This window comes from Shewanella decolorationis S12, assembly GCF_000485795.1.
Taxonomy (GTDB): domain Bacteria; phylum Pseudomonadota; class Gammaproteobacteria; order Enterobacterales; family Shewanellaceae; genus Shewanella; species Shewanella decolorationis.
The window spans coordinates 1-57,671 of sequence record NZ_AXZL01000073.1 but is presented as its reverse complement, the minus strand read 5'-3'; the positions used below and the strand labels follow the sequence as shown (position 1 = coordinate 57,671).

Here is a 57,671-nt window from a genome sequence, read left to right as displayed (position 1 = left end):
AGTTGTTTGACTTGTTATGAGAAAGGTGCTCATTTGCCATGGATTAGTTCTCTTTTGCTAGCAAGGATTTGGCTGGCGATCTTCAAATCATGTTCCTTTGCAGGGCTCACACCCATTCGTTCAACTGTCACCCATGTAAGATACTCCGCTATCTCTTGCGGATCATCAGCGTAAAGAGCACGCTTAAATACCTGCGGGAGATATCCATAATACTCATCGGCAGGCCCTCCAAGACCAGACACTCCTATAGGATCCCAATCGTGGTAGAGAATCTCATCAATTCTCTTATATAGGGCTAATTGGTCTGGCGGTAGCTTGATGCCCATACTTACTCATAACATTTTATTCGTGCGCATGCGCGTTTACCTCGTTAGACCAGTGAAAACGCGCACAGTTAACTATCTGTATGCAAAGAACTTATCAGCTTTCTGCTAAATACACCATCAGGAAAACGCGCATGCGAGTTTTCCAAACCTATTAACTAAAATTCAGTTACTATATTCACCTGATTTTATAGAGTTTTATTTATTGCGGATGGAATTTGTGCGCACTGATTTTGTCTAAAAATCATACCAAAACACCTAAATTTTAATACGACTGTATACTCATACATTCTTAGCCGATTTCTGGTAAGGCCAAACATAGGCAAATAGATAAGAATATGTATCGCAGCAGGTGTGGGAATTTTCGGTTGAGCTAACGAGCCGAAACACGGAATGGGGCATGAGCTCTTAGCCTAATGAACAGTTCAATAGTCGTTAAGATGGCATTGTTGCAACAGTGACCGTTGGCGGCATGGCCGCCATTTTATCTCTGCCCCATATGGGTATAGGAAATGTCGCTTTATGGTTATAGCGACACACGCTCTGCTTAATAGTCGAATCCCGGCTGCGCTTTAATGCCCGCTTCGAAGGCATGTTTAATCGGCTGCACTTCGCTAACCGTATCCGCCAGTTCGATAATCGCGCGGTGGCAAGCGCGGCCAGTGATAATCACATGCTGCATGGGTGGACGATTTTTAAGTGCAGTCAGTACTCGCTCCACATCAAGATAGTGATAGCTCACCATATAGGTCAGCTCATCGAGCATCACGCAATCAATGCTCTCGTCTTGCAGTAAGGCTTCGGCGGCTTCCCACGCCACCAGAGCGGCAGCTGTGTCCTTTTCTCTGTCTTGGGTTTCCCAGGTAAAGCCGGTGCCCATTACATGAAAGGCCACGCCCGCACCTTCAAGCAGATTACGTTCACCGCATTCCCATGTGCCCTTGATAAATTGCACTACCGCCGCTTTTTTGCCATGGCCCACCGCGCGGGCAACCGTGCCAAAACCTGAGGTCGACTTACCTTTGCCATTGCCCGTTAGGACTAACAAAATGCCCTTTTCATCCTGAGCGGCGGCAATTTTTGCATCAACACCCGCTTTGAGTTTTTGTTGGCGCGCCTTGTGGCGTTCGGCCTTGATTTGCACTTGCTCATTGTCGAGCTGTTTTTCGTTCTCTGTTGTCATGATCTTCTGTTCTTCCTACTGCTAATTCTTATGCATTTATAATGGACGCAAGTTTTTGTATATCGAGATGCTCGGCTAATACATCGGCCAAACGATCTATCTGTTGTTCGCGAATTTCATTGATATCAATCGCTTGAGCATTTTCCAACCCCGCCCAATTAAGGACTAGCTGACAGGCCTCAGGGCTGTCGAATAGCCCATGTAAATAGCTACCGAGCACTTGCCCGTCGTCACTTAAACAGCCATCGGCAAAGGGGTTAGCCTGCTGGCTATTCTCAGTTTTCAGCCATAGTGGGGCAGAGTTTACCGCGGTACTTAGGTTAAGGTATTGGGAGTCACCGCAGTGGATCTCATAGCCCTTCACTTCCACTTGTTGCCCTTGCAGCGCTAAATGGCCTGTGACCCTACGTAACTGTTTTTCAGCTTTAAATTCGGTGCTAATGGGTAAATATCCCAGCCCTTGGCTCACGCCGAGCGTGTCCTCAATCCCCATGGGATCGGCAATGCTTTCACCCAGCATTTGATAGCCGCCGCAAATCCCCAGCAGCTTACCGCCGTAGCGTAGATGCTTGGCAATTTGTTTGTCCCAACCTTGCTCGCGTAAAAAAGCCAAGTCCGCTCGAACATTCTTACTGCCGGGCAAAATCAGCAGATCGGCGGCAATATCCTGCGTCTGAGCTGAGGCCTGAGTCAGGAGCGATACATAATCAAAATCGATATCGGGATGCAGTCTAAGCGGATCAAAATCCGTATGATTACTGGTGCGGGGATACACTAATACCCGCACCTTAAAACGGCTTTTTGCCTGCTTAGTGGGCGATTCGATAAGCGAATCCTCGGCGTCTAAATGCAAATCATGCAAATAGGGCAACACGCCCAAAACGGGCTTTTGCGTATGTGCCTCGAGCCAATCGAGACCAGACTGTAGCAGGCTGATATCGCCACGAAAGCGATTGATCACAAAGCCTTTTACCCTAGCCTGCTCAGAGGGCGACAGCAGCGCTAAAGTGCCCACCAAATGGGCAAACACCCCGCCTTTATCGATATCGGCAATGATGATCACTGGGCAGTCGACCGCCTCGGCAAAGCCCATATTGGCGATATCACCTTCGCGCAGATTGATTTCCGCCGGGCTTCCCGCCCCTTCAACCACAATCGTTTGGTATTGCAGCCCTAAACGCGCAAAGGATTCCAGCACGGCATTTAGCGCCATGGCTTTATAATCCTTAGATTTTTCTCCGAAAAAGGCCGAGGCCTCTAAGGTGGTTAAGGCTTTGCCGTGCACTATGATCTGCGCGCCCGTGTCCGAGCTCGGCTTCAGCAGAATTGGGTTAAAATCCGTGTGCGGCGCGAGAAAACAGGCTGCGGCTTGCAGCGCCTGAGCGCGGCCAATCTCGCCACCATCAATGGTGACGGCGCTGTTGAGCGCCATATTCTGTGGCTTAAAAGGCGCGACCTTAACGCCTTCACGGGCGAGCAATCGGCAAATCCCTGCCACTAACGTACTTTTACCCGCATCCGAGGTGGTCCCCTGCACCATAAGCACTTTTGCGCCCGAATGCTGAGCTTCGCTTTGGCTTACAACACCTTGAAACTGGTTTTGCACCAAGGCTGAAGTAGGATTAGAGGCGTTATTTGAATTCATGGGCAAGAACATCACTCAACAGAGGAATATAGACTAAAGGGGAATCGGTTCGCCCCCTCACAAAGAATGCGTCGATAATACTTTGTCTTAACTCGATTTAAGCACCAGTGGCAGACCCGCCACCACTAAGGTCACATGATCCGCCACCTCGGCAACCGCCTGATTTAACCACCCCGCTTCATCAACAAACTGACGACTCAATTCACCCAAGGGCACAATGCCAGAGCCGACCTCATTGCTGATTAAAATCACCACGCCCTCAAGGGTGTTTAAAGTCTGGATAAAATCGGCGCGTTGCTGCCGCCAGTGCTCTAAAGGCTCATGGCGAGAACTGGCAAAATCCAATGCAAAGTCCGATTCCGTTGAAGCGGGCTCGGCATCAGGACTTTGTGCAAGTAATTGATTGGTGAGCCAGAGCGTTAAACAATCCACCAGAATCACTCGGCCGGATTTAGCTAAGTGTTTGAGCTTGGCGGTTAATGCCAAGGGTTCTTCGACGAGTTGCCAGTCGATATCATCCTTGGCACGTCCATCCTGGTGTAAACGAATGCGACTGCTCATTTCGGCATCAAGCGCCTGTGCGGTCGCCAGATAGCAGGCATCGAATCCGAGGGCGGTATACTGGCGCACTAAGGCTTCGCCGTAACGGCTCTTGCCGCTACGCGCGCCGCCTAGCACTAAATGAATCACAGTATGCTACCCACAACGAGCAGCACGAAATAACAGACGATTTCGCAGATCTGCTGCGCCGCGCCTAAGGTATCGCCTGTGTAGCCGCCGATTTGGCGTCTAAAGATCACTACAATCAAACGGCGCAGACCTATCATCACCAACAGCAGCGACAACGCGGCAATGCCCTTAAGCACTAGCAGCACTAACACGCCGCTGGCGATCAAAATAAACAGCTCATTAATGCCTTGATGCTGTGCTAACGGCTTGGATTTACTGGACTCATCGTCGCGCACATATTTCTCGGTAAAGATAAGGCTAGCGGCAACTACGCGGCTCACAGTATGGGCGACTATCATCGCCGAGCCTGCAACCACGGGGTCATACAGCGCAAGTTCCACTAATAATTGCCACTTGAGCATCAGCACGAGCATCAAAGCCAAGGCGCCGTAGCTCCCCAGACGAGAGTCTTTCATGATCCGCAGCTTGTCTTCCGCCGTCCAACCACCACCGAAACCATCGAAGGTATCGGCTAAGCCGTCTTCGTGAAAACCACCCGTTAGCAGCACACCAGTGACCATAGACAACAGTACGGACACGCCGGCGGGCAACCAGTTTTGGGTGAGCCAAAACACGATGGCACAGAGCAGCCCCACCAGCAGGCCCACTAACCCAAAGTAACGGCTGGCTTTATTGAGTTTGTCGGCATCGACCTCAACCCATTTTGGCATAGGAATGCGGGTAAAATAGCCCATGGCCACTAAAAACAAATCTATCTCTTTGTGCCAGCTTTCGCGTTCTGACATAAAGCATCCTTAGTGAATTAACACTTGCTGCAAGGTTTAAGATTAAAAAGGTCTGCTAAAAGTTATTATTTTAAATAAGCCACTTAGCAGCGCACATCATACAACAGCCTCAATCCCCGCATCACTAAAACTCGCCATTTGATTGTAAAAATTTACTGCGGCTTGAATTAACGGTAATGCCAAGGCGGCGCCCGTACCTTCGCCTAATCTCAACCCTAAAGATAACAAGGGCTTAGCTTTTAAATGTTCCAACATGCGCTGATGACCTTGCTCCTCGGATCGGTGGGCAAAAATCAAATAATCCCGCACATTCGCGTTGATCGTCACGGCAACCAAAGCCGCCGCGGTCGCAATAAAACCATCCACCACGACCAGCATCTTGCGCTCGGCGGCGGCGAGCATGGCCCCCGTCATTTGCACAATTTCAAAGCCACCCAAACAGGCCAGCACTTGCTTAGGCCCTGTCATCGCACTCTGATGTAATAGCAGTGCGAGTTCGATAAGCATCTGTTTACGCTCTAGGGTTTCGCTATTGATGCCCGTACCACGGCCAACACAGTCGGCTACATCGAGTTGCATAATGGCCGCCATAATCGCCGCCGCTGACGAAGTATTACCTATGCCCATCTCGCCAAAGGCAACCAAATTACAGCCCGCTTGATAGTGACGTTCGATTAACGCCTGCGCCATGGCAAAGCCCTTATCCACACAGGCTAACGTCATGGCAGGCTCCAAATGAATCGCGCCAGTTCCAGCGCCAAGGCGTTGGTCGATAATGCCTTCGACACCCTCAACAGGGGTTAAAATGCCGCAATCAATCACTTCGAGATTGAAGCCTAACTGACGGCAAAACACATTGATGGCCGCGCCGCCATGGGCAAAGTTTTGCACCATTTGCCGCGTAACTTCACTCGGGGCAATCGACACGCCTTCGGCGGCAATCCCATGGTCTCCAGCAAATACCAGCATAGTCGGTTTTATAATCTGCAACTGTTTGGCCCCTTGAATGCGGGCAATTTGCAGTGCCAAGGACTCTAACTGCCCCAGAGCGCCGGGCGGCTTAGTTTTAAGATCGATCTTTTGCTGGATGAGTTGATCCTGCGCTTTACTCACAGGCTCGATTTGAAATAACGGGACAGATTGAGACATTCACACTCCAGTGGCAATTTCGGATCCAATGATAGATCCGCTGCTCATAACACATTCTAAGATAACCACTACGACGCATTCGGCAGCGATTTGCTATACGCACTAAGTACTCATTTTGATGATCTGCATAAAACAATTAGCTCGATAACTTGCGCCGACGCAAAATCAGCAAAAAGAAGAAGCTACCAATCGCGGCAGTGATAATCCCTACGGGTAATTCTTGATTACCAAGTAAACATCGGGCGAGTACATCAATCCACACCATAAACAAACCGCCCACCAGCGCCGTCAGAAAGATAGGCTGCCGACCGGGGAACAACAAACGCACAGTGTGTGGGATCATCAAGCCGACAAAGCCAATACCGCCACAAGTAGCGACTAAGATTGCAGTGATAAGCGAGCAGAGTAGCAGCATATTGAGGCGCAGCTTAGGCACATTGACCCCTAAGGTGTGGGCCGTTTCATCCCCCGCCTGCAACGCCATGATTTGGCGTTTCCAACCGAGAATAATCATAAAGCTCACCAGCACCACCAAGGATGGCAACACCAGCAATGACCAACTGGCCTTAGCAAAACTGCCTAAGCTCCAAAACAATACCGAAGCGGTAGCCTGCGGGCTGGCAAAGTACAGCAATAAACTGGTTAAGGCGCTAAACATAAAAGAGGTGGCTACCCCAGAGAGCAACATGCGCTCCACTTGGCTCTTAAGGCCTAACCCAGCTAATGCCAGCACAATTAATACCGACAGACTGGCGCCAATAAAGGCACCGAAGGGTAAGCTAAACCATAACAAGCCAGCAAAAGTCCCCGAACCGCTAAAAATCCCCGAATTGGCTATCACGCCCGCATTATCAAAAAGACCAGAACCCGTAAACAGGGTCAGCATCACCACGGCGCCAAAAGAGGCACCAGAGCTAATGCCGAACAAATAAGGATCGGCAAGGGGGTTGCGGGTCACAGTTTGTAGCACACTGCCCGCCAAGGACAGCCCTGCGCCCGCCACAAAGGCGAGTAAAATCCGTGGCAGCCTTAATTCCATGACGATTCGCTCAGTCATACTGCTAGTGCGGGCTGCCTCATCACTGGCAAAAAAGTAATTGAATTTACTAATAAACACGTGCAGAACATCTAAAAAGCCAATATTGGCCGCGCCAAAACTAGCCGCTGCAATTGGCGTCAATAAAGCAAAGCCCACCAAGCCTAAAATCAGCCATTGCTGGCGCGTAAGCGGCGTTAATATTTGGGTTAATAAATTCATGGTTACCAGTTTAAGTGTGTCTATCATGGCGCATTCTCTACGCTCTCATTTTGCGCGTTTGCGCTGTGGCAGGAATGAGTCACGGATGACCCCCTTGCTTCTGATGCGTATGGGAATGAACTTCATCCGCCGCAACTCCCTGTGGCTTTTGATAACCATAAAAGTAATTAATCAATGGGTTACCATGCTGTGGATGGGGCGTCACTTGGGCGCATACCCCAAAGACTTCGGCGATACGTTCCTCGGTTAATACTTGGCTCGGTGTGCCCATGGCGCTCACCTGCCCCTTGTCCAGCAGCAATAAGTGGTCGCACAGGGCGCTGGCTAAATTAAGATCGTGAATCGAGGCGATCACGCTGATCCCAAGGCTGCGCACTAGCTCTAAGATTTGAATTTGATAGCGGATATCGAGGTGGTTTGTCGGCTCATCTAAAATCAACAGTTGCGGCTGCTGCACTATAGCGCGGGCGATCAGGGCGCGTTGCTTCTCGCCACCCGATAAACGATCGTATTGTTGATGCACTTTATGACTAAGGCCTACCTTTTCCAGCGCCTTAGCAATTTTTTCACCGTCGCCGCTGGAATTGGTATCGAACATCCCCTTGTGTGGCGTGAGTCCCATGGCAACCAATTGCTCTGTGGTCATGTCGAAATATTGCGGTGTATCCTGCTGTACCACAGCCACTTTACAGGCAAACGCCTTGGGCGACAGCTCGCTGATATCCTGCGAAAACAAGCTGATATGACCTTTAGCAGGGCGAATAAAGCGGTATAAACAGCGCAGCAGACTGGATTTACCCGCGCCGTTGGGGCCTATCAGCCCGAGCATCTCCCCCTGCGGCAGGGCAAAGCTAATCTCCGAGAGAATGGTTTTTCCCTCAATCGCCCAGCTCAATTGGCTGACCTTAAGTGCCGTATTAGCATAAGCAGTAGCGGGTGCTATTGGCGCAAGACTCGATGTGGTATGCATCACTAACGATTGCTCCCACATGGATATTGATTGGTGTGATTTAAGCCTGCTGCCACTTGGGCCAACAGGACAAAACTGATAAATGTCATCTTCTGCTCCCTCGAGTTACCCGCTCGAGAACTAAGGCTGCACGCAGCGAAAACAGAAATAGGCAGGTATCCTGACTTGTAGAAAAGAAGGTTCTAGGTACTTCTTTTAACTACTCACAGTTGCGGGTACAGTTCGGGCTACTGACGGGCAGCTCCCCGATTCCCTATTATGTTTGGGTTATCCGGCGCGCTTAAACACTGTTGCCCTTAAGCAATAGCACTCAATTGCACAAAATTCCTAACACCTATTTCTGCGACCTTTGAGTTAAACGTACAGAGCACGCTATCTAACTCAAACGTCAGGGAAAAGCATTATCCTATATCTTGCTCATTAGGCAATGCTGTTTAAATCAGAAAATTTTCATCATGTCGGTGACTGATGCTTGCAAGCTACTCACAGTGGCCCGATGGCCAATCTAAACGCCAGTATCTTTTGCCTTGTTCATCCTCGAGGATATTGATGGTCACCACCGCCGCCACGGGTAAGGCGAGCTGACTGTAAAAACCTAAGGTTTTCACCGCCCCTAGCGCCCTTGACATCAAGTGGCGAATAACCCCGCCGTGGGTCACCACCCAAATATTGGCCGCAGGAGCACTAGCATTAAACTCCCCATGGGCCTGTTCATCATCCATAGCCAGAAGGCCAAACTCTTTATCTAAAATACTTTCTATCGCACCATCGATACGGGCCTCGAAACTTGCCATAGTCTCACCATTGGGCGGCGTCACCTCCCAGGGATTCTGCCAATAGGCCGCCATCCGCTCGCCATCGTGTTGATATAAGTCATCCAGCAGGCAGCCATCCCAATCGCCAAAGGCTATTTCCTGTAACTCCTCTAGCAGGTTGACCTTGAGCGGCAAAGGCGCGGGCGCATCTAAACTTATGCCTACTGACGCACTCGAATGCAGCTCAGCCGCAAAGGCCTTGGCAAACTCGGCGCAGCGCTTTGAGGTCGAGCTATAAATGCCGTGGCACACAGCTGTCTGCGCCGCCACCGCCGCCGACATCTGCCGCCAGCCCTTGTCACTCAAAGGCACGTCGACTCGGCCCCGCAAAATCGCCCCACCTTCACATTCCCCGTGGCGCAACAGTAATAAGCGAACTTGTTTCATATATGCCTTTAAAAACTTAGGGCCTAGAATCTAGGTGCTAGGAACCAAAGCCTAGATTCTAGATTCTCGCTCCTAATGACTTTCACCTTGCCCTGACAATCCGATGTCGCGTATTATGGACGTCTATACGTATAAATGTCCAAAGCATAACGAACGACATTCAATAATAAAATGCAATTTGCCGCAAAATTGCATATTTTTGGACTCAACTTAGCTGTAGTAAAGGTAATCATTTTATGGCGATATCACCCAATCGAGCCAGTCAAACACTGGCAGACATTCGCAACCATTTGTCAAAGCGCATTCTGATTTTAGACGGCGCCATGGGCACGATGATCCAAGGCTACAAGCTGGAAGAAGCCGATTATCGTGGCGAGCGCTTCAAGGATTGGCATACCGATGTAAAGGGTAATAACGACCTGTTGGTCCTAACTCAGCCACATATTATCAAACAAATTCACACCGACTACCTATTAGCCGGTGCGGATATTATTGAAACCAATACCTTTAACGCCACCACTATCGCCATGGCCGACTACGATATGCAGTCGCTGTCCGCCGAAATTAACCGCGAAGGCGCGCGCCTCGCCCGTGAGGCCTGTGATGAAATCGAGCAAGCCACGGGTAAGCCACGTTATGTCGCCGGTGTGTTAGGGCCCACTAACCGCACTTGCTCTATCAGCCCAGATGTTAACGATCCAGGATATCGCAATATCCATTTCGATGAGTTAGTGACCGCTTACTGCGAATCGACCCGCGCCTTAATTGAGGGCGGCGCCGATATCATTATGGTCGAGACCATTTTCGATACCTTAAACGCTAAGGCCGCCTTATTTGCCATCGAAACCGTGTTCGATGAACTCTTTGGGCCAAACTCTCCAGCGCGTTTGCCGGTTATGATCTCAGGCACCATTACCGATGCCTCGGGCCGAACCCTGACCGGACAAACCACCGAAGCCTTTTATAACTCCCTTCGCCATATCAAGCCCTTATCTATCGGCCTTAACTGCGCCCTTGGGCCAAAAGAGCTGCGCCCCTACGTCGAAGAACTGTCACGCATCGCCGAGTGTTATGTCTCGGCGCACCCTAACGCGGGTCTACCAAACGAGTTTGGCGGTTACGATGAAACCCCAGAGGATATGGCGAGCGTTATCCAAGAATGGGCCCGTGAAGGCATGCTCAACATTATCGGCGGCTGCTGTGGTAGCACGCCCGAGCATATTAAAGTCATTCGCGAAGCCGTGGAGCCCTTTGCACCGCGCGTGTTACCCGAGATCCCCGTCGCCTGCCGTCTATCGGGTTTGGAACCGCTCACTATCGACGCCCAAACCCTGTTTGTGAACGTGGGAGAACGTACCAACGTCACTGGCTCGGCCAAGTTTTTAAAACTGATCAAAGAAGGTAAGTTCGAGCAGGCGCTCGATGTCGCCCGTGAACAGGTAGAAAGCGGCGCGCAGATCATCGACATCAACATGGACGAAGGCATGCTCGATGGCGTGGAGGTGATGCATAAGTTCTTAAATCTTATCGCCTCTGAGCCGGATATCAGCCGCGTGCCGATTATGATCGACTCCTCTAAGTGGGAGGTGATTGAAGCGGGCCTCAAATGTATTCAAGGCAAGGGGATTGTGAACTCTATCTCCTTGAAGGAAGGCGAAGAGAAGTTTATCGAGCAGGCAACCCTAGTGAAACGCTACGGCGCCGCGGCCATTATTATGGCGTTCGACGAGCAAGGCCAAGCCGACACTAAGGCGCGCAAAGTCGAGATCTGTACCCGCGCCTACCGCGTACTGGTCGATAAGGTGGGTTTTCCACCCGAAGACATTATCTTCGACCCGAATATCTTTGCCATTGCCACGGGTATCGATGAGCACGATAACTATGCCGTCGATTTTATTGAAGCCATTAAAGAGATTAAGGCCACCCTGCCCCACGCGATGATTTCCGGCGGGGTGTCGAACGTGTCGTTCTCCTTCCGCGGTAACAATCCTGTGCGTGAGGCGATTCACGCGGTATTCCTGTACCACGCGATTAAAGTCGGCATGGACATGGGTATCGTCAACGCGGGCCAATTAGCGATTTACGATGATATCGACCCCGAGCTTAAGGATAAGGTCGAGAACGTGGTGCTCAACCTGCCCTGCCCAGTTGAAGACTCAAACAACACCGAGCAATTGCTTGAGATTGCTGAAAAATTCCGTGGCGATGGCTCAAGTGCCGCCAAGAAAGAAGACTTAGAATGGCGCTCATGGCCGGTTAATCAACGTCTCGCCCATGCGCTGGTCAAAGGCATAACCGAATTTATCGACGAAGATACTGAAGCGGCTCGCCAACTTGCCTCACGCCCTTTGGATGTGATCGAAGGCCCGCTGATGGACGGTATGAATATTGTCGGCGACCTGTTTGGCTCGGGCAAAATGTTCCTGCCACAGGTGGTGAAATCGGCGCGGGTGATGAAAAAGGCCGTAGCCTACCTCAACCCCTTTATCGAGCAAGAAAAGGTCGAAGGCCAATCTAACGGCAGAATTTTGATGGTCACGGTGAAGGGCGATGTGCACGATATCGGCAAGAATATTGTCGGCGTGGTGCTCGCCTGTAACGGCTTTGAGGTGTTCGATTTAGGCGTGATGGTGTCGGTAGAGCGCATTCTCGAGGCAGTGAAAGAGCACAATATCGATATTATCGGCATGTCTGGGCTGATTACCCCAAGCCTCGATGAGATGGTGCACAATGTGAAAACCTTCCACCGTGAAGGCCTTACCATTCCAGCGATTATCGGCGGCGCCACCTGCTCGAAAATCCATACCGCGGTGAAGATTGCGCCCCATTATCCCCATGGCGCGATTTACATTGCCGACGCCTCACGCGCCGTGCCTATGGTCAGCAAGCTAGTGAGTAACGAAACTCGCCAAGCGACTATCGATGAGACCTACGCCGAATACGAAGAGATGCGCATTAAGCGTTTATCGCAAACCAAGCGTAAGGAAATCGTCTCGCTGGAGGCTGCCCGCGAAAACCGCTGCCAGCACGACTGGGCAAACTACACCCCGTTCAAACCTAATGTGCTGGGTCGCCAAGTATTTGATGATTATCCATTAACCGATTTAGTTGACCGTATCGACTGGACGCCCTTCTTCCGCGCGTGGGAGCTGCACGGTCATTACCCCGAGATCTTAACCGACAAAGTAGTGGGCGTTGAGGCGCAAAAGCTGTTCGCCGATGGTCAGGCGATGCTTACAAAAATCATCGATGAAAAATGGCTCACCGCCAAGGGCGTGATTGGGTTATTCCCCGCCAATACCGTCGGCTTCGATGATATTGAGCTCTATACCGACGAGACTCGCACCGAAGTCGAAATGACCACCCATCACCTGCGGATGCAGCTTGAGCGGGTAGGTAACGATAACTTCTGTCTGGCCGACTTTGTGGCGCCAAAAGACAGTGGCGTTGCCGACTATATGGGTGGCTTTGCGGTGACCGCTGGCCATGGTATCGACGAGCATATCGCCCGCTTTGAGGCCAACCACGATGACTACAACGCCATTATGCTCAAGTGTTTAGCCGACCGTTTAGCCGAAGCCTTTGCCGAGCGGATGCACGAGCGCGTACGTAAGGAATTCTGGGGTTATGCCGCCGATGAGCAGCTCGATAACGAAGCCTTAATTCGTGAGAAATACAAAGGGATCCGCCCCGCACCGGGTTACCCCGCCTGCCCGGATCACACCGAAAAAGGCCTGTTGTGGGAACTGTTAAAGCCGAATGAAACCATTGGCTTAAACATTACCGAAAGCTACGCCATGTTCCCCACCGCCGCGGTATCCGGCTGGTACTTTGCCCACCCGAAATCCCGCTACTTTGGCGTGAGTAATATTGGTCGCGATCAAGTGGAGGATTACGCTAAGCGTAAGGGGATGACAGTCGCCGAGACGGAGAAGTGGCTGGCGCCAGTGTTGGATTATGATCCCGAGTGATTGGGATCTGCAATCACCCGCAGGGCTTAAACTTTCAAACTTCGTTTGAATAAAGTGTTAAAGTCGTGGGGCTTCACCCCACACCCGATGTTGCTGGTTCGTTTTGCATTGCGAACTAGCAACAATATCGCTGTAAAGTGATGATGCAACTCATTGCCTGCCGCAGGCTTTAGCACTGTTACCCCAGTGACACGCCGTGCATACATCCCTGTAGGCTCTACTAAAACATCCATGTTTTAGAAGGTCACTGGTGCAACAGTGCCCTATCTGGTGTACTCATCAACCGTAGTGTTGAGAACACATGCCAGTTCAAAAAGCAACCAACAATATAAATTGTTTAATAGTTATTAAGCCGCTATCTATTGTTCATGATACAAACTGTTTTCAACGGTACAGTGCAGTGATGCAAAATCCTCACTTAGAGCTCCTTTACGAACCTAATTTTCTGTTTAAACAACGACTAGCAAGGCATTCTATGATTATCATTTCCAAATTTACGATAAATTTATAATATAAGGACAAATTTACTTGTTGAATAGCTATTGATAGGCCACAATACTGTCCGAATGTACAGGTAAAATATTACAATGACAGAGCTCGAAATAAAAATTTTATTAGTGAGATATTTCCTCGAAAAGTATGACACATTCGTGGTTAGCTCAGAGTTTCCCTTTCAGTTTGGTGAGAGGCGAGCAGATTTAGCTTTATTAAATTCAGACTATTTAACCGCTTTTGAAATAAAGGGGGCAAGAGATAAAGTATCTCGACTCAGTTATCAAATTGAGAGTTATAAAAAGTTTTTTGATTTTTGTTTCGTAGTATGTGAACCAAGTAATTTAGCTAGTGTTAGGGAAGTTACTCCTAGAGAAATAGGAATTTTGATTGCTGACATTGATGGCATTAAGCATATCCGTCATTCAAAGCATTTCAAAAGGCATGACAAGATGATGTTAACAAGTGTTCTCAGCGTTCAAAAATTAAACTCTTTAACAAAAGGAAAGTACTTAAGATCTAAGCATGAACTTTGTGAGTATATATCCAAAAATAATTCACTAGACTTAATAAGAACAATATCCAGAAATGATTTTAAAGAAAAATATGGAGTGGCATCAAGACTAATGAAACAAGAAACCACTCTTCATCTAACTTCAGATGATATATATACTATTACAAAAAAAGCACCCTCTTTATTAAAGAAAAGAATCAACTGACTCTCTTAATAAGATTCTACTTTTAATGTAATAGTTCATACGTACAGAGATCCAATATGCAGGACTAATACCTGAAGGACTATTTGCTGCTGCAGCTTTAATTTCTTCATCAGCCCAAACACCAAGCGGTTGATACGATTCAGAATCTGCAATAGTATGCTGCGCAGCTTTTACATAGCCCCCATTGTTTCTACGATATCTTTTGTACGTAAATGACTTGCCATCAAGTGATGCTATGTCGATTCTTGGAACAAATGTACCACCTTTCATTTCAATTTGTTCGGTATTGATAGATACATAATCACCATATCTGATAGGAAACTCTACACTAACACCTTGATATATATCCTCTTCATAAATAGGAAAGCTACCAGAAACATCATCTCCCCCGGCTTGAGCTGCGCTTGATGGAAAGCTAGAGCAGAGCATAACTACACCTTCAATTTCAGCCTCAAAAGATTTAGTACCTTCGCACGCTTCAAGAAAAGCATCAACAACATCATCAATTGGTTTTTCCCTAACAAATTCGGCATCCAAAATAACATAAAGCTTACAACCATCTCTTAAATTTGAAATGATAGGATCCAAATAGTGCTCAACTTCACTACAGCTTAAATCATAAGGTAATCTAACCGCGAGAAATTCAGATTTTGTTGAAGCAATTGTAACAAACTCCTCAACATCAGCAAACTCACCATTATCATCCTCATACAAGTGAACCATCGGAATAATATTTAAATCACTAAAGAGATCAAATAAAAAATATTGCCACTCTTTAAAACCACTTTGCTCTGATAAAAGCTGCTCAATTTGTGGATTGCTATACATTTCATCAGTACTTAGGTCAAGAATAAATGGTCTATCTTTTTGGATCTCAGCAATCTGTTTCATTCTGCGATATATATCACCATCTGGCGCCATTTTTGTTTTTCTTGATTTAGTCAACTCGTAAATAGGCAAAATCTTTGAAAAATCATCTTCACTTATATGCTCAAAACAGCGAAGCTCGCCATCCCTAGTTTTAATTATAGGGAAATATATAAATTCATTCATAGATTATGTCCATCATAACCCAAGACTTTAGCTCTAATTCGCACAGCATTAGAGGATACTTGGAAGTGCATTGCGACATCCTCTACTTTTGATGAAACATTTTCTATAAATGCCTCAAATGCTTCTCTAGGCATCAAGAGTGAAGCAGCAAAATTATTAGCCTCAGCTTCCATCCAATTAGAGTCACCATTTCTGAAGAATGTCGTGTCTTCAAAAGAGTCACTATTTGCAGCATGTCGAATTCGATGGGCAATTTCATGAGCAATTGTAAAACGCTGTCTATGAGGATGGTGCAATGAATTAACAGTCATAATCCAATTACCAGTTTTTTTCTCTTTTTTAAGCGAGCCTGATTCTTCATCTTGCATCGGTTCGTACCTCACAGCAATTCCAAGGTATCTAGCAAGTTCAGATACATTAACAGGATTTGTTTCTAAACCTTTATTTTTGGCAAGTGCTATCAAATGTTCAGGAGTTGATAATTCTTCAAATTCTGTAGCCATTTGAACTTTTCTATCCGATTTTCTTACGAACGCCATCTCTCATCCCTTTTTTTACAAGTCGATAATCTTTGCCTTCGGCTTCAGTTGCATCTAATTTAGCTACACGTTCCGCTATCACCTTCAATTGCTGTCGTAAAGTTTGATTTTCAGCCTCCAAAAAAGCTAACCGTTCAAGAGCACCATCAACCATTTGAGCCGATTTTTCAAATGTTTCTGCCGTAGCACTGTAGTCACTTTGCACTACACGAAGTTGCAAAGCTGCTTGAGCCTCGACTTTTTGATTTAGTGAGTGATTAAATAAGTCGCCGCTCATGTATTTCTTGGTTATTTCTTCCGCTTTTTCTTCTGAAGTACTTTTTATATAAATAACTGATATTGCTGCTATTAAACCATTTATAGCAACTAGAATTGTAATTATAGTTTGATAAAAACCAGTTTGAAATGACCATACATCTTTTAGACTGATTAATGTTCCACTCTTAACTAGATCTCCAATAATATAAGAGATATAAGGGTCATTGATATTATCAGCATTTACCAATGTCACTGAGTTTTCATAACCAAAGTAAGATAAGAATGAAGGAAGTGGTAAGAAAACAAGTAGAGTTATTATTAATATACAAAACACTAACCCTATAACAGTACTCACCAAGAATATCATCCTACTAACACTGTAATTCGTATTTGTTGATTCTGGCATTTTTCAGTAATAGCAAATGAGATTTCTAACGACTATACTAGATAACTATCTATAAAAAAAGAAGTTATTCCTTGATATATGGTTTCTAGAGAAATTTAAACATACTCTAACTTACTGAATAGTTGAGGATATGTTCTGGCAATAAAGCATTACCCAATAGGGTTTTCAACTTATACAATTTCAACGTATCTTTATACGCACGAAATAATTGGACAGATATGATTTAATATCTCCATCATTGACCCAAAACTCCACTGCCAAAGAAGTTCACCTCCCCTGCGAAGTTGCTGAAGGGCGTTGAAGGAATCGCGTGAGCGAGGCATGGATGCCGAGTTAGCTTTCGGGGTACAGGATGTACCATCGGAAGCGTTAGCGATTTTCGAATAAGCACGAAGCCAGTATTCAATGCATGTAACTTCGCTAGGGGCGTCTTGGAGCATCCAAGGAGGATAGGACGAGCAGTCCTCCTTGGTCGGGTGTGGGGTGAAGCCCCACGACCTTGATTCACCTCGGCCAACAGGCCGCAAAAACAAAAGCTCTGCCATGGCTACCGCACTTGGCCAACACCCGTTAGCCAAGGGATTGCACTGCTGTAATGCTTTTATAGAATCTAGAATCTAGAATCTAGCACCTAGCACCTAGCACCTAGAGACTTATCGCATATTGTTCAGGAGGTGTTTCTTGCGAGATAAAGACACATCTTCCTGATGCAAGTGAACTTAGCCGTGGTCACGATTAAGTTTCATCCTTGTTAAAAACCTAAGATAACGTTCTGTTTAACATCTGTCTACCACTTTCACATTACAAATTAGATAGTTAAGTGATGACTAATTTGGATAATAGCTTTTATGTCAAGCCCACAACGGCAAACTCAATGGGCATGCCTGAAGTGGCACTGCTGCACCTATGACCTTCTAAAAGTGGATATTTGCACGGCGTATCACAGGGGGGACTAATATAAGAGAATGCAAAAGCCTGCGGCAGGCAATGAGTTACAAAGTTACTTTGCAGCGACACAATTGCCAGTTCGCGACACAAAGCGAACCAGCAACATCATAGGGTTGTGGGTTGAAACTTACGCACTACTCGCAATGGAAAAACTGCTCTGTACGCTCAGCAGTATAGGCCTCCCACAGTGGTCTTTGGTCCTGATAAAAATTGCCGCAATCTTGTCTCAATTCCCCTTGAAGACAGGTCTTCAATCCCGTCACCATCTCGAGTAACTTTGCCTTAGCACTTGCAGCTCGCGACTTTACCTCATTGCAAGACATATTCGCTGTTTGATGGGGATAGTTACTCGCAGATAGATGTGCTTCCAGCACTGCTTTGCGCTCGGCATTTGACAAATCAGCCATGCGTGTTTCCCCTTTTCGCACGGCGGTCATTAGGCTATAGACATGGCTCGGATTAAGTGGATTAGTGGTATCCGCGGGGCCAATAAGCTCCACTTTATTGCAAGCTCCGTTGTCTAAATACACACTGCATCGCCAAATATTGCCTTTATAGTTAATTTTATCAGGATTGAATTTGCGATTTTTATCCCAAAGACATTTGCACGGCACCTCTAGTTGTTGGGCATTGGACGCCTCTTTCGCAGTGGCGTTACCCGTCATAAATAAAGCCGATGGCATCATTAATAATGCCAAAAGCAACCATGATAATTTCAGATGCAGGCTCATATATCACCTTTGTATATGCTCGAAGATATCCTCCCACGATGGTTAGAATAAATATAACACTCTGATTTTGCGGTTTATTGACCACGGTCAACTAACTAAATGTAAATTAAATGTTTAATTCAATTCGAATAGGCAATCATCAAACTAACATTCGATCGTCAATAGGAACGCCAGCAGTGGCACTGTTGCACCAGTGACCTTATAAAACATGGAGGTTTTAGTAGATGCTGCCGTGAGTCTATTTGCTCAATCAAATACCATGGCGTGTCACTGGGGTGGCTAATACAAGAGAATGCAAAGCCTACGCAGGCAATAGGGCGCACTGTTGCTTTGCAGTAATCTATTGCTAATTAGCAACCACGCGAACTAGCACTATTATCGGCTGTGGGGTGAAGCCCCACGACTTTGATTTATCTCGGCCGAGAGGCCGCAACAAATGTGTCCCCGTATCACAAAATTCCCTTTTGCCGTTCGGCAACCCCTAACCTTGTAGATGCTTCCCAAAAAAATCTAAGGTTCTTGCCCATGCGAGCTCGGCGGTTGGCTCATCATAACGGGCGGTGGAATCATTATGAAAACCATGATTCACATTGGGATAAAGGTAGGCAATATACTCGGCCTTGTTAGCCTTTAATTGGGTTTCGTACTCGGCCCAGGTGTCGTTAATCCGTTGATCTAACGCGGCAAATTGCAACATTAGCGGGCCTTTGACTCGGCTGCGTAGCTCTGTAGCCGCTGGCGTGCCATAAAAAGGTACACCAGCAGCTAACTCATCGGGAATGCTGGCGGCGAGCATATTGACTATATAGCCGCCAAAGCAGAAACCGACGGCGCCGAGTTTGCCATTACTCTGGGGATGCGCCTTTAAAAAGCGGGCGGCGGCGATAAAATCCAGCTCGATTTTGGATCTGTCGAGGCTGGCCTGCATGGCGCGGCCTGCATCATCATTGCCGGGATAACCGCCGAGGCTGTAAAGCGCATCGGGGGCAAAGGCGATATACCCCTTGGCCGCTAAGCGGCGGGCGACATCTTCGATATAAGGATTCAGGCCACGGTTTTCGTGTACCACTAACACCACGGGGGCTTTTTTAGTGGGGTCCAAGGTCTTAGGATCGCCCGCCTCTTTGCCGGGGATCAGCATAGAAGCTGGCATCACTAAATAACCGCGACCTTCGCCATAGCCCTCGGGGGAGGGAAACTTCACATAACTGGCTTGAATGCTGGGATCGTTAAAGGAGACTTGTTCTGCTAAGGCGTAGTTGGGCATGAGTGCGCCAGTGAGCGTTGTCATGGTAAACCCCAGTGCCACAAGACCTGCGAGGCGAGCCATAAACTCGCGGCGGTCGATGATGCCGTGGGCATATTCATCATACCAATCAAAAGCTTCCTGCGGGATAGGCTGAGAAGTATGGGCGTTATTGTCGGACTTAGGTTGTGGGCTCATCGTTCTTTCTCCATTGAACAAGCTACCACAGGTTTATCTTCCCTAGCTTGTGAGTTATCTAGCTGTGCTCACAAGAGTAAAGGATGAAGCCTGATTAGAGCAATCGGCTTTCTCAGCTTAGGCTGAAGTTCATCAGCCAAACTTATGACTGATCTTGCTCCCATATTGGCGTGTGCTTTTTATTTCCTAGGGGCGTTTTTGTGTATAATGTCGCCAAACCACAGATTAATACTTTTACATTTCAATAACATAAGTTACTAATGGAGTTCAGATGGCTATAGGGATATGTAGGATAATTTGCATTACTGCCACGCTCACGCTGTTAACCGCTTGCGATAATAGCGTTTCTTCCTCGTCGGCGGGCATCCCCTCTGAGCGCGAGTATCAGATTATTTCCACCATAAGCCTTAACGATGGTTTCGAAACCCGTAAAGTGTTACAGGCAAGAATGCTGCTGGATTACCAATTGCAGGATGCAGAGGGTAAGGCGGCCAGCTTAACCACGCCATTAACCCATAACGCCCGCTTTTTTATCCAACCTAATCTGCTACAAATTAGCGATTATGGTATGCCAATTCCGGTGAGTAATATCGACCCTAGAGCCAAATCCAATGAAATTGTTCAGTTGGTTAAAGATGGCTTTAAGGTGGAATTTAACAATGGTGAAGTCCGCCAATTAACCCCCATTGCCAAGATTGATCAAAAGGAAATCAAGGAGTTATTTGAGCGCTGGCAGAATCTTAATAACTTGTTTAAACAAGCCCCAACCTTGCCTATCTCGCTTGAGCCTCGCGTGGGATTTAGCACTAGCGCGCCCATGGATGCGCGCTTAACTTGGACGGTTGAGCAGGTCAGCGAAGATAAGTTGGTCGCCGTATTACAAGGTGAAAAAGGCAAGTATAAGGCCTTCGGCAAGTTCGAAGTGAACCGCAAAACCGGTTGGTTAGAGAGCATGGCGTTTTTTCAACGGGAAGAGCGTCAAGGGAGTACCTTCACCCACCGTACCGTGATGGCGCCTAAGGATAGACCCTATATCATGAGCACGCTTTGGCATGCCGATGATAGATTTGATGCTGAGCGCGATAGGGATGATAGGCAAAAGGAGTTGTACCGCATTAGCGAGGTACCGCAGCAATATCGCCCTAATGACGAGGCATTTATTAAATCCTTATTACCTGAGCAACAAGGTATTTTAGATAATGTTGGCCCTTGGGGCACTGATACCCCTGAAGATTTGCAATTGCACTTTGTGCACAATTTGAGTCCACAATATGTGGCCGCCGATGTGCGTTATGAAGACTTAAGCGCCTATGATGCTAACGGCAAAGCGATTGACATTCACTTCTGGCAGCATGGCAAAGGTTGGGCGAGGAATTACAATCCCTCAATTGAGTCTTCAACCGATATTATTGCTACAGGTTGGGATAACACCGCGAATAAACTCAAGCAGATAGACCATATTAATGCCAAGCTGACGCTTATCCCACAAACGAATAATATCGTCGAAAAGTCGTGGGATGAACTGGTAGCAAAACCCTACACCTTTGGCGATGCCAGCCTAACAATCCAAGTGCTCGATGCCGAGGAAAAGCTGTTTAAAGTCATCTCAAGGCAGAGTGAGGTTCAAACTATTAATATGCCTTTTCAACAGTTTAAAGGCATGATAGCTGAGGGCCGTCGTGAAGGTAATTATCCCTCTTGGCTAACGGCGACGGAAAAGGAGCTGCTAGAACAATTGATTGGGGCCGATGACAGCCATCACCTCACCAACAACTCGCTTTTACTTAAGCTCGATGAGATCCCCAAAACTGTGGTGTTAATCGAGCAACAACCCCAGCCGGAGTTGACTCAAACCAAGACGATTCGCTTTGTACAATTTACCGAGTACAACAAAAATCTGGCGAATCCTCCCACCGAATTTGGTAACGCTAGCCTAGGCAGCTTCAGCAATCCGGCTCTCGATAGCGCGAAAAATGAGGTCAATACCATCCAAGGGATAAAACCTGTGACTGATAATGGGAATAATCTGTATATTCCCATGTCAGCTGCTTTGGCAACCGCCTGTAAACCTGAAATAGAACAAGGATTTAATGAGGGTAAAAATCCCGTCACTTGGCAGTTTGCTCCCAATGGCCCAAACGGTGCCGCCTATATTTTGATGACTCCGGATCATGTACGGCAGTTTTTCTACGATAAGCAGATCAAGGGCAAGATCCGCTGCCAAGGTGATATCCATTGGCAACCGCTGGTGCTGCCCGCCACTCACCGCCCTTGGTTAATCGATTTACAGTCTTGGCTTACGCAAACCGGATATGGCAATGAGCCGAGTAGCGATCTTAACAATTACTTTAAGGTCGAAGATGCCCAAGGTAAGCCATTAACCATTCGACTCCCCGAAAACACTGAGCAGCGAATTAACGAGGTGCTGGTCGACGGCCGCTATTTAAGTGTTATAGGCGCCGCGGCTAAGGTGAGTTATATGACGATCTCCCAAGATGCTGTCGATATTCCCTATGAATTCACCTTTAAACCTTTGCCTTAAGGAGCGGTTATGCGTCCATTTACTGTAAAACTGCTCCTAGGAGCACTCGTACTTATCAGTACCCATGCCAATGCGGAAAAGGTATTACTCGATGCCCACTGGAATGTCATCAAGGATGAAAAACAGGCTCTGTACTATTTTGAGCAACCCGTTGATCTGACTGATGGCTACTACAAGGTCGAGGTTTACTACAAAGAAAAGAATAGGCTTTTCTGCTCAACGGCCATCGCCGATAAAAATATCGGTAAGGCACTTACCAGCGAGCAATTTCGCGGGCCTTATCAATGTAACTTCGACGATGGAAAACCCTACGAACAGGGCTTTCGTAACGGGCAGGGCCAGCTCGATGGCGTAATCAAAAAGTACATAGCCACTGGCCAATTATATACTGAGTCACACTATGAAAATGGTGTGAAACAAGGCCTAGAAACGGGTTATTGGAATGGCGGCAATATCCGCTACAAAACCACCTTTAAAGATGGCCAAGAAGTCGGCATCAGCGAACATTTTGGACCAGAAGGTGAAGTCACCGCCAAAATCTGCCATGACCCTACCTGTGTGAGCCAATATTTTAACCTAGGCAAGCTCAATCGAGAGGAGCATAAGGTTGATGGCCTACTGCAAGGCACAGAGACCACTTGGGGACTGAATGGGCAAGTCATCTCCACCCAAGAGTGGTTTAAGGATAAAAAACACGGCGACTATTTTGCCTATTTTGACAATGGTAAGGTAAAGCAACACTTTCAATATCAACAGAATTATAAGGTTGGTGAGCAGCTTACTTATTTTGAAAATGGCCAGATAAAATTAAAGGAAGTCACCAACGATAAGGGCGATGTCATCCAGGCTATCGAATACGATGACAAGGGTGAGATTAAACGCACCACCGACAGCAAATACCAAGGGAATCGCTGGGTTTATCGCAAACAGCAGCGCTATCGTGATGGCCAACTGATTGAGACTCAAGAAGAGGACAAACTCAAAAACTGGTCGCTTTCCGAAACCTTTAAAAAAGGTTTGTTAATCGAGCGCCAAGAACGACTCAATAAGCAATTGAATGGCTTACAGATCAAATCCTTCGACTACAACGATGTCATCACCCTCTCCCGCGAATATTATCAGGCGGGTAAGCGTGAAGGCGCCTATGAGACGGTGAAAATTGAGCCAGCCACAGGCAAAAGTCAGCTGGTAGAGCAAGGTCAATATGCCAAAGATAAACAAGCAGGCACTTGGAAGAAATTTCAGGACGACGCCACCCTCACCTATAGCCACGATGATAATGGTGAGCTCCACGGTGAATACCTCAACAAGACCAACTCTGGTCAGTTGCTTGAGTCCATGCACTTTAAACATGGCAAACCCGATGGATTAGTCCAGCGTTACGCCAGTAACGGCCAAGTGTATGAAAAAGGCGAATACCGTAATGACCTGCGTGAGGGTGATTGGATATTTACCGATAACGAATTCCAATATCGCCCAAGGCCGAATCCTGAAAGACGCTCTTGGCATGGCCGTTTTGAGCAGGGCAAACAAGTCGGCCATTGGGAACTGCGCTCACCAGAAGATTATGTGCTCGAAATTGCCAACTATGACGACCAAGGTAAGCTACACGGTAAGCAATACGAATTTGATGAACATGGCTGGATACGGGTGATGAATCATTACAATCATGGCCAGTTTTTAAATCAGGAAACTCCGCCGCCAGCCTTATCGGTTGAAGATAACGTCTTTCCCTTTTATTAATAGCCTGTGGCTGTAAGCTGTTTAGCTTAACGCCATTCGCGTACACTGACGTGCTGTACACTCGACCAAAGTGCACAGCATCAACATTATGTAAACGTTAGGATTCTTATACTGGCCGCTATTAAGCGGCCCTAAGACCCAGAGCAAAGGATCAGCATGTACAACACGCCATTTCGCTTTATTAGCCTCGGCATTGCCGGAACCAGTCTAGTTTGTGCCTATGCACAGGCGGCGCAAAACCTCTCCTCCATGATGGTCGAAATCCGTCAGCAGGACGGCATACCCAGCTATTACAATCTCGCCACGGGCATGCCCTTAAATGGTGATATCGCCATTGTCCGCGATAACCAAGGTTATACCTTAGGGCAATTTTCGCAGGGAATACCGAATGGGAAATGGCAGGTATTTCATAGTAATAACAGTAGAATCGTCGAAGGTAACTATCAACTGGGTTACCAAGATGGCACCTGGCGACTGTTCGATTTAGATGGCACCCTAACCGAGGAGCAACAATTTGCCAAGGGTGTCCCCGTTGGCGAATGGAAGGAATTTAGTGCCACAGGCAACGTTACCCAAAGCACCCTCTATAAAAATGGTCAAAAGTCCCAAGTTAAGCGCTTCTTCCCCAGCGGTAAATTGCAGGCGCAAGAAAGCTATCTTGATAACCTACGCCATGGCAAATGGGAAAGCTTTTATGAAAACGGCACCCTATCCCAGAGCCAAACCTACGCCAACAACCAACTCACCGGCCCCTATCTTGAACAAAACTCCGAAGGCCAGATTGTGGTTAATGGGCGTTTTGATGCCGACGGTCGCCGCCAAGGGTTATGGGAAACCTTTTTCGACGATGGCACTAAGGCCAGTGCCAGCCAGTTTAATCTCGATAAACTCGAGGGTGAAGAACGCACCTTTTATCCCAATGGCGAACTGGCAAGCCTGTGCCACTATCAGGCGGGGCTGCGCCATGGTAAATGTCAGCAATTCAATGAACTGGGTAAACTCCAAGTGGAGGAGCAATACCTCAACGATGTGTTAGAGGGACGTCAGCAGTATTTTAACCTCGAAGGTGTACTGACCAGCGATTTGAACTACAAGCAGGATATGCTCGCTGGCACGCAAAAGTATTTCCATTCCAACGGCCAACTTAAAGAGCTGCGAACCTATCAGGACTCGCAATTAGCCGATAATGGTCAATACCCGTTGCATGGCCCCTCCGAACGCTACGATGCGGACGGTAATCTTATCGAAAAAAGCAGCTACAACATGGGCTTAAAGGATGGAGTCTTTGAGCGCTATAACGGCGGTAAACTGCAAACCGCAGAGGTATGGAAGCTAGGTCAACGGGACGGAGAATTTCGCCGTTACCACACCAATGGCCAGCTTCGCAGCTTAGATGTTTATGTGGATGGCAAACTCACTGGCCGCTCCGAATCCTACTATGAAGATGGCACACTCAATGAGCGAGGCGAGCGTATCGAAGGCGCTTGGGTTGGTAAATACGAATCCTTTTACGACAATGGCAAACCCAGAGAGCTCGCCCATTACGCCCGCACAAAACCCGATAACAGTAATAGCTATCCCATCGATGGCCACTTTAGTCGCTGGTATTACAATGGCGATCTCAATGAGGAAGGTGATTACCAAAACGGCGTTAAAGAGGGGCTGTGGATCCAATATCAGCAGGGGCAAAAACAAAAAGAGCAGACCTTTGTTAACGGTAAACTCAATGGCAATTACGCCGAATATTACCAAGGTCGACGCCGCGTCACCGGCCAATACGAGGATAATCAAAAAACGGGTCTCTGGATTGATTACCGCTATGAAGCCAAAGATCCAACCTATGGCGCAATTCCCGAGGGTAATATCAGCCAGAAAACCCATTGGAAGGACAATAAACGTAATGGCACCAGCGAGTACTACAGCTTTAAGCAAGTGGTTTATCGCTTAGAAACCTATGATAACAATGATAAAACAGGCACCTATGCCGAATATTATCCAAACAATGGCCAGCTCAAACTCAGCGGCACTATGGATAAAGGTCAGCAAACGGGTCTGTGGGAAAGTTGGTATGAGGATGGCATTTTAGCCGCCAGCAGCGAATTTTTAGATAATCAGCAACATGGCACTAGCAAAGAATATTACAGCAATGGCCAGCTAAAACTCGAAGCACAATACACAAAAGGCGAGCTCGACGGCGAACGCAGGGAATACCATCAAAATGGCAAACCCAAACTGAGCGAAACTTGGTTAAAAGGCCAGAAGGAAGGCAATGCCAGCTATTATCACGCCAACGGTAAACTCGCCGAACAAGGCTCTTACCTTAAGGATCGCAGGGAAGGTTTATGGCAACAGTTTTGGCCTAATGGCGAAAAACGCAGTGAAGGCAGCTACATAGCTGACCGCCAAGCGGGGGATTGGAATAATTACGATCAGCTCGGCAAGTTAATTAATACTGAGCACCATGGCTAAGGCACGGTCTAAGCCTGTATGCGACTTGCCTAAATCTGCGCGCAACATCAGCTAAGTCAAAGGTATTAGCCGAACACTGGGGTTTTGAATAAAAAAGCGATCTCGCTCAAAATTTTATGCCTAACCCCAAATCTAAAGGATTATTCATGCAAAGTGTGCCATAACCAATGTCTATACTAACGGCCTTTTTCCGCTTTGGATCAACTGCCTATGAAGACATTTATCAAAGACGAATTTGCCCTACTGCTCGGAATACTCACATTAGTATTCTTCAAGACGGGCGGTGATAGTTTGCTCGCCGATGGCACGGCACTCTCAACCTATATTCCCGTTTCACTCGCCCTCTTAGGCGTAGTGACTTGGGCTATTTTCTCCGTGGTGCGTCACTCGGATGCGCTTGCCATCAAGCTCGGAGACCCTTACGGCACCTTGATTTTAACCCTGTCGGTGATTTCGCTCGAAGTGGTGATGATTTCTTCAGTGATGTTAACGGGCGAACCCAACCCCGTCATGGCTCGGGATACTATGTTTGCCGTAGTCATGATTATTACCAATGGCTTAGTCGGTATCACATTGCTACTTGGCGGCTGGCGCTATCATACCCAGCACTTTAATTTGGATGGGGTGAAATCCTATCTAGTGGCGATTATTCCCCTCGCCCTACTCTGTTTAGTGCTACCTAACTTTACCGAGGGCGGCACCATTGGCAGCATGTCCAAGCCCATGTCTTGGATGCTGATCATCATCTCAATTTTGCTCTATGGTATCTTTTTGGTGATCCAAACTAAGAGCCATAGCCACTTCTTTGTAGATGCCGACCACGAGGACCACGAAGAGCATCACGGCATACTGCGTAGCAATATCTACCACACAGTGCTGTTGATTGGTTATTTGCTGGTGGTGATTCTGCTCGCCAAAACCCTTGCGATGCCAATCAATTACAGCGTGGCATCACTCGGTGCGCCGCCAGCACTGGGCGGCTTTATTGTCGCCTGTTTAATCTTATCTCCAGAGGCCGTGGGTGGTTTTAAGGCTGCGATCAACAATCAACTGCAGCGGGCGATGAACCTCTATTTTGGTTCAGTGCTCGCCACCATTGCACTCACAGTGCCGGCAGTATTGATTATCGGAAGTGTGATAAATCAAGAGGTACACTTAGGCCTTTCTGCGGCGGATATGGTGCTTTTAGCCACCAGTTTAATGGTCTGCAAAGTCAGTTTTAGCAGTGGTCGAACTAATGCACTCCATGGGGCGACGCATATAGTGCTGTTTATTGTGTACCTTTTCCTGATGTTTGAGCACGCCTAAATACCCTTTACATTCAATAGTAAAACCCATTAGCCGAGGATTTACCTCGGCTTTTTATTGGCCTGCGGTTGCACCTTATTTGGCCGTAACAAGCTCCCAAGCAACAATCCACAGCCCAAACCGCCAAGGTGCGCGGCATTATCCACCCCACCCAAAAGCCCCATTACAAGACTTACAGTAACAAATAGAGTGAGATTCAGGGCAAGTGGCATATTGTCCGCCAAGGGCAATAAGCCCAACCATATCCACATCATTAACACCCCAAATAGCCCCATGATGGCGCCCGAGGCTCCGATACTGATCGTCGCCTCATACCAACCAATGCTGGCCATGCTCGCCACTAAGCCACAGCACAAATAAACCCCAAGTAAACGCCATTTGCCCAGCAGAGGCTCCAAAAACATCCCCGCAAAAAACAGCCCATATAAGTTAAAAACCAAATGCATCAGGCCGCCATGCAAAAACATATTGCTGATTAAACGCCAAACTTGTTGCTCAAGCACCAACTGCCGAAGGTTTGCGCCCCAATCGAGTAACACACTGTTTGGTAAAGCGATAAAATGCTGGCTGGCAAAGGCCATTAACATAAATATCAAGGCATTGATATAGAGCAAGATAGGCGTGATAACAAAGCCCGGCCGAGGCTTAAATTCGGCCAAAAAGCCATAAAGCTCAGCCATTGGTTTCGCCATACTCAGCTGAGTAGCCAAAGGCTTCGATGCAAGCTTTGTCTCATCTAGCTTTAGCATCAGACTCATCAACAACCACAGAATGGCTCCAAAGCTTAACCAAGCGATAATCCACGCCAGTTTATGACCATTACGCGCCTCGAAGGGTTGATTCACAGGCATCAAGACGGTTTGATAACCCTCGAAGTAGACTGAGCTTTTTTGGGCAGCACTGAGTAGTTGAGTGTAGCGGGTTGACGGACCGATACGGTCAAGATAGACAAATTCATCGGGCTTAAATGCATTAAACGCTTGCTGACTATGATGAATAAATTCTTGAAATAGAGCTTCTTTCTCCTGCGGTTCCAGTCTATTACTGATCGTTTTCTCATAGACTTTGCCATACCATGCCAAGGCCTTAGCACCGACCCGCCAACTCTCATTGCGTTTAGCGAAAATTGGCATCGCAATATACAGGCTCATTCGCAGCTCACTGTTGCCCTTGCCTATCGGCTCAATATTACGCTGCACACCTATGTGTTTTTTATCGATATAAAACTGATTTAATTGGTAATACTTGGTCTGAGGTTGGTGCAATAGCCCATTGATGGACTCGAGTTGAGTCAACTTGCCCGTTGCGCTATTAAGGTATTCCTGCGCCACGATAGTGGGCACGGCCAGTAACAGCACGGCAATCACAAAATAGATAAAACGGCTATTACTCTTGGTAAAGCGGAATAACTTAAGCCGCGGTCTTAAGTAGAAAAACAGCAAGGTCCAAGGCAATATCAGCGGCAGCCAGAAATTAATAATCGATTCGTCGATGCTTAGCAGTTGGAACTTAATAAGCAATAACCAATGGAGCAAGCTGTAACCTGAGACATATGACAGGCAAAGCAGTATAAAGGGCACATAGATCAGCTGGAGTTTTTTTAAGACTAACGCCACACGCATATCATCCTTGAGAGAGAAATCCCGCCAATGATACGGCGTATCGCCACATAACGCCCCCTTTGCGGGGTGATTGCTTGGTTTTTAGTCGCTCATCTATAACAAAGGACTAGGCAAATACCAACAAAAAAGCCAGAACGATTCTGGCCTTTTTATTCGATGGATAAGCAATTAATGCCTGCCTCTGGTTGCAGTGAGCTTAGGTCTCGCTGACTTTGGCAAACTGTTGCTGGCTGCGCTGCTTTTTATACTGCTTAGCTTCGGCAGGGATCGGAGTCACTTTGCCGGTTTCTAACCAGTTACGTAAACGGTTGGCATCCGCCATATGGGTGTATTTACCATAGGCATCGAGCACCACAAAGGCCACTTGGCGCTTAGCCATTTCAGTACGCATCACTAAACAATGGCCGGCCTCATTGGTAAAGCCAGTTTTGGTGAGATGAATATTCCAATTATCTTTGTAAACCAATCTGTTAGTGTTTCTAAAGTCGAGGCTGTACTTAGGCTTACCAAAGGTAACGGTTTTCTTTTCGGTCGAGCTTAACTGACCTAACATGGGATAACCTTGGCTGGCCTTGAGCAGTACCACCAGATCGCGGGCACTCGAAACGTTTTTCTCTGACAGCCCTGTTGGCTCCACATAGCGAGTATTCTTCATGCCTAGGGCTTTTGCCTTAGCGTTCATCGCCTTAATAAAAGCCTTATGCCCACCGGGATAATGGTGGGCAAGACTCGCCGCTGCACGGTTTTCAGATGACATTAATGTCAGCAATAACATATCTTTACGGCTGATTTCACTGCCGATACGCACTCGAGAGTACACACCGCGCATTTCCTTAGTGTCGTTGATATTGATAGCAAGCTTTTCATCCATGGGTAACTTAGCATCTAAGGTCACCATGGCGGTCATCAGCTTAGTCACAGAGGCAATCGGCCTTACGGCATCGGGATTACTGGAATAGAGAATTTCATTAGTTTTAAGATCCACCACCATTGCACTATTGGCCGCCACTTCCTGCTGTTTTGCAGTAGTTTTTTTACCAGTGGTTGCTTTTGTGGCGGTGCTTTTTGTAGTGACAGAGGCCGAATCGGCAGAATGCGCTGTCGCGGCAACAGTTAAACTGCTGCATACCAAGATAAAACTACCAAGCAGAGAAGGGATCTTCATGTAGATTTCACTGAGTCGTTAAATAAGTCGAATGTGCTACGGCACAGGGTTGAAGCTAAGTATAAGAGGTCTGCGCATAAAGGAATAGAACACAACTCGATTTTTATCAGCAATATCAGCAGTTTTTAGCCTTAATTCGCAAAATATTTCTATATTGTTAATACGCTAAAAAACTCATCAATTAAGTACTTAATACCAATAAAAATTCTAACTGCAATTATCAATACTGAAAACTATGTCATTTTTAGTATGACAAGCCAAACAATCACATTCATCAGGGAATTTTTAGCCGCTATTCGTTGGCAATCAGACGAATCGCTAAGTCAATAAATGCCTCAAAGCGAGAAGGTAAAGGACGAGTGTTTTTATGCACTAAAAACAGTGACTCCTCCACTTTTTGCTCAAGTTCTACCGCCCATAGACTCTCCCTAGGTATAAAGGCGTTGACCGTACTCAAAGGAAGCACAGTAAAACCAATGCCTTTAGCGACTGGCAGTAAGATTTGATTGAGCTGATTAACATATCCTCTGCGTGGGATCTGCTGGACGATGCCACTCGCGTGTCGCTTACTCCCACGGGCAGTAAGTGTAGCTTCACTTTCGCCGAAATTGGCCCTGAGGACTTGTTGCAAATAGTATTGTCCATCGGGATGATCAATAAAGCCTATTTGTTCAAGGCGTTCCCTATCTAATGGCATACTTCGATACTGACTTGGCAGCACTAAAGCTAACTCCGCATAGCCTATGGCTTGATAACTGAGTTCAGCTTCATCTGTGCGCTTAGTGACTATGCCCACATCGAGCTGGTTATTTAAAATGCCCGACACTATACGTTGGTTGGGCGCCGCCTCTAACATCACATTCAAGCCGGGATACTGAATTTGTCTCTCTAGAAAGTGCGGATAGAGCAAACTTGCTATCGCCCCCGAGCAACCAAAACGGCACTCACCAATATAGCGATCGTCGGTTTGCAATCGCGCTAACAGCTCTGTTTCGGCTTGTAGATAGTCACAGGCATGTTGATAGAGAATGCTGCCCGCTTCTGTCAACTCAAAGCGCTTGCCCTGTCGCTGAATCAGAGACACCCCCACCTGTTCTTCCAACTTTTTAATATGTTGGCTAACGCCAGGTTGAGTCATAAACAGCTTTTTAGCCGTCAGGGTAAAGTGCCCGACCTCAATCAAGGTCACGAAGGTCTGCAGCCATTGTTGATTCAGCATATGCACTCTCTATCGATCATTCCATCCACCAAGCATAAACATAAATTATCAAAATAAGAAAATTTGATAATTTTTAATTGTTAATAGAACGCCATAAACTGACTCCATCGCTACTGAAGCTGTGATGATTCGGCTTTTGGGCACATTACATTCGCACTAGGAGTTAATATGAATACACCTTACCCACGCACCTTTTCGCATATTGGTATTTCAGTCCCCGATCTCGAGGCAGCGGTTAAGTTTTACACTGAGGTACTTGGCTGGTATCTGATCATGCAGCCAACAGAAATTATTGAAGACAACTCGGCTATCGGTGAGATGTGCACCGATGTATTTGGTCCTAATTGGGGTTCTTTTAAAATTGCTCATTTATCGACGGGCGACCGAATTGGCGTCGAGCTATTCCAATTCGCGAATCAAGTAAACCCTGAGAACAACTTTGAATATTGGAAAACTGGCGTATTCCATTTCTGCGTGCAAGATCCCAACCTTGAAGAACTTGCCGAAAAAATTGTCGCCGCTGGCGGTAAAAAACGTATGAAGGAGCCAAGATATTACTATCCAGGCGAAAAGCCGTACCGCATGATCTATATGGAAGATCCCTTTGGCAATATCCTCGAAATCTATAGCCATAGCTATGAGCTACATTATGCCAGCGGCGCTTATCAATAAGTCAGGCTATTAAATAATGACCCAATAAAAAAACCAGCCAATTGGCTGGTTTTTTATTGTTCGCAAAATGCTGGGGTTGGTGTTTAATCAACAACCCCAATCAGGCTTAGGCCTGTGGGCGCATCGCTGGGAACAGGATCACGTCACGGATAGTGTGAGTGTTAGTGAATAGCATCACTAAACGGTCGATACCGATACCTTGACCCGCTGTTGGTGGTAAACCGTGTTCCAGTGCAGTGATGTAGTCTGCATCGTAGAACATGGCTTCATCGTCACCCGCGTCTTTCGCATCAACCTGCGCTTTAAAGCGGCTGTCTTGGTCTTCAGCATCGTTTAATTCGCTAAAACCGTTAGCCACTTCACGGCCACCGATGAAGAATTCAAAACGGTCGGTGATGAAGTGGTTGTCATCGTTACGACGTGCCAGTGGCGAAATGTCCGCTGGGTAGCCAGTGATGAAAGTCGGTTGCATTAACTGCCATTCAGCGGTTTCACCGAAGATTTCTTCTAATAGCTGACCACAGGTCCAGAACTTCTCGATCTTTATGCCAAGGCTAGTTGCCAATTCACGCATAAATTCAAGATCTTTCACTTGCTCGTAGGTCATGGCTTGGATAGTCGCGTTGTCAGGATTGTACTTCTGAATCGCTTCTAACATGCTCAGACGCGCGTATGGGCCACCAAAATCAACAGTGTGCTCGCCGTATGGCATTTGCGCGCTGCCTAACAGTTCAATCGCGATAGAGCTTAACAGTTCTTCGGTTAAGTCCATCAGATCTTTGTAGTCTGCATAGGCCATATAGAATTCCATCATAGTGAATTCTGGGTTATGGCGTGGCGATAGACCTTCGTTACGGAAGTTACGGTTGATTTCGAACACACGCTCAAAACCACCGACCACTAAACGCTTGAGGTATAACTCTGGCGCGATACGCAGGTACATTGGCATGTCCAGCGCATTGTGGTGAGTGATAAATGGACGGGCAGAAGCGCCGCCTGGGATCACGTGCATCATTGGGGTTTCAACTTCCATGAACTCTTTTTTGATCATAAAGTTACGGATAGCTGCAACCACTTTTGAACGCATTACGAAGGCTTGACGAGATTCTTCGTTAACGATTAAGTCCACATAACGTTGGCGGTAACGGGTTTCTTGGTCAGTTAAGCCATGGAATTTTTCTGGCAGAGGACGCAGTGCTTTAGTCAGCAGTTGGTACTCTTCCATGTTCACGTACAGATCGCCTTTACCTGACAAGTGCAACTGACCAGTTACGCCGATGATGTCACCGATATCCAGACCTTGGTATTTATCCTTCAGATCCGCTTGAACGCCCTTTTCAGCATAAGCTTGGATACGACCAGACACGTCTTGGATCACCAGGAATGGGCCACGTTTTGCCATGATACGACCAGCGATGCTGGTTCTAAAACCTAAGGCTTCGAGTTCTTCCTTAGTGTTTTGACCGTATTTTTCCTGCAACTCAGCCGCTTTGTGGGTGCGACGGAAAGTATTAGGGTGAGCATTAGCGCTGCAGTTCGGGCGAATGCTATCTAGCTTGGCACGACGCTCGGCAATCAGTTTGTTTTCATCTTGTACTTGTTCAGTCATCTTATTTCTCGTCTATACCTTTGAATTAATTACAGCCCTGATTTCAAACTGGCTTCGATAAACTTGTCCAGATCGCCATCGAGTACCGCTTGGGTATTGCGCGTCTCCACGCTAGTGCGTAAGTCTTTAATACGGGAATCATCCAATACATAAGAGCGAATTTGGCTGCCCCAACCGATGTCAGACTTGGCATCTTCGGCCGCTTGCTTTTCCGCATTTTGCTTATGCATTTCTAATTCGAACAGTTTGGCTTTTAACTGCTTCATCGCCGAATCTTTGTTCTTGTGCTGTGAACGGTCGTTCTGGCACTGCACTACCGTGTTGGTCGGTAAGTGGGTAATACGTACCGCTGATTCTGTTCGGTTAACGTGCTGACCACCCGCACCCGAGGCGCGGTATACGTCGATACGTAAGTCAGCAGGATTGATGTCAATGGTGATATCGTCATCAATCTCTGGGTAAACGAATACCGAGCAGAAAGAAGTATGGCGACGGCCCGATGAGTCGAATGGCGATTTACGCACTAAACGGTGCACCCCCGTCTCGGTGCGTAACCAACCGAACGCATACTCACCGGTAAATTTAATGGTCGCGCCCTTAATGCCGGCGACGTCACCGTCGGTGACTTCCATCAGCTCAGGGCTGAATCCGTGGGCTTCGCCCCAACGCAGGTACATACGCAGTACCATGTTGGCCCAGTCCTGTGCCTCTGTACCGCCACTGCCCGATTGAATGTCTAAGTAACAATCGGAGGCATCATGTTGACCAGAGAACATACGGCGGAATTCGAGTTCGGCCAAACGGCTCTCTAAATAATCCAGCTCTTTGGTGGTTTCATTGAAGGTGTCTTCGTCTTCTTCTTCGATGGCAAGCTCTAGCAAACCTTCAACGTCTTCTAGACCTGCGTCCATATCATCGATAGTTTTGACAACGGCTTCGAGGCTGGCGCGCTCTTTACCTAGGGCTTGAGCACGTTCTGGCTCGTTCCACACCTCAGAACTTTCAAGTTCACGGCTGACTTCTTCTAGACGCTCATGCTTAGCATCGTAGTCAAAGATACCCCCTAAGAAGCTGCGTACGCTCGGCAAGCTCCTTAATTTTGAATTTTACTGGATTAACTTCAAACATGGATTTTTAACTTCGCTTTATTTTTGCCGTTTCAATGGAGTTTCCATCAAAGGAGGCGGCGCTTAACGGTAATTGCAACCGCGCATTTTAACCTAACAACGCTGGTAAACCTAGGGCGTGATGGCGTTTCGCTGCGATTTTATCACCATAAAAAACACCGCTGGCGCCAGCAGATTAACAGACAAAGCCGAGTTAAGACTGTGATCTTACATGAAATAACCCGTTTAACGCTTCTATTCAGCATAAAATTGAACAAGCTAAACAGTGATAATCACTAAAAATCTTAAAGGATTAAACGAGATACAGATAAATCCAATACAAAATACCAAACAAATCACAACTTTCCACCAGCAAACCCTCTCCAGCGCACAGTCTGACACGGGTTTGTGATAACAACAGCAATTTAGCGTCAAACTTCCCCCGCCCATAAGCGTCTTCTAAAGCGCTCTAGTTATACTCAAATCCACCTTAAGCCTGCCAAGCAGCAAGCACCCTACAAATACAAAAGGCCTTGGGATGATAGAACTTAACATCGACAATCACAGCGTCACGGCCGAGCCGAGCGATAACCTATTACAGGCGGCCCGTAAGGCCGGCATAGCCATTCCGAGCCTATGCGATCCAACGGATGCGACACGGCAATTGGGCGCAGCGCCTAACGCCAATAAGCAGGACTGCAACCTCTGCTTAGTGCAAATCGAAAATACTGATGCCAGCCTACGCTGTGTTAAAGCCTGTGAAACGCCCGCCGAAGCGGGCATGAAGGTCATCACCCAATCGGCATATTTGACTAAACAACGCCAAGCGGCACTGAGCACAATTTTAAGTGACCACTTTGCCGATTGTGAGGCTCCCTGCCAACAGGCCTGCCCTGCGGGCGTCGATGTGCAAAGTTACCTCTACCACATTGCCCAAGGTGACCACACCCAAGCGATTAAAGTCATTAAAGACACCCTGCCGCTACCGCTATCGATCGGCCGAGTCTGCCCTGCGTTTTGCGAAAGCGAATGCCGCCGCGGCCTCGTCGATGACCCCATTGCCATTCGTCAACTTAAGCGCCACGCCGCCGATTTAGACTTGGCCGACGATGAACAAGGCGGCAGTTATCAACCACCACGCCTCGCAGACACAGGCAAGAAAATTGCCATTATTGGCGCGGGCCCCGCGGGTTTAAGCGCGGGTTATTACCTGTCAAACCAAGGTCATAGTGTTGAGATATTTGAGGCCATGCCCCAGGCGGGTGGCTGGCTGCGCTACGGGATCCCCGAATACCGTTTACCCAAGGCGATTCTCGATAAAGAAATCGAGCTGCTGTGCCGTAATGGGTTAATCATTCATACCGATACTCGCCTCGGCCATGAAATTCACTTAGCCCAGCTAGTCGCCGATTTCGATGCAGTGTGCCTCGCCATCGGTGCCCAAAAGGCGGTGCCTATGCACTATAAAGGCTCAACGCTTGCGGGCTGTTACCTTGGGGTGGATTTTCTTAAGGATCATTGCCTCGACAAACAATTGAAGTTGGGTAAGAAAGTCGCCGTCATTGGCGGCGGCAACACCGCTATCGACTGCGCCCGCACCGCGGTGCGTGAAGGCTGCGATGTCACCTTAATCTACCGCCGTACCCGCGCCGAAATGCCCGCAGAAGCCTACGAAGTACACGAGGCAGAAGTCGAAGGCGTGAAATTCCACTTTTTAACCAATCCCATTGAAAATCATAGTGATGATAACGGACGAGTACAGTCGGTCACCTTTAGCAAAATGGCGCTCGGCGAAGCCGATGCCTCGGGCAGACGCGCGCCTGTGGACACGGGAGAAACCTTTACCGAGGCCTTCGATACCGTTATCGCTGCCGTCTCTCAAGCGCCGGATCTGAGTTTTATGCAGGATCCTATGGGGCAACTCAGCCAAGGTGAACTGGCGCTGAGCCGTTGGAACACGCTAATGGGTTGTGAGCAAACCATGTCATCGGGAGTCGAAAAACTGTTTGTGATGGGCGATGCCCGCCGCGGCCCGGCCACCGCCGTTGCCGCCATTGGTGATGGTAGAAAAGCAGCAAAAGCCATTGATAAAATGCTAAAAATTGGCCTTAGCTGCGATTTACATGCCCATGAGTTTAACTCGGTTAAAACCATTCCAAACGCCCTCATTCCAAGCGCCCTTAAGCAAACCGAAACAAGCTCAAAAGCAGGGTCAAGGCTTTATCCCCATACCCCGCGCCAGCCCCGCTTGAAAATGCCTGTACTCACGGCGCTGCAACGGCTGCTGAATTACAGTGAAGTTGAGTTAGGCTTTCCCGCCGATGCCGCCATGCAAGAGGCGGCGCGTTGCCTCGAGTGCGCCTGTCAGGCCAATACCGACTGTAAGCTGAGGGATTACGCCACGGATTACGGTGTCGAGGCCAAAAGCTTAGCCACTGAAAATGCACGGCATTTCAGTGTGGATAAGAGCGCACCCTTTATTCAATTCGATGCCAACCGCTGTATTAGCTGCGGTAAATGCGTCGATGTGTGTCAGCAGCAGAGTGGCCACTGCGCCATCCAATTTAGCCAAGATTCCTACCAGGCGCTGCCGCAAGAAATTAGCCAAACCCTTGAGCGCCGTGCGCCGAGAGTCGGCTTTAGTGCGAGTATGGCCGATAGCCAGTGTGTGCAATGTGGTAACTGTGTGCAAGTATGTCCGACAGGCGCACTGGTCGATGCCCGAGATAAACGCCAAGGGGATTGTACAGAGTTAAAAACCGCCTCGACGATTTGTACTTACTGCGGCGTGGGCTGTCGTCTCGACCTTAAAATCGACCCTAGCACCAATCGCATTCGCCACATTGAAGGCAATAAAGACTCGGTCGTTAACCAAGGCATGTTATGTGTTAAAGGACGTTTTGGTTTCGATTTTATTCACAGCGACAAACGTCTTACTACGCCACTGATCCGTAAAAACGGCGAGCTACAACCTTGTAGTTGGCCCGAAGCCATCGACTATGTAGCAAAACGCTTAAGTGAGATAAAACAAAAAGATGGCAGCAATGCCCTCGCAAGTCTCGCCTCTGCCAAGGCCACCAACGAAGATAACTTTGTGCTGCAAAAGTTTATTCGTAGCGTCCTTGGCACCAACAATATCGATCACTGCGCTCGCCTCTGCCACTCATCGACGGTAACGGGCTTGCAGCAGAGCATTGGTAGTGGCGCCATGACCAATGATATTCCGAGCATCAAGGACTCGGACGTCATCTTTGTCTTAGGGTCGGATACCACCTGCGCCCATCCGATTATCGCCTCGAAAATCCAGCAAGCGGTGATGCAGCACGGTGCGCGTTTACTGATCGCCGATCCAAAGCGGGTTGGCATTGCCGAAAAAGCCGAGCTGTATGTCGCTCACAGACCGGGCACGGACGTGATGCTGCTCAACGCCATCATGGCAGAAATTATTCGCCACGATTGGCAGGATAAAGCCTATATAGCCCAGCGCACCGAAGGTATTGAGGCCCTCTATGCAGAGTTAGCCAAGCAGGATTATTCCCTCGAAAACGCGGCGCTTATCACGGGCGTAAAAGCCGAAGACATTGCCCGCCTCGCACGCACCATAGGCACAGCCAAAAAGACCGCGGTTTACTACGCCATGGGTATCACTCAGCATACGACGGGGCACGATAACGTCACCGCCATCTCTAATTTGCAGTTACTTTGCGGCAATATTGGTGTGTCTGGCGCGGGTATAAATCCACTTCGCGGCCAGAGTAACGTTCAAGGCGCCTGCGATATGGGCGCACTGCCCAACTACTTTACTGGTTACCAAAAGGTCACGGATATTCATGCCAGAATGCGTTTCGAAAACCACTGGCAAACGCCGTTATCGGGGGAGATTGGCGTCACCGCCACTCATATGATGCACGATATTGCCAAGGGCAAAATTAAGGCCTTATATGTGATGGGGGAGAATCCCGTGCTCAGCGATCCCGACCAAGCCCATGTACTTAATGCCTTGAGCAAAATTGAGTTTCTGGTGGTACAGGATATCTTTTTAACCGAGACGGCCGAGCTTGCCCATGTGGTATTACCCGCCGCTGCTTTTGTGGAAAAACGCGGCCACTTTACCAATACCGAACGCCGAGTACAGCGACTCGAACAAGCACTCGCCTCTCCGGGTGAAGCCTTACCCGATTGGCAGATAGTGCAAGCCGTCGCTAACGCCATGGGCGCAGGCTGGGACTATGCCAACGAGGAAACCATCTGGCACGAGATCAACGAGCTCACTCCGCAATATCGCGGCATTCGTTGGGACAGATTAAGTGTCGATGCAGATGGTAAGATTTCTCAAGGTATTCAATGGCCTTGTCCAGATGAAACCCATCCCGGAACACCGATTATGCATCAGAGCCAATTCACTCGAGGCTTAGGCTTATTTACGCCTGTCAGTTATCGCCTACCTGCTGAAATGCCCTGCAACGAGTATCCACTGACGCTCTCGACGGGGCGTTTATTGGAGCAATTCCACACGGGCACCTTAACGCGCAAAACGCCCGGGCTGGACTTACTTGGTGCACCTAAAGTGATGATTTCTGTCTATGATGCAGAGCAACTCGGGATAAAGAATGGCGATAAACTTCGCCTCACCACCCGCCGCGGTGAGATTGAAATCGATGCCTTTGTGACTAAACGCGCGCAAGCGGGCGTGCTGTTCCTGCCGTTCCATTTTGTCGAGGCCGCCGCGAATAAACTCACAATCAATGCCTTAGATCCTGTGGCTTATATTCCCGAATATAAGGTCTGTGCAGTCAGGGCTGAAAAGGTGACTGCGAACATTAATGAAACAGCTTAAGGCTTGGGCATGACAGTACATCAAGGTTAAGCCCAAAGATAAATATTAAAAACGGGAGATGTTATCTCCCGTTTTATTTTATAACCCAATAATAAATCAGTATTAAATTTTAAACTGCCCAACCAACTTGCCAAGGTTAATGCCTTCCTGCGATACGGTTTGGCTTACTCTGGCCGCATCTTCACTGGAATGCAGCAGCTCGTTGACGATTTCTTGAATAGCATAAACATTACGGTTAATTTCTTCGGTCACAGAGCTTTGCTCGGTCGCCGCCGTCGCAATCTGTGTGCTCATATCGTTAATCGCTGTGACCGCCGATGTCACAGATCCTAAGCTTTCGGAAATAGCGCGGGAAGAATCCACTGAACGTACGCAGCTCTGTTGACTCTCGTCCATGGTTTTTACCGCTATAGCCACCAGCTTATGGAGCTCTGATAGCATTTCGTTGATTTCTAAGGTACTTGCCTGAGTCCGGCTGGCAAGATTACGCACTTCATCGGCCACCACGGCAAAGCCACGGCCCTGCTCACCAGCACGTGCCGCTTCAATCGCCGCGTTCAATGCTAGTAAGTTAGTTTGCTCGGCAATGCCACCAATGACCGACAGCACACTGTTAATCTTTTGCGATTGCTCGCTTAGAGACTTAATACTGCCCGCGGCATTATTGATTTGCGACATCAGTCCAGCAATCTCTTCGAGTGAAGCATCAACACAACGCTGAGCATTAGCCACATCACCTGTTGCCGCTTGGGTCGCCTCGGCAACTTGGGTGGTATTTTGCGCCACTTCACTCGCGGTAGATGACATCTCGGTAATGGCCGTCACCACTTGGTCTGTCTCGTTGTTGTGGCTAAGCAGTTGGCTAGACATCACTTTGGTTTGATCGTGAATCGCATTGGCGGCGGATTTCACTTTAGCCGTGGCGTTTGCCACATCGCCGATAATGGTTTGAAGTTTATCGACAAACAAGTTAAAGGCTTGACCTAACTGAGCAATTTCATCCTCGCCCTTCACGGTTAAGCGTTTAGTTAAATCCCCTTCCCCCTTGGCAATATCATTAAGATTAACGGCCATATTTTTAATGGGTATCACCATACGATGGGCGGCCACCATGATAATAAAGGCGGTAATCCCCGTCAGCACGAGGGCAATTAATAGGATCATGTAGGACTTATCTGTCATCTGCTCGGTAACAGTTTGGCGGTAATCCTCCACCACGGCTTCAATATCATCGATATAAGCACCAGTACCTAACATCCAGTCAGTCCCAGGAACCATCATCACATAGCTAATCTTCTCGATTTGCTCGTTAGTATTAGGCTTTTGATAGTAATAGGAAAAGTTACCGTCACCGCGTTTGGCCGCATCCAGCAAACCGACAATGATCTTAGTACCCCGTGGGTCAGTCATATCGATTTTGTTCTGCCCCTCAAGATTTGGCATTAGGGCATGGAAAATATTTTTCCCTTGAGAGTCGTACATAAAGAAATAGCCAGCAGTACCGAAACGAATATCCCGCAGGGCTTGATTCACATTCCCTTTATCTTTCAATGACAATTGGTATTGCACGATTCCAGCGGCAATCTCAGTGGCTTCTTTGATTTGTTGCTTCCGTTCACCGACCAATTTAGTTTTAAAGGTCACAACTTCTTCCGAGAGGGACTCCTGCTCAACATAATAAGAAACCACCATGAGCACGAGTAAGGTCAATACGAGGGGAAATAAAGATAACAGCAGTAATTTGTTACGCAGGCTTAAATTCGACATGCTTGCTTACTCCAGATTAAATCGGGTTATATTTTTTATCTGGTTGAAGTATAGCCAAAAAGGTGCAATCACTCAGAGTTAGAGTTAACAAAATTTCCTTTAATTTGTAAAAATTACCTTCGCCTTGCATTACATCAATACTATCAAAGCCATACCACAAACACTAAAGCCGACTACCAATAATAACATCGACAGTTTGAAGATCTTTAATGCACCAAAACCGAGCAAAACCAACGCCATATCCACAGCAGACAATACCCCTTGGCTGAATACGGGTTGATATAGTGCCGCCGCTAACAATCCCACCACACAGGCATTTACACCAGCAAGCATGCCGGCAATCTTGGGCCTGGCCGCAATCGCATGCCAACTCTTTAAGCCCACCAGCATCAATAAAAATCCCGGCAAGAAGATAGCAAGCGTTGCGATAGCCGCGCCGACAAAGGGATTGTCTAGCATCATTTCTGCGCCAAGGAAGGTGGCAAAGGTGAACATAGGCCCAGGCATAGCCTGGGCAAAGGCGTATCCGGTGAGGAAGCGATCGCTACTCAGAGAATCGCCGACCGCAGTCTCAAGCAGAGGTAGCACCACATGACCGCCACCGAAGACTAAGCTGCCAGCGCGATAAAACTCACCAAAGATCCCCGCTTCAACGCCAAGATTTAAGGCAAAAAAGCTCGCCACAAACAAGGCGATAAATATAGCTAGGCTAAGGTAATTCAAGCGAATGGGTTCAGGTTTTTGAGGCTCGCTCTCGGTTGCACTCAAAAACGATAAGCCTAAAAGCGCGGCAAGGATTAACAACGCAATTTGGGTCCACAAGAACGGGAAAATCAGTATGCTCGCGGCGCAGCCAAGCATCAATAAACGCGCGGTTTTACGCTGGCAAAACTGGCTAAACATCGCCAGCACAGCTTCTGCAACCACGACCACAGCCAACAGCTTTAAGCCATGAACTATGCCCTGCATATAATCGTTACCTAACCAAGCGGCGGTGGTTACAGCAAGCAAATACATCAATACAAAGGAAGGCAAGGTAAATCCGGCAAAGGCGGCTATGGCCCCAAGTAATCCACCGCGATGATAACCAATAGCAAATCCCACCTGACTCGAGCCTGGACCCGGCATAAATTGGCTTAAAGCAACTAAGCTGGCATAGCGTTTATCATCAAGCCAGCCGAGTTCGTTGACAAAGGTTTGTCGAAAATAGCCGATATGTGCAGCAGGCCCGCCAAAGCTCATCAGCCCAAGGGTAAAAAAACGTAAGAATATCTGCAGCATATGCTTTGCCTTTCGATGCATAAAATAAGCAAGATTATGCCATTAAAAAGACATTTTGATGAAAGCAAAATCAGCAGTTATCCATCCCCATAAAGCAAAAAGCCGGCAAAATCCATTTGCCGGCATCCTAAATTCAGGATTAATAATTGACTATTTTTTAATAAACAATCTAGTGATGTTTTCTCCTTCTGCTCATTGCACCGAGCGCCAACAACATAGTGAGCCCACCGAGTGCACCACCACTATCCTTATTTGTTTCCGGCTCAGGTTCAGGTGTTACTACAGGTGGTTGTGGTTCAACACCATCGGATTCAACGGTCAGCATAAAGCTGGTGCTCGCTGCATCGGCTGGGTTTTCCACATCACTCACAGTTACTGTGACTTCTACGTCACCGTGGAAGTTAGCTTCTGGTGTAATAGTGATAGTTGAACCTGAAGTGTTGCCATTCACCACAGCGCTGATGTGCTCACCCGTTACGGTGATCTTGTTCACGCTGTTTTGCTCGTCGGCATAAATGACTTTCAAGCCTTCTAAACTCGTGTTTTCCGCAATCGTTTGGTCGGCAATCGCACCAATGCTGATGTTGGATGGCACAGTTACACTGTGGCTCATATTGATATCAGCCATACCATCGACTTGGCTAACCGCATCAACCGTCAGCACTTGGCCTGCAGCAGTGTTTTTAACTGTCGTCCAAGCCGTCACTTCAAATTGTGATGACTCTGGGCCAACGTAGTCGTAACAAATCACAAGACCATTGCTGATTTTGTCCTTCAGGTTATCGAAGGCGTATTGCTCACCGAGATATTTCTGCAGTGGGCCATAGGCATATAGACCGCCTTGGAAGCCTTGCAGACCGATAGAGCCACGACCATCTTGTGAACCGAAGTTGATATTGTCGTAGGCCATCATCATCTCGTACTCACCGTCACCAAAGCGGGTGTTTACGTTGAAGATAAGCTCGAAGTCGAATCTATCGTCCTTCTCTTCCCATTGGTAAACACGGTTTGCATCGTATCCTAATGGCTTGTAAGAACGAGCATTATCGTATTCCAAGATACCCCAACCCGTTTGAGTACTCGCGATAGAGATACCCGCACGTTCAGCTGAAGTATTGATCAATGGCGCACTTAGGATGGCTTGCGTCGCTCCGGCACCCAGACCAAATCCACGCCACAGCATACCGATAGCGGCGTATGGGAAGCTGTTGTACGGGAAGATGTCATGGTATGGATAGAAGAACGGCTGTCCTTGGAATAAGGACACGATACCGTGGCCACGAATATCCAGTGAGTTTTGTTTATAGATGTTGATTTGGTCTTGGTTGTTATACAGGTGGAAGCGATCGTAAGTACCACCAAACACAGTGCTGATTGGTAAGGTAATACCGTTGCGATATAGGATGTTATTATCCTTACCGCTCAAAGCTTTACCGTTAGAGCCATACTCAACAGGCGCAAAACCACTGAAGATTGGGTAGATAGCAAACTCTTCTAAGTTCACGTATCCGCCCGGCTTCTTGTTACCAAAGTTTGGCGTACGGCACATAGCGTCATCAATGTTAGTGGTGACGTTGTAACGAGGCTCAAGATCGCTGGTATCGGGTTGAATACCACTGATAGTGAGTTTGCCATTTTCCAGTTTCACATCCTTAACGATAGCGCTCGAAGAAGTCAGTACATCTTCAGGGCGTAGGCTTAATCCAGCCGGAATGTTCGCAACTATGCTAAATGCACGGTCAACGCCGGAGTCGTTAGGTTGTACCTCGAAGGTAAATGGAATTTGGTCACCCGCTACTGCCGCCGTTTGGGTGGCGTCTAAGTGCACATCATCGATGCCGCGCTCGAGTTTAAAGGCGACTTTACCAATGTTCCCCGCGTTCACCTCAGAGGTTCCGAAATCCAGTAACGAGTAATACACGTCACCTTCTTTCATCTCTGGCATATCCCAATTAACTTTAATATCAACAGGATCGCGACCATTGCTCGCAGGTACTTCAACGCTCATATCGCTCGCAACGTCATCGGTAACGATAGTCGTCGCATATTGGAAGGTTTCTTCCATCGCGTTGTAATAGCTGTTCGCAGCAGTGCCTTTTCTTGGGTTGTAGAACAACGCCCAATACTGGCCTTCTTCTGGTTGGTTAATATTACAGAAGTTGTTGTATTGGATGTGGTTAGACACGCAGAGTAATTCTTCGAAAGGATCGGCCTTACCGTTACCGTTATAGTCCTTACCGACATAAACAATGAGGTTACCTTTGTCTAAATTCTCGAGAATCGCTGACTTAGTCGTACCGAATGATTCGACGATTAAACGGCGCGCATTGGCAGGCACATCAATCATTTCCACATGAGTCGCTTCGTCGACACGCTGATCCATCGGGATCGTTAAATCGGTATTGCTTGCCCAAGGGAAGTTGCCATCGTCATCCTTTGGCAGCACCACTGTTTTCACATCCGCTTTCACTGGACTGAAGATGCGGCCATGGATGTTGTCACCCTCTGGTAAATCAATACCTTTGATAACAGCATTGGCATTGTTACGGTGAGCCACTGCACTTAAGCGTCCTGGCATGCCGTTTTTGTCGTATTTAAAGACTACTGGCCAATGCGCTTCTGAGGCTTTGCCGCTCGCTTCGGTGAAGATCAGGTTTGAATGCAGCTCAACTTCGGCGTTACTAAACCAATCTTGGGTATCCATGATTGATGCTTCAACCACGATATCCATGCTCTCGCCCGCCGCTAAGGTAAACTCGCTTGGTGACACCTTAATCGACACGCCGTTTTGGACTAACTGTGAACGTGAATCCACACTCCAGTTGATCACATCACCGTTAGTGACGCTCCAAGTACCGTCTTTGGTCGCCTTAATGGTACGGATCCATTGGCACTTAGGCTTACATTCGAAGTTCACTAATTGTGGGATGTTCAACTTATGAACCGCGCCGCCATTGTGTGGATCCGCCGCCTTGAAGTTATCGACGGTTTCATCCATTACGAAGCCCGCATTCACCGCATTGGCCACGTTGATACGACCAGTACCCGCACGGTAGGTTGAGGCTAATGCCACATCGCCATTCTTGTCATCCAAGCGATAGTATTGCACTTTGTTTTCAGCCGTCATCGCCAATGCCGATTGAATTTCAGTTGCACTCCAACTTGGCTGAGCTTGGCGTAATAACGCCATCGAACCTGCCACATGTGGCGATGCCATTGAGGTACCACTTAAGAAGGCAAAGTCACCCGATGCAGGCGAATCGCTAAATGGATGTTCATCGGCAAAGGCCGCATAGATGTTCACACCAGGAGCTGCAACCGCGGGAATTAAAGCTTCAGGCGTTGAAGGGCTTGGGCCACGAGAGGAGAACGCCGCTAACCAATCGGCACGCTCAGGGTCGATGGTACGGTCGATTTGCGTTTCAGAAATAGTCAGTACATGGTTGCTGCCCTTAGCCAACCAATCACTTAGTCCATAACCCGCCATGCCGTTATCGTAACGACCGTCCCACTCTTCCTTGGTAATATGGATACTTGGAACAGAGTAAGAAGCCGTAGGCACTAACGCATCACCGTTTGCATAGTTATACATGATCATGCCATCGGCGCCGCCCGCTTTGATGTTGTCAGCCTTCACTGAACGCGCAATACCTGCAGTGTCTGATAAGCTGTTACGCTTACACACGACGATCACATCCGTTGGGTTACCGTTGCCATCTTTCAGGTCAAAGGTGCCCGCCGGGAAAGGTTTAGCACAGTATTCATCACCATAGTCACTTGCCCTTACCACTCTACCAGTAACTGAATGGTTATTTATCGCACCACCCACTATTTCGCTCCATTTTGGCGCTTCGTTGCCGCCCATAGGATCCGTCAGCTTAGTTTCAATCTCCACTTCACGGGCATGGGTGCTGGCCGCCACGTTCATTAACCAAGGTGAAGCATGGTCGATTGCACCAAAATATTCTTTATAACCAGTAGGTTGACCTGAGTTACCCGCCGCCACCGCGACAGAAATACCGGCTTCGCGAGCAGATAAGAAGGCTAATTCCACATCATCTACCCAAGGGTTTGAATCTTGGCCACCGATGGAGAAGTTGATGACATCAACGCCATCGTTAATCGCATCTTCAATACCCGCAATCAGCGCCTCACCAGGGCAGCCTGCATTCAGCTGGTTATCCGGATGACACACTTGGTAAGCGACGATGTTCGCATGGGGAGCAACACCACTCATGCGTGGGAATAACTTTGGTTTAATTACAGAACCATCGGATACCGCTTTACCGCCATCGGGGCTAATATAGTCGACATCGAACAGTACGTTACCCGCTGCGGTAGAAGCAACGTGTGAACCGTGGCCTTGATAGTCTTCACCCACGGCGGGACGAGTTGCTCCATAAGCACCGTTGGTAAAGTTATCGGTAATCACAGGATAAGAGCGAACGCCAATTAACTTGTCGTTACACATGGTTTCGAAACCGCTCTTGGTACAGTCACCTATGTAGTTACCGGCGCCCCAAGGGTTGCTGTGCTTATAGCCATCTTCACCGATAGCGGCAAATGAGCGGTGATCTGAGTTAATCCCAGTATCGACGATACCAACAATAATCCCCTCACCTTTGTAAGGCACGGCTTCAGTCGCTTCACCCGACCAAATCTTATCGGCTTGGATAAGCTCAGGGCCCGCATCCGAGAATAGCTCATAGTTTTTCGAGCGACGAACAGAAGAGACATTGGCCAATTGAGACACACGTTGCGCTTCTTCCTGAGTCATCGCCATCGAGAAACCGTTGACCGCATTAGTAAATTGTTGACGTACCTGACGCGCACCGACGGTCGATTGAATGTCAGCAATCACTTGTCTTTGGCTATCGAGTAAGCGGCTACGGTAGTTCTTTACCGCACTACTTGCAGGTTGTCCGGCAACGAATAATTTTTGGCTTGACGATTTCGCAACGGCTTTACTGGTATTGCTGCTTGCAAACAGTTCCGTACTCACTTGTGCCAGTGGTTTTTGGTTTAAACGAACGATGTAGACTTGCTCACCCGTCAAACCTTCCTCATATTCGAATTTGTTAGCTTGAGGGGTAATTTGAAGGTTGAGCCCAACCCCTTGTGCCGAATCATCGATCTCGGCTTGGGGGGCGTTTAACTTTGCAATTTGTTCTGGTGTTAACTGCAAACCTTTAAGTTGATGTACATCGCCTATGCTAGCAGCAGCCTGCATAGCACCAGCACCATAAAGGGCGGCAGCAATAGTACAAGTTAGTAATTTAAGCTTCACTTTGCTTTCTCCATTATTGTTATCGCAAGCCGTTTATCACGGACAAGCTGCCTAGCGGCCAACCATCTAAGCATTCAAGCTGGAGAAAACAGCAACACTTTTACGTAGCATTTTGTACAACTTATCAACACCGCAAAAACACATTGATTACGTAAAAGCTTACCGACACAGATGTAGCATTTTGTAGCACTATGAATAATTATGCTTAAATTCTGTGAACAAAATGATAGGCTGAGGCTCGTCTTAATGCGGTTTAGCAATGCATTTAAACAACATTGGGGATTATCTAAGAAGTGACAGTTAACGTCAGAAAACAATGTTTGCCGCTCGTACTACTACTGAGTTGGTGCACTACACTGCAAGCTAAAGAAATTGAAACAGTTTCCGCCGGAGACTGGCAGATTTCCCTTGCCGCAGGTTATGGTGCTCTCGAAAACCCAAGGGCAAAAGTTGAAAATATCAACACTTGGATACTGCCCACTTGGTATTACTACGGTGAGAACTTTTATGTCGAAAACTTCACCTTAGGTTACAGCCTGTACGAGTCAGAGAGCTTTATTGTCGACCTACAGACGCGTTTTAATGAGGATGGTTTTTTCTACGAATTCGATGGACTGAATAAACTATTACTGAGTGATATTTTAGGTTATACCCCAGTGAAGCAGCCCATCAATCCTAAAGTCGTCAAATTCGAGGAAATTGAACGCAATCTTTCCTACCTAGGTGGACTCAATGCCACTTGGGTGACGCCCTATCTCGATATCAGCATAGGTTACTTCCACGATATTACTGGCGTTCACCAAGGTAACGAGATCCAGCTTAGACTCAAACGCAGTCAGGCGTTTTCTTGGGGTGCGCTCGGCTTTGAGATTGGGGCAATTCGAAAGAGTGAAAACCTCGTAAGTTACTACTACAAACTGACCAAGGCCGAAGAAGGTCCACTGCGTACCAAATATCACCCCTCGGCCACCATCAATTACCATGCACGCACCGTTGTCAATGTGCCCATTTTTGACAATGTGAATTTTGTTGGGATCCTCGAATATACTGGGTTGGGACAAGAAATCACTGATAGTGTGGTAATTGATAAAGCAGGCTATTTCTCCGGGTTTGTAGGGATTAGTTATGACTTCTAAACCCTATCGTTTAGGTTCACTCTGGTTCTCATATTGTACCTATTGCAGCTTAGCCCTTATCTGTTTACTCAGCTCATCCATACTAGCCGACGAGATCAGGATCACACCAGACACTTGTGCAATTACCTTAGAAAGACCTACCTGCCACTTAGATCTACTTATAGAGTATCAATCACAGGTCCCACAATCCCTGTGCCTTTGGGTAGTAAAACATACCACTGCACTGGCCTGTTTCAACGATAGCCTCGATTTTAAATATCAGGTTCAGCTAACGATTGCAGAAGACACACTGTTTGAATTAAGGGATTTAAAAAACAATCAGATAGTTACAACGGCGTTAGTTAAAGTCGCAAAATTTGAACCAGCAAACACCAGAAGACGCCGCGGTCTAAATTGGAACTTATTATGATAAGTACACCAACACCTGAGTCACTTACGCAGATTTTATTAGTAGAAGACGATATTCCCCTCGCAGAGTTAGTCTGTACTTATTTAACTCAAGAAGGGTACAGGACAATCCACATTGATAATGCTGAGGATGCTTTAGCTAGGCGAGATACCGATAACTTTGACTTAATTATTTGTGATGTCATGTTACCAGGATTAGATGGCTTTAGTATTTACCCACAATTGGCCGCGAGTTATCCCTGCCCGATTATCTTCCTGACAGCGCTCGATAATCATACCGATCAAATTCGTGGCCTGAATCTAGGCGCCTGCGACTACTTACTTAAACCCGTAGTACCACCACTACTGTTAGCACGCATCAAAGCAACTCTAAGGAAACAGCATAATCCCCTTAGCCGAGGTCAGCTCAAAATACACGACTTATCCCTAGACCCTAACCTGCAGCAAGTTCGTCTAGGAGATGAAGTCTTATCCTTCACTACTAAGGAATTTTCTTTACTGTGGATCTTCGCCTTACATGCAGGGAAAGTGCTCTCTCGGGAGTTTTTATTCGAGCAACTTGTCGGCCGCGAGTATGATGGTTTAGACAGGGCTATCGACTTGAAAATTAGCCGTCTGCGTAAACGCTTAGATGAGCTATATGTGCCAGGATTAGCTATTACAACTATTCATGGTAAGGGTTATTTATTCAACTACTTGCCAATCCAAGGCAGAGTCTGACCCATGAAATTTCAGTTCTACCGTTTATTTATATTTTTATTACTCTCATGTGGATTGGTCATTTGGAGCTTTGGAGAGCTTGCCGAACATTTCGCTGATGATGAATACAGTTACCAAATCAATGTCGATGACCTGCTACGAGTCGACAAAAAAACTCCTCAAATAATGCGCATAACCGCCGATTCACTCTCCCTCCCCGCCGATTTACATGCCTCTCTACAGCAAGGGGCAACCATCGCACTGCGTCATAGTGATAATGATCTCTATTACTATCGCCTAGATAAAACAACTAATGCCATATTAATGTTAGGCCCCATACAGACATCAACCCCTAAAGAACAAAATACTAGCTTAGTTCTATTAGGATTATATTCTTCACTTTGCTTAGTTGCATTTGGATGGATCTGGCCCATTTTTCGGGATCTTCACCATTTGCAACAGTCAGCAATTGAGTTTGGGCAATTGCCCCGTAAACGTCCCTTAGAAACGAATAAGCATTCGACCATTTTTCCCTTGGCTAAGGTGTTTAATAGCATCAGCCACCAAATTGTCGACTTCGTACAAATGCATAAGGAGCTGTCCCGCACTATCTCCCACGAGGTTCGTACTCCTTTGGCCCGAATGCGTTTTACACTTGAACTAATCAGGTCGCAAATAGACACAAATTACGCAAACCGTTTAAATGAAGACATTAACGATATTGAACAGCTAGCGGCGAATTATCTGTCTTTTGCTCGCCTAGAGCATAAAGAGGCCCCCCTCAGCCAAGAGTCCCAAGTCATCAGCATATTTATGGAAAAGTTGGCCCACAAATATGCAATCTACCTGCCTAAGTTCAATATTGTGTTTCACAATGAGGCGCGGCAGGCCCACTTCGACCCGATTGCGATGACAATTGCGATTCAAAACCTTGTCCAAAATGCCATGCGTTTCGCCCAGCATGACATCCATGTCCACTTCTATCAGGAAGGAGGCATAAATCGGATCAGTGTCGAGGATGATGGCCCGGGATTTGAAGGCAAAGCCAAAAAACTGGTGGCAGCCTTCGAGCGGGATAGCCAGCAGAGCGATACCAGTGGCTATGGTTTAGGGCTATATATCGTCAAGAAAATCGCCACTTGGCATTATGGCACGCTGGAGTTAAGCCGCTCACAGACCTTAGGCGGCGCTGAAATTAGCATTATCTGGGACGATGCCTTAACGGCCAAAACTGAAACTGATACCGAGTAATGGAGTGCAGAGGTTTAGTCTTTGACTAATAAGGCTAACACTTCGAAATGATCAGAGTGGGGAAAGAGATCGAATAACTGCACCTTAGTTAACCGATAGCCACGGATATGGCCGAGATCTTTGGCTAAGGTTTTAGGATTGCAGCTGGAATACAAAATCGCCTTAGGCGCAAACTCACTTAAGGAATGACACAGGGACTCACCAATCCCGCGACGCGGTGGATTGACAATAATCAACTCTGGCTTAGTTTGCGCCGCCTCGCCCTTGGCAAAGTCGGTGGAATCGAGCGCCATAAACTCTACTTTATCCAATCCCATCAACTGCGCCGACATCTTAGCGCAGGCAATGGCTTCGGCTTCAATTTCAATCCCTATCAGTGGGATGTTTTTGCTAGCACAGTGCAAACCAAAGCCGCCCACACCACAGAATAAGTCCCAAAGGGAAGCTGGCGCGAAGTCGGCCACCCACTCACGGGCGGTTTGATACAGCTTTGCCGCCACCTGCGGATTGGTTTGAAAAAAGCTCTTGGGACGAATAAACAAAGGCACATCGTTAAAGCGCTCTTCGAGGCGAGTGTTTTCGGTGAGAAAAATTTCCTCCTCACCCTCCAAGATAGCCATATGAACAGGTTGCAAATTGACGGAGATGACTTTGATCTGCGGATATTCCGCCATCAGCGCAGGCAATTCTCGCTCGATACGGGCGATGGCATCCCGCGAGCGCAGCACAAACCGCAACATATACTCGCCGCGCACTTGGCTGCGCGTCAGTAGGATAAATTTAAGCTCGCCCTTGGCCTTATCGACACGGTAAGGCGGAATGCCCGCTTGCTGCACAAAGCGCTCTAAACGGTGGAGTAAGGCTTGCATATCAGCAGGATACAATAGACAGTCACACAGGCTCACCGCCTCGCCGCTGGGGCTAACAATCCCCAACACAGGCGCATGTGCAGCGCCCAAGGCGACCATTTTCGCCTTGTTACGAAAACCGCTGCTGTCACCCACAACTGGAGGTAAAAACTGTGGTTCGGCGTTATCGACAAAAGGCGCTAACAACTGCTGCAATTCTTGGGTTTTAGCCGCCAGTTGCTGCGCCATAGGGAGCTTAATATGGCGACAGGATTGGCATTGGCCTCGTTCAAAATACCCACATTGTACTAATGTACTCACAGCATCGTACCCACAGCAGTGCCCGTCTATCTTATCTATTGAGATGGCGAGTGAAATTTGGATGACAACTGAAGCATAACAAACACATTAAGGCCCCAGTCAAAAAGCGCCACACTTTAGCGTTTTTGCGCCGAAAAATCACCTTGAAGTGCAGCATTGGCCGATTGTCCGGCTCAGATTAACTTAATCTCAGGCTATCTACATCGGCGATGGGAGTGCGTTTTCCGAGTTTTTGTTCAACCCACTCAAGCACTTCGGCCGAAGTACTCCTAAAGGTCGTGAGCTTGCCGCCGTAGAGACTGAGTAATCTTGGGTGAGAAACTGAGGTTTGCATTAAAGTATCCCTTGGCCGCTCAAAGGCTGAGCTCGCTTGCTTAGGTAATACCCTCACGCCGCAAAACGTCTGCACTATCTTAGTTTTGAGTTCATCAATCGAGGCCGACAGTGGAAAGTAGTGTCGATAAATCCCTAATAGATAATTTATTTCAGACTCAGTTACTTGGGGCGGCGTATCTATGGATGTTAACTCGGTTTCCGTGGTGCCAATTAGCAGTTGACCATACCAAGGCATCACAAAAATCACCCGCTTATCGAAGCAAGATTCTAAATATAAGATGCCGTCGGGGGCGGGTAAATCCAGCAGTAAATGCGCGCCCTGCACCCAATCAAGTTCGACTCCAGCCAGTGGCGGTGACACCTTTGCCAGCACCTCATTCACCCAAGGACCAGCGGCATTAATCACCAGCTTAGCCTCAATCTGTTGCACTTCGCCGCGATGGCGAAAGCTTAGGTCAATCTGCTCACCCAGATGATTAAGCTGTAAAAACTCCGCCTCGGCATACACATGGGCACCCAATGCCTCGGCACTTCGAGCCACCGCTTGGGTAAGCAATTTATCATCGGTTTGCGCGTCCCAATACTGGAACACGGCCTTCAAACCTTGGAGTTTAAGCCCGTTAAAACGATGCCAATGCACGGCGGGAATAGATACAAAGCGGCCAAGCGGATCAAATTCGCTGAGTAGCGCGTACAGACTCAAGCCCGCCCGAATTGTCCAAGGGTTACGATGACTGTCTTGATAGACGGGAATATAAAAAGGCACGGCTTTGACTAAGCTTGGCGCAAAGTCGAGCAGATGGCGACGCTCCTGCAAGGATTTACGCACAAGGTTCACTTGCCCGCTTTCGAGATAACGCAAACCACCGTGGATTAACTTGCTGGAATTGGCCGAGGTTTGGCCGCCAATCTCGCCTTTTTCGATAAGCAGGGTCGAATACCCCGCCGCCGCCGCGTATTGGGCGATACCGACACCGCTGATCCCACCACCAATAATCGCAATATCGTATGAACTCATATCGTCTATATCCATTCCGTCGCTTTAATGGTGCGTTTATCCATGTTCCACTCCCTTGCTATCAGAGATTGGCTTTCACACTATTCGATGCTGGCGTGCAATTGCTTTAAGGCTTTGTCACACATGGATTTTAGCGCCTTAAGATCTTCTATCTCAGCACCGATTTTACAGCGCATCAGATGCGGGATTTCACTGGCCTCGAGCTTTAGCGCCTGCCCTGCACTTGTCAGAGACAATACCCGAACCCTTTCATCTTGGTCGCTGCGTCCACGACTCACCAATCCCTTCGACTCTAAACGTTTTAACAGGGGCGTCAACGTGCCAGAATCGAGGAACAATTTATCCCCTAGAGTCTTCACGCTGATCCCCTGCTCTTGCCATAACACTAGCATGACCAAGTATTGGGGATAGGTTAGATCCAACTTATCGAGCATAGGACGATAGGCGCGCACCATGGCATTGGCGGCGCTGTAAAGAGAGAAACACACCTGATTCTCTAAACATAAGGCATTGTCTGCTTGGGTATTTTCAGCAGTATGCGAGGTATTTCCCAATGATGATAACTCTGAGTTAGGCATAGTTTATCCAAAAACTTAAATATATTGCGCACAATATACTTGCATTCAGGGTAAAAATCGAATTATAGTTTATCACAATTAAATTGTGCACAACTTAAATTACTTTTTATCACTACGAGGATCGAAATATGAAAACATTATATGAAACCCGTGCTACCGCTAGAGCCGGTCGCCAAGGCCAAGTTAGTACCGATGATGGCTTACTCGATGTTGCGCTCGCCTACCCCAAAGCAATGGGCGGAAGTGGATTGGCAACCAACCCAGAGCAACTGTTTGCAGCGGGTTATGCGGCCTGTTTCTCTAATGCGGTTTTACATGTCGCCAAAATTGGCAAAGTGGCGATTACTGAAGCACCAGTCAGCGCAGTTGTTGGCATTGGCGCCAATGATGCAGGTGGTTTTGCTTTAACCGTTTCTTTAGAGGTCAATCTCGAACTGCCCCAAGCCGAGGCCGAAGCCTTAGTACGTCATGCCCATCAAGTGTGTCCTTACTCCAACGCCACACGAAATAATATCGATGTAAAACTGAGTGTTAATGGCGCGGTGTTAAACTAAGCCCACAAGACAACAGTCACTATCGTCTAAAAAGCACCTCTGGGTGCTTTTTAGTTATCTGCCGCGAATCGCCCTTCCCATAAACCTGCCTCACTTCCCAAAAACCAGCTAATCGCGAGTTAACTAACATTTCTTAATGCTCAATTTAATCAAGGGGATCTAAATCAGTAGAGTAGTAGTCAGAAAACCATTTAAACAGATTATGCCCACTATTGTGGAGGCGCTATGACTAAATACTTAACCAAATTCGCTCTGCTATGTTCTTTAGCATTGGCCATGTTGAGCACATCAAGTTGGGCCGAAACGCCCAATAACCCGGACCAAACTTGGCATTATGTGAACGCCCAAGGTGAGCTGAAGATCAAGCTTTACTTCTTTTGGTCGAAAACCTGCCCACACTGCGCCGAGGCCCATCCGTTTATCGACTCACTGCCACAGAAATACCCTTGGATAGAACTCGAATCCCATATGGTTTCGGCTCCTGGCGTGCAGGATATTTGGCAAAATATCGCCTCCAAAACCACGACAGAGGCTCGCTCAGTGCCTTATATGGCCAGCTGCGAGAAAGCAATTGTCGGTTATTCCAGCGAGGCGGTGACAGGTGAGTTTTTAGTGAATCGCTTAAAGAACTGTTACTTATCCCTTGGCGGCCAGCTGAGTGAAGCGGATATGCCAACCACAGGGACAACGGCTACAGCGCCGACCAATAGTGAGCCCCTGTTTGGCACCTGTGGAACCGACTCAGGTGAAGGCACCTGCGATGCCACCAGCCTTGCGAGTAACGATCAAGCCGAAGTGCAACCCGTTGAATTACCACTTGTGGGTGTAGTCACGCCCGAGACTATGTCGCTCCCACTATTAACCTTAGTGCTGGCGGGTGTCGATGCCTTTAACCCCTGCGCCTTCTTCGTGTTGCTGTTTTTACTGTCGATTATGGTTAACGCTAAGAGCCGCAGCCGCATGCTGTTGGTTGGCGGGATCTTCGTGTTCTTCTCCGGCTTTATTTACTTCCTGTTTATGACGGCCTGGCTAAACATCTTCCAACTGTTAGGCGCGGGCAGCGATGGCGGGATGATCATTCTAGCCGCGGGGATCTTAGCCTTGATCGCAGGTACGATAAACGTGAAGGATTACTTCTTCACTAAGGGCGAAGTAACCCTGTCAATGTCGGCGGAAAACCGCACTAGCCTAATCAAACGCATGGGCAAACTGTCGAACTCCAGCAGCCTAGGCGCGCTGATTGTCGGCTCAACCGTACTGGCTATTTTAGCCAACGCCTACGAGCTACTCTGCACTGCGGGCTTCCCGATGATTTATACCAGCGTGCTATCCATGCATAACCTGCCGGACATCGAGCGCTATATGTATTTGGTTTTATACAATATCGTCTATGTGATCCCACTGGCGATTATTGTGATTGTGTTTAGTGCGACCTTAGGCAAACGCAAGCTGACCGAAAAAGAGGGCCAAGCGCTCAAGCTGATGTCGGGCGTGATGATGTTTGGTATGGGGGTTGCGCTAGTGTTAGATCCTACAGCGCTGCAAAGTGTTGGGCTAGCACTGGGATTAATTCTGGGCTCATTAGGTTTAACCGCCATCATAGTACTCAGCCGTAAGTTACTCGCGGCAAAAGCGAATAAAGCGGCATAAGCAATAGCAGGGGTTCGAATTGGCAAACTCAGGATAAAGGTCTAAAGTAAAACCTGAGCTTGCCGATACAAAGACTCAGCTTACAATTGAGGTTAGTTATGTCTATTTCACTGAACACCCAAGCTATCACGCCAAACTTAGAAAACGGTGCCGTTGGCGTAAAAGTGGCCCAGTTAGCCAAGGAGCAGCAAAAGGCGGAAGGTCAAATTGCCGTTGATTTAATTAACGCAGCCGTACCTCAACCCGTTGGAAATACAGGCCACAATATCAACACCACGGCCTAATCCTCGCTCTGTATTGATAAAAAAGCGCCCCGAACTTCGGGGCGCTTTTTTAATTGGTCAAATTGAACGAGCTAATGTGAGCTTTTAATAATACCAACCACATTAAATATCTAATCAGTTCAGAGCCTCACAGGCATCTCAATCCAAGGCGCATTGACGAAGAAATGGTTATTCCCTTTTAAGTCAATGTAACAC

The 57,671-nt window shown here is 47.6% G+C and carries 40 protein-coding genes and 1 riboswitch; of the genes, 15 read left to right on the top strand and 25 right to left on the bottom strand.

Features of this window, described 5'->3' with window-relative positions:
• Positions 1 to 29: 29 nt before the first annotated feature.
• The 9 genes from SHD_RS16130 to SHD_RS16090 all read right to left on the bottom strand — a co-directional run bounded on the left by SHD_RS16130 (position 30) and on the right by SHD_RS16090 (position 9,205).
• Positions 30 to 326 carry a hypothetical protein gene (locus tag SHD_RS16130; protein WP_023268099.1) on the bottom strand — a complete coding sequence of 99 codons (297 nt, stop codon included), beginning with the start codon at positions 324 to 326 and terminating at the stop codon, positions 30 to 32.
• 544 nt (positions 327 to 870) lie between these two features.
• A complete protein-coding gene (gene cobO, locus SHD_RS16125; RefSeq protein ID WP_023268098.1) occupies positions 871 to 1,506 on the bottom strand; it encodes a cob(I)yrinic acid a,c-diamide adenosyltransferase in 636 nt (211 codons plus the stop codon).
• A 28-nt stretch (positions 1,507 to 1,534) separates the two neighbouring features.
• Positions 1,535 to 3,151, bottom strand: coding sequence for a cobyric acid synthase (locus SHD_RS16120; RefSeq protein WP_023268097.1), 1,617 nt, complete (start codon positions 3,149 to 3,151; stop codon positions 1,535 to 1,537).
• An 87-nt stretch (positions 3,152 to 3,238) separates the two neighbouring features.
• A complete protein-coding gene (cobU, locus tag SHD_RS16115) occupies positions 3,239 to 3,841 on the bottom strand; it encodes a bifunctional adenosylcobinamide kinase/adenosylcobinamide-phosphate guanylyltransferase (RefSeq protein WP_023268096.1) in 603 nt (200 codons plus the stop codon).
• A complete protein-coding gene (locus SHD_RS16110) occupies positions 3,838 to 4,626 on the bottom strand; it encodes an adenosylcobinamide-GDP ribazoletransferase (protein WP_023268095.1) in 789 nt (262 codons plus the stop codon). Before SHD_RS16110 ends, cobU begins: the two co-directional genes overlap by 4 nt.
• Positions 4,627 to 4,722: 96 nt before the next feature.
• Complete coding sequence (gene cobT, locus SHD_RS16105) at positions 4,723 to 5,775, bottom strand: nicotinate-nucleotide--dimethylbenzimidazole phosphoribosyltransferase (RefSeq protein ID WP_023268094.1); 1,053 nt, start codon at positions 5,773 to 5,775, stop codon at positions 4,723 to 4,725.
• A 136-nt stretch (positions 5,776 to 5,911) separates the two neighbouring features.
• Entirely contained in the window at positions 5,912 to 7,060 is a 1,149-nt protein-coding gene (locus SHD_RS16100; RefSeq protein WP_023268093.1) for a FecCD family ABC transporter permease, read from the bottom strand.
• A 52-nt stretch (positions 7,061 to 7,112) separates the two neighbouring features.
• Entirely contained in the window at positions 7,113 to 8,003 is an 891-nt protein-coding gene (locus SHD_RS16095; RefSeq protein WP_052031064.1) for an ABC transporter ATP-binding protein, read from the bottom strand.
• A gap of 133 nt (positions 8,004 to 8,136) precedes the next feature.
• Positions 8,137 to 8,309, bottom strand: a riboswitch (cobalamin riboswitch).
• Positions 8,310 to 8,482: 173 nt separating this feature from the next.
• Positions 8,483 to 9,205 (bottom strand): histidine phosphatase family protein, encoded by a 723-nt coding sequence (locus SHD_RS16090; protein WP_023268091.1) that lies wholly within the window; start codon positions 9,203 to 9,205, stop codon positions 8,483 to 8,485.
• Between the two features lie 236 nt (positions 9,206 to 9,441).
• On the opposite strand from SHD_RS16090, the gene metH reads away from it, so the two are divergent.
• Both metH and SHD_RS16080 read left to right on the top strand, forming a co-directional pair.
• Positions 9,442 to 13,176: a methionine synthase gene (gene metH / locus SHD_RS16085; protein WP_023268090.1), complete on the top strand. Its 3,735-nt coding sequence runs from the start codon at positions 9,442 to 9,444 to the stop codon at positions 13,174 to 13,176.
• A 587-nt stretch (positions 13,177 to 13,763) separates the two neighbouring features.
• The gene (locus SHD_RS16080; RefSeq protein WP_023268089.1) at positions 13,764 to 14,387 is read left to right on the top strand and encodes a sce7726 family protein; all 624 of its coding nucleotides are present in this window, start codon (positions 13,764 to 13,766) and stop codon (positions 14,385 to 14,387) included.
• Here the strand turns inward: SHD_RS16080 and SHD_RS16075 are convergent.
• From SHD_RS16075 to SHD_RS16055, 5 genes are all read right to left on the bottom strand, one after another.
• Positions 14,367 to 15,440, bottom strand: a complete 1,074-nt coding sequence (locus SHD_RS16075; RefSeq protein ID WP_023268088.1) for a beta family protein — start codon at positions 15,438 to 15,440, stop codon at positions 14,367 to 14,369. The genes SHD_RS16080 and SHD_RS16075 overlap by 21 nt on opposite strands.
• Positions 15,437 to 15,943 (bottom strand): ImmA/IrrE family metallo-endopeptidase, encoded by a 507-nt coding sequence (locus SHD_RS16070; RefSeq protein WP_023268087.1) that lies wholly within the window; start codon positions 15,941 to 15,943, stop codon positions 15,437 to 15,439. The genes SHD_RS16075 and SHD_RS16070 overlap by 4 nt, the downstream gene beginning before the upstream one ends.
• 10 nt (positions 15,944 to 15,953) lie before the next feature.
• Entirely contained in the window at positions 15,954 to 16,592 is a 639-nt protein-coding gene (locus tag SHD_RS16065; protein ID WP_200862648.1) for a hypothetical protein, read from the bottom strand.
• A 1,133-nt stretch (positions 16,593 to 17,725) separates the two neighbouring features.
• Positions 17,726 to 18,322, bottom strand: a complete 597-nt coding sequence (locus SHD_RS16060) for a hypothetical protein (RefSeq protein WP_023268085.1) — start codon at positions 18,320 to 18,322, stop codon at positions 17,726 to 17,728.
• A gap of 481 nt (positions 18,323 to 18,803) precedes the next feature.
• Positions 18,804 to 19,766 carry a dienelactone hydrolase family protein gene (locus SHD_RS16055; RefSeq protein WP_023268084.1) on the bottom strand — a complete coding sequence of 321 codons (963 nt, stop codon included), beginning with the start codon at positions 19,764 to 19,766 and terminating at the stop codon, positions 18,804 to 18,806.
• A 271-nt stretch (positions 19,767 to 20,037) separates the two neighbouring features.
• Between SHD_RS16055 and SHD_RS16050 the strand changes: the two genes are divergently transcribed.
• The 4 genes from SHD_RS16050 (at position 20,038) to SHD_RS16035 (ending at position 27,828) form a co-directional block, all read left to right on the top strand.
• A complete protein-coding gene (locus SHD_RS16050; protein ID WP_023268083.1) occupies positions 20,038 to 22,308 on the top strand; it encodes a hypothetical protein in 2,271 nt (756 codons plus the stop codon).
• A 9-nt stretch (positions 22,309 to 22,317) separates the two neighbouring features.
• Positions 22,318 to 24,051: a toxin-antitoxin system YwqK family antitoxin gene (locus SHD_RS16045; RefSeq protein ID WP_023268082.1), complete on the top strand. Its 1,734-nt coding sequence runs from the start codon at positions 22,318 to 22,320 to the stop codon at positions 24,049 to 24,051.
• Positions 24,052 to 24,207: 156 nt separating this feature from the next.
• Positions 24,208 to 26,520, top strand: coding sequence for a toxin-antitoxin system YwqK family antitoxin (locus SHD_RS16040; protein ID WP_023268081.1), 2,313 nt, complete (start codon positions 24,208 to 24,210; stop codon positions 26,518 to 26,520).
• Between the two features lie 210 nt (positions 26,521 to 26,730).
• Entirely contained in the window at positions 26,731 to 27,828 is a 1,098-nt protein-coding gene (locus tag SHD_RS16035; RefSeq protein ID WP_023268080.1) for a calcium:cation antiporter, read from the top strand.
• Positions 27,829 to 27,869: 41 nt separating this feature from the next.
• Here the strand turns inward: SHD_RS16035 and SHD_RS16030 are convergent, their stop codons facing one another.
• From SHD_RS16030 to SHD_RS16020, 3 genes are all read right to left on the bottom strand, one after another.
• Positions 27,870 to 29,450, bottom strand: a complete 1,581-nt coding sequence (locus tag SHD_RS16030) for a rhomboid family intramembrane serine protease (protein WP_023268079.1) — start codon at positions 29,448 to 29,450, stop codon at positions 27,870 to 27,872.
• Between the two features lie 196 nt (positions 29,451 to 29,646).
• Positions 29,647 to 30,615, bottom strand: a complete 969-nt coding sequence (gene pbpG / locus SHD_RS16025) for a D-alanyl-D-alanine endopeptidase (protein WP_023268078.1) — start codon at positions 30,613 to 30,615, stop codon at positions 29,647 to 29,649.
• Positions 30,616 to 30,907: 292 nt separating this feature from the next.
• The gene (locus SHD_RS16020; RefSeq protein WP_023268077.1) at positions 30,908 to 31,834 is read right to left on the bottom strand and encodes a LysR family transcriptional regulator; all 927 of its coding nucleotides are present in this window, start codon (positions 31,832 to 31,834) and stop codon (positions 30,908 to 30,910) included.
• Positions 31,835 to 32,002: 168 nt separating this feature from the next.
• On the opposite strand from SHD_RS16020, the gene SHD_RS16015 reads away from it, so the two are divergent.
• Complete coding sequence (locus SHD_RS16015) at positions 32,003 to 32,506, top strand: lactoylglutathione lyase family protein (protein WP_023268076.1); 504 nt, start codon at positions 32,003 to 32,005, stop codon at positions 32,504 to 32,506.
• A gap of 106 nt (positions 32,507 to 32,612) precedes the next feature.
• Here the strand turns inward: SHD_RS16015 and lysS are convergent, their stop codons facing one another.
• Together lysS and prfB are read right to left on the bottom strand one after the other, a co-directional pair.
• Positions 32,613 to 34,115: a lysine--tRNA ligase gene (gene lysS, locus SHD_RS16010; RefSeq protein ID WP_023268075.1), complete on the bottom strand. Its 1,503-nt coding sequence runs from the start codon at positions 34,113 to 34,115 to the stop codon at positions 32,613 to 32,615.
• Positions 34,116 to 34,144: 29 nt separating this feature from the next.
• Positions 34,145 to 35,243 (bottom strand): peptide chain release factor 2 gene (prfB, locus tag SHD_RS16005; RefSeq protein WP_161629216.1). Its coding sequence is split into 2 segments (ribosomal slippage): positions 34,145 to 35,167 and positions 35,169 to 35,243, totalling 1,098 coding nucleotides; the frame shifts between segments, so codons are not numbered across the junction.
• A gap of 516 nt (positions 35,244 to 35,759) precedes the next feature.
• Between prfB and fdhF the strand changes: the two genes are divergently transcribed.
• Positions 35,760 to 40,058 (top strand): formate dehydrogenase subunit alpha, encoded by a 4,299-nt coding sequence (gene fdhF, locus SHD_RS16000; protein ID WP_023268074.1) that lies wholly within the window; start codon positions 35,760 to 35,762, stop codon positions 40,056 to 40,058.
• Between the two features lie 102 nt (positions 40,059 to 40,160).
• Here fdhF and SHD_RS15995 read toward each other — a convergent pair whose 3' ends face one another.
• The 3 genes from SHD_RS15995 to SHD_RS15985 all read right to left on the bottom strand — a co-directional run bounded on the left by SHD_RS15995 (position 40,161) and on the right by SHD_RS15985 (position 48,393).
• Entirely contained in the window at positions 40,161 to 41,825 is a 1,665-nt protein-coding gene (locus SHD_RS15995) for a methyl-accepting chemotaxis protein (protein WP_023268073.1), read from the bottom strand.
• A gap of 129 nt (positions 41,826 to 41,954) precedes the next feature.
• On the bottom strand, positions 41,955 to 43,106 hold the full coding sequence (gene chrA, locus SHD_RS15990) for a chromate efflux transporter (protein WP_023268072.1): 1,152 nt from the start codon (positions 43,104 to 43,106) through the stop codon (positions 41,955 to 41,957).
• Between the two features lie 169 nt (positions 43,107 to 43,275).
• Positions 43,276 to 48,393 (bottom strand): S8 family serine peptidase, encoded by a 5,118-nt coding sequence (locus SHD_RS15985; RefSeq protein WP_023268071.1) that lies wholly within the window; start codon positions 48,391 to 48,393, stop codon positions 43,276 to 43,278.
• A 293-nt stretch (positions 48,394 to 48,686) separates the two neighbouring features.
• Between SHD_RS15985 and SHD_RS15980 the strand changes: the two genes are divergently transcribed.
• The 4 genes from SHD_RS15980 to SHD_RS15965 are packed head-to-tail and all read left to right on the top strand — an operon-like array spanning position 48,687 to position 51,887.
• On the top strand, positions 48,687 to 49,529 hold the full coding sequence (locus tag SHD_RS15980; RefSeq protein WP_023268070.1) for a MipA/OmpV family protein: 843 nt from the start codon (positions 48,687 to 48,689) through the stop codon (positions 49,527 to 49,529).
• Positions 49,519 to 49,938: a DUF3019 domain-containing protein gene (locus SHD_RS15975; RefSeq protein WP_039978552.1), complete on the top strand. Its 420-nt coding sequence runs from the start codon at positions 49,519 to 49,521 to the stop codon at positions 49,936 to 49,938. Before SHD_RS15980 ends, SHD_RS15975 begins: the two co-directional genes overlap by 11 nt.
• Positions 49,935 to 50,657: a response regulator transcription factor gene (locus SHD_RS15970; RefSeq protein ID WP_023268069.1), complete on the top strand. Its 723-nt coding sequence runs from the start codon at positions 49,935 to 49,937 to the stop codon at positions 50,655 to 50,657. The genes SHD_RS15975 and SHD_RS15970 overlap by 4 nt, the downstream gene beginning before the upstream one ends.
• A 3-nt stretch (positions 50,658 to 50,660) precedes the next feature.
• Complete coding sequence (locus tag SHD_RS15965; protein ID WP_023268068.1) at positions 50,661 to 51,887, top strand: sensor histidine kinase; 1,227 nt, start codon at positions 50,661 to 50,663, stop codon at positions 51,885 to 51,887.
• A gap of 14 nt (positions 51,888 to 51,901) precedes the next feature.
• Here the strand turns inward: SHD_RS15965 and rlmC are convergent, their stop codons facing one another.
• The 3 genes from rlmC to ohrR all read right to left on the bottom strand — a co-directional run bounded on the left by rlmC (position 51,902) and on the right by ohrR (position 54,988).
• Positions 51,902 to 53,056 (bottom strand): 23S rRNA (uracil(747)-C(5))-methyltransferase RlmC, encoded by a 1,155-nt coding sequence (rlmC, locus tag SHD_RS15960; protein ID WP_039978551.1) that lies wholly within the window; start codon positions 53,054 to 53,056, stop codon positions 51,902 to 51,904.
• A 178-nt stretch (positions 53,057 to 53,234) separates the two neighbouring features.
• Complete coding sequence (locus tag SHD_RS15955; RefSeq protein WP_039978600.1) at positions 53,235 to 54,410, bottom strand: glycerol-3-phosphate dehydrogenase/oxidase; 1,176 nt, start codon at positions 54,408 to 54,410, stop codon at positions 53,235 to 53,237.
• A gap of 80 nt (positions 54,411 to 54,490) precedes the next feature.
• The gene (gene ohrR, locus SHD_RS15950) at positions 54,491 to 54,988 is read right to left on the bottom strand and encodes a transcriptional regulator OhrR (RefSeq protein WP_023268065.1); all 498 of its coding nucleotides are present in this window, start codon (positions 54,986 to 54,988) and stop codon (positions 54,491 to 54,493) included.
• Between the two features lie 128 nt (positions 54,989 to 55,116).
• Between ohrR and ohr the strand changes: the two genes are divergently transcribed.
• The 3 genes from ohr to SHD_RS15935 all read left to right on the top strand — a co-directional run bounded on the left by ohr (position 55,117) and on the right by SHD_RS15935 (position 57,476).
• Positions 55,117 to 55,542: an organic hydroperoxide reductase Ohr gene (ohr, locus tag SHD_RS15945; protein ID WP_023268064.1), complete on the top strand. Its 426-nt coding sequence runs from the start codon at positions 55,117 to 55,119 to the stop codon at positions 55,540 to 55,542.
• Positions 55,543 to 55,767: 225 nt separating this feature from the next.
• Positions 55,768 to 57,192: a cytochrome c biosynthesis protein gene (locus SHD_RS15940; RefSeq protein ID WP_039978550.1), complete on the top strand. Its 1,425-nt coding sequence runs from the start codon at positions 55,768 to 55,770 to the stop codon at positions 57,190 to 57,192.
• A gap of 98 nt (positions 57,193 to 57,290) precedes the next feature.
• A complete protein-coding gene (locus SHD_RS15935; RefSeq protein ID WP_023268062.1) occupies positions 57,291 to 57,476 on the top strand; it encodes a hypothetical protein in 186 nt (61 codons plus the stop codon).
• Positions 57,477 to 57,671 lie beyond the last annotated feature (195 nt).

Excerpts from the sequence above, each read along its gene's own strand:
- SHD_RS16130 (WP_023268099.1), bottom strand. The coding sequence starts at position 326 with ATGGGCATCAAGCTACCGCCAGACCAATTAGCCCTATATAAGAGAATT.
- cobO (WP_023268098.1), bottom strand. The coding sequence starts at position 1,506 with ATGACAACAGAGAACGAAAAACAGCTCGACAATGAGCAAGTGCAAATC.
- SHD_RS16120 (WP_023268097.1), bottom strand. The coding sequence starts at position 3,151 with ATGAATTCAAATAACGCCTCTAATCCTACTTCAGCCTTGGTGCAAAAC.
- SHD_RS16110 (WP_023268095.1), bottom strand. The coding sequence starts at position 4,626 with ATGTCAGAACGCGAAAGCTGGCACAAAGAGATAGATTTGTTTTTAGTG.
- cobT (WP_023268094.1), bottom strand. The coding sequence starts at position 5,775 with ATGTCTCAATCTGTCCCGTTATTTCAAATCGAGCCTGTGAGTAAAGCG.
- SHD_RS16100 (WP_023268093.1), bottom strand. The coding sequence starts at position 7,060 with ATGATAGACACACTTAAACTGGTAACCATGAATTTATTAACCCAAATA.
- SHD_RS16095 (WP_052031064.1), bottom strand. The coding sequence starts at position 8,003 with ATGCATACCACATCGAGTCTTGCGCCAATAGCACCCGCTACTGCTTAT.
- SHD_RS16090 (WP_023268091.1), bottom strand. The coding sequence starts at position 9,205 with ATGAAACAAGTTCGCTTATTACTGTTGCGCCACGGGGAATGTGAAGGT.
- metH (WP_023268090.1), top strand. The coding sequence starts at position 9,442 with ATGGCGATATCACCCAATCGAGCCAGTCAAACACTGGCAGACATTCGC.
- SHD_RS16080 (WP_023268089.1), top strand. The coding sequence starts at position 13,764 with ATGACAGAGCTCGAAATAAAAATTTTATTAGTGAGATATTTCCTCGAA.
- SHD_RS16075 (WP_023268088.1), bottom strand. The coding sequence starts at position 15,440 with ATGAATGAATTTATATATTTCCCTATAATTAAAACTAGGGATGGCGAG.
- SHD_RS16070 (WP_023268087.1), bottom strand. The coding sequence starts at position 15,943 with ATGGCTACAGAATTTGAAGAATTATCAACTCCTGAACATTTGATAGCA.
- SHD_RS16060 (WP_023268085.1), bottom strand. The coding sequence starts at position 18,322 with ATGAGCCTGCATCTGAAATTATCATGGTTGCTTTTGGCATTATTAATG.
- SHD_RS16055 (WP_023268084.1), bottom strand. The coding sequence starts at position 19,766 with ATGAGCCCACAACCTAAGTCCGACAATAACGCCCATACTTCTCAGCCT.
- SHD_RS16050 (WP_023268083.1), top strand. The coding sequence starts at position 20,038 with ATGGCTATAGGGATATGTAGGATAATTTGCATTACTGCCACGCTCACG.
- SHD_RS16045 (WP_023268082.1), top strand. The coding sequence starts at position 22,318 with ATGCGTCCATTTACTGTAAAACTGCTCCTAGGAGCACTCGTACTTATC.
- SHD_RS16040 (WP_023268081.1), top strand. The coding sequence starts at position 24,208 with ATGTACAACACGCCATTTCGCTTTATTAGCCTCGGCATTGCCGGAACC.
- SHD_RS16035 (WP_023268080.1), top strand. The coding sequence starts at position 26,731 with ATGAAGACATTTATCAAAGACGAATTTGCCCTACTGCTCGGAATACTC.
- SHD_RS16030 (WP_023268079.1), bottom strand. The coding sequence starts at position 29,450 with ATGCGTGTGGCGTTAGTCTTAAAAAAACTCCAGCTGATCTATGTGCCC.
- pbpG (WP_023268078.1), bottom strand. The coding sequence starts at position 30,615 with ATGAAGATCCCTTCTCTGCTTGGTAGTTTTATCTTGGTATGCAGCAGT.
- SHD_RS16020 (WP_023268077.1), bottom strand. The coding sequence starts at position 31,834 with ATGCTGAATCAACAATGGCTGCAGACCTTCGTGACCTTGATTGAGGTC.
- SHD_RS16015 (WP_023268076.1), top strand. The coding sequence starts at position 32,003 with ATGAATACACCTTACCCACGCACCTTTTCGCATATTGGTATTTCAGTC.
- lysS (WP_023268075.1), bottom strand. The coding sequence starts at position 34,115 with ATGACTGAACAAGTACAAGATGAAAACAAACTGATTGCCGAGCGTCGT.
- fdhF (WP_023268074.1), top strand. The coding sequence starts at position 35,760 with ATGATAGAACTTAACATCGACAATCACAGCGTCACGGCCGAGCCGAGC.
- SHD_RS15995 (WP_023268073.1), bottom strand. The coding sequence starts at position 41,825 with ATGTCGAATTTAAGCCTGCGTAACAAATTACTGCTGTTATCTTTATTT.
- chrA (WP_023268072.1), bottom strand. The coding sequence starts at position 43,106 with ATGCTGCAGATATTCTTACGTTTTTTTACCCTTGGGCTGATGAGCTTT.
- SHD_RS15975 (WP_039978552.1), top strand. The coding sequence starts at position 49,519 with ATGACTTCTAAACCCTATCGTTTAGGTTCACTCTGGTTCTCATATTGT.
- SHD_RS15970 (WP_023268069.1), top strand. The coding sequence starts at position 49,935 with ATGATAAGTACACCAACACCTGAGTCACTTACGCAGATTTTATTAGTA.
- SHD_RS15965 (WP_023268068.1), top strand. The coding sequence starts at position 50,661 with ATGAAATTTCAGTTCTACCGTTTATTTATATTTTTATTACTCTCATGT.
- SHD_RS15955 (WP_039978600.1), bottom strand. The coding sequence starts at position 54,410 with ATGAGTTCATACGATATTGCGATTATTGGTGGTGGGATCAGCGGTGTC.
- ohrR (WP_023268065.1), bottom strand. The coding sequence starts at position 54,988 with ATGCCTAACTCAGAGTTATCATCATTGGGAAATACCTCGCATACTGCT.
- ohr (WP_023268064.1), top strand. The coding sequence starts at position 55,117 with ATGAAAACATTATATGAAACCCGTGCTACCGCTAGAGCCGGTCGCCAA.
- SHD_RS15940 (WP_039978550.1), top strand. The coding sequence starts at position 55,768 with ATGACTAAATACTTAACCAAATTCGCTCTGCTATGTTCTTTAGCATTG.
- SHD_RS15935 (WP_023268062.1), top strand. The coding sequence starts at position 57,291 with ATGTCTATTTCACTGAACACCCAAGCTATCACGCCAAACTTAGAAAAC.